Below are 45,978 nucleotides of genomic sequence, written 5' to 3'. Positions count from 1 at the left end.
AGCTGATCGCCCCGATCGCGATGGAAGACGGCCTGCGTTTCGCCATCCGCGAAGGCGGCCGCACCGTCGGCGCCGGCGTTGTGTCGAAAATAATCGAGTAAGGCGCTTACGCGATTACCAAAAGAAAGGGCGTCCGAAGGGACGCCCTTTTTTTGTTTGGATGTATCAGTTCCTAGGCGCGCAAAAATGTGCAGCTTGTGTAAGAGAATTCCACAAGCAATATTTGAACCTATATGGAAAACTATCTTTTTCTATCTTTCATTCTTCTCGGGACGGGCATTGCTATTGTTCCGGTCGCCGTATGGCTTGGCCTTGGGTCGGTTCTGGGTTTCCTGATTGCCGGAATGCTGCTTGGCCCTGTCTTGTCGGCGCTGAGTGTTGATGTCGGCAGCCTTGAGCGGTTTGCCGAATTTGGCGTTGTCATGATGCTGTTTCTGATTGGTCTGGAACTGGCGCCAAAGAAACTTTGGGATTTGCGTAAAAGGCTTTTGGGGTTGGGCGGTTTGCAACTGGTTTGTACCTCTCTTGCCGTAATGGGGTTGGCGATGGCGCTTGGGCAGCCGTGGCAGTCGGCCTTGACCATCGGGTTGATATTTTCACTGTCGTCCACGGCTATCGTGTTGCAAACACTGCATGAAAAAGGGCTGCTGATGGGAACCGGAGGGCAATCCAGCTTTTCGGTTCTGTTGATGCAGGACATTGTGGTGATTCCAATTCTGGCGCTTCTGCCGCTACTGGCCCTGCCGGAGCTTGCCGCGATGGGGGGCGGGGCCGTCAGTCACGGGCCCACGACAAGCACCGGGCTTTCACTGAATCTTGTGCAAGGCATGCCGGGATGGCTGAGGGCGCTTGTCACACTTGGTTCGATCATTCTGGTGATTGTTGGCGGTGCTTATCTGACCGGGCCAGTGTTCCGATATGTCGAATCCGCTAAATTGCCTGAGCTGTTCACAGCCATGGCCCTGACCCTTGTGGTCGGTGTGGCCGTGTTGATGATGGCCGTTGGTCTGACACCGGCTCTGGGGGCGTTCATCGCTGGGGTGGTGTTGGCCAATAGCGAATATCGCAATGCGCTTGAAAAAGAGATCACTCCGTTCAAGGGGCTGTTTCTTGGGTTGTTTTTTGTTAGCGTAGGAGCCTCGGTGAACTTCAGGTTGATGGTCGATAATGTAGGCCTGGTTGTCTCGCTGACCTTTGGAGTGATGGCTATAAAGGCGGTGATCCTCTTTGCTCTGGGCCGATTGTTCGGCGTGTCCGGTGCAAATAATTGGCTGTTTGCGCTGGGGATGGCGCAGGCCGGAGAGTTCGGGTTTGTGTTGCTGTCCTTCTCGGTCGCCACGCATGTGTTGAGCGCCGATCTGGCGAATACGTTGATCATTGTCGTTGCCTTGTCGATGGTGCTGACGCCGCTGTTTTTTCTTTTCTACGACAAGGTCGTTGCGCCGCGATATTTGCCTAAAGAACCGGCTGAGAGTTAAAGGCTACTTGGCCGGATCGAAGGCACCGAGTTGGTTATGCCTGACGACAACGTCGGCTTCACGTCGAGCTGATCGCGCCTATCGCGATGGGAAATAGTCTACGTTTCGCCATCCGCGAAGGCAAATACCCGCGAGCAACGAGCTACTTGAGGTTGTCGAAGATCGCGGCTGAATGTAGGTTATCCAACAGTGAAAAATCGTTGGAAAACAAAGTAATGAGCAACACTGATTTTAAGGATTGGAAGCCGACCACTTTAAACATGTCGTTTAACTCTCCATGGTCAATTTTGAGGCCGACCGTATTCAGGTTCATGGAAAAAAAATATGTCGATAGTTTCTTTGAGGATGGTTCGTTACGTCTTTCATCATTCGCGAAGTTTTCTCAACACTATGACGAAGAGCGAAAAGATGATGCTGAAGGAAAAGCCATTTCAACGCTAGTGGACGGTGAAAAGACTGTGATGTTCGCCAGCCAAGTTGGTGCCAGTAGCTATGTTCTTTGCGGATCAATAAGTTCAGCCGACTCTATCTCAAAAGCATTTGGCACTTCTGCCATAGTAATAGAAGACACTTTGAATTTTGCGGGCGCAGTGGCCCGCGCGTTGCCCGGCTATAGACAAGGGATTGAAGGTCTTTGCAAATATCAGGACGGAAGACTGATACACCAAAAGCTTGTTGAAGGGGAAATAAGCAAACAGCTAGAGAAACATCGACTTCCTGATGGAGGCATCAATATGGACATGATTAGAGAGGTGCAAACCCACACGGCAATTGAGCAGGTGTTTCTAAAGGACGCGAAATATGCTCACCAGCTAGAATACCGGTTGCTTTGGGAATGCTCGACAATAGACGACCACATTGACGTGAAAATCCCGGAAGCCCGGGAGTTCTGTAAGCGTTTGGGCCCGTAATCTGTTGGTGACTGGAGGTAAAGTACGATCAAATTGTACTTACACTTTGGGCATAGATAGAAACAGTTCTCTATACTACTAACCTACCGATGTTTGCTCTTTTCGGAATCACGGCTCCGCAAATCTTCGACTTCGATGATTTTCTTTCTCGATGACTGTATCGGCCAATTCCAACTTGCCCCTTGCCAAACCCCCCACACACCTGTATTTCGCGCGAGTTCTCAACAAGAACATCGAGGCGGGGTGATTCCCGCCTTTTGGGTTCGATGAGGGTTGGCGATGCGCGTCTGTCCTCCTCTCAACCTCAACGCCTGATAAAAGGCTGTTATTATGCAAAGCCAAAATATCCGTATTCGGCTGAAGGCATTTGACTATCGCGTTCTGGATGCCAGCACGCAAGAGATCGTCAACACTGCCAAGCGGACCGGCGCGAACGTGCGTGGCCCGATCCCGCTGCCGAACAAGATTGAGAAGTTCACGGTTCTCCGTGGCCCTCACGTCGACAAGAAATCCCGCGACCAGTTCGAGATCCGTACGCACAAGCGTCTGCTCGACATCGTTGATCCGACCCCCCAGACCGTTGACGCGCTGATGAAGCTCGACCTCGCTGCTGGTGTGGACGTCGAGATCAAGCTGCAGTCGTAAGATCGGAGGGTATAGATTATGCGCTCTGGTATTATCGCAAAAAAAGTTGGCATGACCCGCCTGTTCATGGAAGACGGCAAGCAGATCCCTGTGACCGTTCTTCACCTGGACAACCTGCAGGTCGTTGCACAGCGTACGGCTGACAAAGATGGCTACACCGCCGTTCAGCTGGGCGCCGGTGCTGCCAAAGCAAAACGCACCTCGAAAGCCATGCGCGGCCACTACGCCGCTGCCAAGGTCGAGCCCAAGCGTAAGCTGGCCGAGTTCCGCGTCTCCGAAGATGGCCTGATCGATGTAGGTGCCGAGATTTCGGCAGAACACTTCCTGGAAGGTCAGAAGGTTGACGTTTCGGGTACCTCGATCGGTAAAGGCTTTGCCGGTGCGATGAAGCGCCACAACTTCGGTGGTCTGCGCGCCTCGCACGGTGTTTCGATCAGCCACCGTTCGCACGGTTCGACCGGTCAGTGTCAGGACCCGGGCAAGGTGTTCAAAGGCAAGAAGATGGCCGGTCACATGGGTGCTGCCCGTGTTACCACCCAGAACCTGGAAGTCGTCAAAACCGACGCCGACCGTGGTCTGGTCTTCATCAAAGGCGCCGTTCCCGGACCGAAATCGGGCTGGGTCACCGTCAAGGACGCCGTCAAGAAGAAAGCACCGGAAGGCCTGCCTTTCCCGGCTGCTGTGAAATCGGCTGCAACCGAAGCACCTGCGGAAGAAGCACCCGCGGAAGGTGGTGAAGCATGAAACTTGATGTAATCAATCTGGACGGCGGCAAAGCCGGCAACATCGAGCTGGATGCAGACCTGTTCGGCCTGGAGCCGCGCGCGGACATCCTGCACCGTGTGGTCCGTTGGCAGCGCAACAACGCGCAGGCCGGCACCCACAAGGTGAAGACCCGCTCGGAAACCAGCTACTCGACCAAGAAGATCTATCGCCAGAAGGGCACCGGTGGCGCTCGTCACGGTGACCGCAACGCGCCGATCTTCCGCAAGGGTGGTATCTACAAAGGCCCGACCCCTCGTTCGCACGGCCACGACCTGCCGAAGAAGTTCCGCAAGCTTGGCCTGCGCCACGCTCTGTCGGCCAAAGCCAAGGCAGGTGAACTGGTTGTGATCGAGAACGCCGAAGCCGAAGGCAAGACCGCCGCTCTGGCCAAACAGGTTGCAAACCTGGGCTGGAAACGCGCTCTGGTCATCGACGGCGCGACCGTGAACGAAGGTTTCCTGAAGGCGTCGCGCAACATCGAAGGTCTGGATATCCTGCCGTCGATGGGTGCAAACGTTTATGACATCCTCAAGCGTGACACCCTGGTGCTCACCAAAGCGGCTGTCGAAGCACTGGAGGCTCGTCTGAAATGAGCGCGAAGGCAGAACACTACGACGTGATCCGCAAGCCGATCATCACCGAAAAGTCGACCATGGCGTCCGAGAACGGCGCGATTGTCTTTGAAGTGGCGATCGACAGCAACAAACCGCAGATCAAAGAAGCGGTTGAATCGCTGTTTGGTGTCAAGGTGAAGGCGGTGAACACCACCATCACCAAAGGCAAGGTCAAGCGGTTCCGTGGCCAGTTGGGCAAGCGGAAAGACGTGAAAAAAGCATATGTAACCCTGGAAGAGGGTAACACCATCGACGTGTCGACCGGTCTCTGATCCGGTTACACCAAGCGGTGAGAACATGATCAGGCTTCGCCCCCGAATGGTGGGCGGAGCCTTTTTACGTTTGGGTCAGGAAGCTGCCATGTCCAAGGCAGGAACGGGTGTCTGACGGCAAGCCGTTAGCGTTTTGTTACCGGCGTTCTTTCGCCGCTAACCCGTGACAGGGGAGCGGACTGCGTTATCTTCAGTAGCAAACGGGGCAAAAGGTTGAAGATCATTCTGTTGATTGGGCGGTGACTATGGGGTGGTACGCCCAAGCGGGGTGGTACGCCCAAGCGTTTTGACTGATGCGCCGAATGCTTCGGAAATTATAGGTACGGTCAAATGAACAAACGTGGAGCAAACAAATCAATCTCTGTGAATTCGGACCGTTTTGCGCGCAAGCAGGGGTTCGTTACCCAGCGCTTACTGCGGCTTTTTGCGGGGTCAGTGGACCCTGCCGGTGACGCGGTTTCAGGCTCCCAAACTGAAGCCAAACGCAATCAGGTACTGGTGCAGATGCGGGCTTTCAGCGCCGAGCCATACTTTCAGATCGCTGATGAAAATCTTGGGCTTTTGTCCGTATTCGATGATCTGAAATATGACAGGGCGGATGTCGACATGGTTTCTCCGGCGATGCGGAGACATGTTTTCGGCAAGCTTGGGCCGCTGGGGTTTTGTCAGATCTCGGGCACGGTACTAGAACATCCGCAGGCTGATATGCGCGTGTACATCCCCAAGTTCCACGCCCTTGGGGCGTCGCCCTTCGATATCATCCGCTATACCGACAAACGGCCGCAGGATTTTTGCCTGCTAACGCCGACCCAGGTGGCCTGTCAGTTTATCGACCATTACGAGTTGGATGACGCAGTGCAGAGGGTCGAAGCGCTGATTGTGAAGCATCCGATCAACCTGCTCAAGCTGGCGGATTATCTTGAGGGGAAACCCAGGCACCGCGCTTTTCGCGAGGTGTTGGGCCATATCAAACTAAAGCAGCGCATTGCGGTTGAATCTGAACCACTGTGTCGCAGGCGGTCATTGGGGTGATCGTCGATCTGGGTCTTTGATGTTTCGTTCAATCCGCCTGACGTCCTGCGGACGCAAGGAACGCCTGCCAACCCTCGGCACCGCCAAGTGCGCGCATCTTTTCATGCAGCAGCGGTCCGTAGATTTTCCACATACGTTTACGCAGCTCTTTGCCCTTGTCTGTAATCTGCAGCATTTTACCGCGCCTGTCTCCGGCATAAGATACGAATTCGATTAGCCCCTCAGAAACCATCCGTCTGCTGAGATGAGACAGGTTCGACTGCTCAAAAATGGTGTCTTGAGCAAGTTCAAAAGGGCGCAGCCTTCCTCCGTGCCGCTCAAGCGACCATAGCAAGTCATACCATTTCAGAGGCGGCAGGCCCGCATCTTTCAAGGCTGCACTGATTTCTGACTGGATAAGCCGGGTTGTCCGGTTCATGGCCACCCAGATGTCTGTTTCCAATGGGGTTGGCAGATCTTTCTTCACAACTTTGTGTTTGCTCCAAATCTTATTGCTGTTGGCTGCAAATTCAACTAGATGAAAATTCATCTAAAAACCAGCCCCATTGCAGATGAAAGGAACATCACGATGACTTTCAAATCTATGATCGCAGCCGTTGCAGTAGCTGTCGCCGTCACCCCGGCCTTTGCGCAGACTTACAAAACCGACCAGGGGCATACAGAGGTGCGCTTTGGCTGGAGCCATGCAGGCGTGTCCAACCAGCATGCCGAGTTCACCAAGGCCGAAGGCGTGCTGGACCTGAACGCGGATGATGTCGAGGCATCGACCCTGAACGTGACAATTGACACAAACAGCCTGTCGTCGGGATTTGGCCCGCTGGACGACCACCTGAAGTCGGCGGATTTCTTTGAGGTCGAAACCTACCCCGAGATCACCTTTGTCAGCACCGGGATCGCGCGGACCGGAGACACCACGGCAGATGTGACCGGTGACCTGACCATCCACGGCGTGACCAAACCCGTGACCTTGAAGGCGACTCTGACCCATCAGGGCGAGCACCCGCTGGGCAGCGCCATCGAATATTACGCGGGCGATTGGGTGGCCTTCACGGCAGAGGGCGAGATTGACCACATGGAGTTCGGTGTGGGGCCCTTCTCGACCGGGCCGATCAGCATCATAATTGCAACCGAGATGAAGGCGGACGGCTAATATTACGGTCGACCGAGTCGTCGGGCTGGCGTCAAGAAACACATATGTAGGTGGAACGGATGACGCCATTGACGATTTCACTTGCCTAAGTCTGACCCGACATCGGACAATCGAACAAGGCCCCCGTGACTTCGGAGGCCTTTTTTGAGCGGCAGCACCATAAATTGAACGCCAAACATCGCGATTGGTCCAGAATCAGGTTGCTATGTCGGTGTGGTCATCTATCCGGTGTGCTGAAAGAAAATGATTTGGCAGGCACATGACGGAAACCAATCTATCGACCTCGGCAAAGCCGGATGTGACCGCCGCGCGTGACTGGGTGACGACGCTTGCCAAATATCGCGAACCGAACCAGTTGCGCAGTTGGTTCGAGCTTGGCGTCAGCATCATCCCATTCATCGCATTGTGGGCAGTGTCGTGGATGTTCCTGTCCGTCAGCTATTGGCTTGCTTTTGCAGTCTCAGTCCTCAACGCGGCATTCCTGTTGCGCCTGTTTGCCATTCAGCACGATTGCGGGCACGGGGCTTTCTTCACGAACCGAACGGTCAGTGACTGGGTCGGGCGGGTGATCGGAGTGCTGACCCTGACGCCCTATGATGTCTGGCGCCGTACGCATTCCACGCACCACAATTCTTCGGGCAATCTGGACAAGCGGGGGATGGGTGACATCCACACGCTGACGGTGGCCGAATACCGTGCGATGACGTCGATGAACCGTTTTTGGTATCGGGTGTATCGGCACCCGATTACCCTGTTTGGCTTTGGTCCCGGGTATCTGTTCCTGTTTCAGAACCGGCTGCCGCTTGGCCTGACGGGTATTCCGAAATTCTGGGTCAGCGCGATGGTCACAAATCTGGCCATTCTGATCGTGTTAGGGGCCATCTACTATTTTGGCGGCATGATGCCGATGTTGCTGATTTTCCTGCCCTCGACCCTGATTGCCGCGGCGGCCGGCGTCTGGCTGTTCTACGTCCAGCACCAATTCGAAGAGACGCAATGGGATCCCGATAAGGATTGGCAGCTGCACGAGGCTGCCCTGCACGGAAGCTCTCATTACATCCTGCCATCCGTATTGCAGTGGTTCAGCGCCAATATCGGCATCCACCACGTGCACCACCTCTACAGCCGCATTCCGTTCTATCGCCTGACCGAAGTGCTGCGCGATCATGATGAGCTGGCCAACAGCAACCAGATGACCATCCGAGAGAGCCTCGCCAACGCGCGCCTGCACCTGTGGGATGAGAAAAGCCGCCGTCTGCTGTCCTTCGCCGAGGCCCGCGCGCTGTATGGGTGAGCGGTAAGTTCCACGGCCAGCTGGGCTGTCGGAAAGACGTCAAAAAGCAAATGTGACCCTGGAAGAGGGTAACACCATCGACGTGTCCACCGGTCTCTGATCGGACCCGTCTTTGGAGAGAGATAAATGTCCCCGCTAAAGTTGGGGGTTTTATTTTTGGGATAACGTGCATTTTCGTTTTTTTCGAGTGCAGTGGCCCTTCGATCAAAGCTCAAAGCTGCTTAAATTCTTTAGCTGTGCGTTCATAAATGACTTGATAGAGATTGAGCAGGATGAGCCTCTTCAGAATTTTGTTTTTGCCGGTGAGTTTCATTGCGCTCTTTCATGTTTCTCCGATTTTCGCTGAGGAGAGCTATTTTATCTCCAAAAGCCAAGTGGTTTCAGATCTTGATACGTTTCAGGAATGCGAAGCATGTCCATCAATGGTTGTTTTGCCTAAGGGGTATTTTTCGTTCGGATCAACTGAAAAAGAGGCGAGGGAAGCGCATCGTCGTTTCAAGATTGGTCTAAACATTGATCCCGATGAAGTCCCAGACCCCTATGACACATTCGTCAGCGAGACCCCAAAACACGACGTTACAATTGATGTTCCTATCGCAATGGGTCTTACCGAAGTTACTCGAGAGGAGTGGGCCGCCTGCGTCGCTGAGAGAAGGTGCGCAGATGAGGCCGACGCACGTATACGCTTTCGACTTAGAAACGGCCCCTACCAAGACCATCCCCGCAGCCCGATCACTGCTGTCACCTACACCGAAATGCAAGACTACTTAGCATGGCTAAATGACAAGGTGGGTGCCAAGGTCTATCGCCTCCCTACTGAAGTAGAATGGGAATACGCTGCCCGGGCAGGAGCAAAAACGATCTTTGCACAAGGTGATTCACTGACACGGGAACAAGCCAACTTTTCTATCTATTGGCGAGAAATCGAAGGTGGCAGGAGCGTGTGGAAAAGAGACCCCGGGAATGAAAAACGGCCTGTTACAGTGGATGAGTTGGATGCTGCAAATTCTTGGGGGTTGCGTCATATGTCTGGAAACGTATCTGAAACGACAAGATCGTGTTGGAGCGAAGGGCATCTCGGCTTTGCCTCTTCGGCTCGCTACCTCGCTGCCTCGTATCGTCCGCTTGGGTGTAGGCGCGTTGGAAAGGGGGGCTCGTACGGAGCATCAGTAGAATTGGCTCGCCCAGCTCGGCGTGTAGGCCATCCCGAAGACTATTGGGGGCCATGGGTCGGTTTCCGCATTGTGCGAGAATTGAAAGCGGAGGACAATCAGGAGGGCTGAGTTGGTGTTGGGTAACCAGTTGTCTCGGCATTTTCTGAAACTAAGTCATCCAAAACTTATAGTGGAGTAATTCGACGCTTCGTTCACCCGCGCAATCGGATTTTGCTGGGGCGCAAAAATCCAGCGCCCGCTATAGACACCCACCCCCAACACTGCTAAATGCACCCAATCTTGCGGCCTCGGATTCGTTCCGGGGCCTCTGATATTTGTAACCGGGGACCTTCGGGGCCCTATACCCTTGGCACCTACGGGGGCCTATCACATAGCGGGGGAATTCCCTGCACTTGCTAAACGGAAGACAGAAAGCATGGCACTTAAGTCGTACAAGCCGACGACGCCGGGCCAGCGCGGGCTGGTGCTGATCGACCGTTCGGAGCTTTGGAAAGGACGTCCGGTCAAGTCTCTCACAGAGGGTTTGACCAAATCGGGCGGCCGGAACAACACCGGACGGATCACTTCACGCCGCCGCGGCGGTGGCGCAAAGCGTCTCTACCGGATCGTTGACTTCAAACGGAATAAATTTGATGTCGCGGCAACCGTCGAACGGATCGAATATGACCCGAACCGGACCGCATTCATCGCACTGGTAAAATACGAAGACGGCGAGCAGGCATATATCCTGGCTCCGCAGCGTCTGGCTGTTGGTGACAAAGTCGTGGCATCCGCCAAGGCCGACATCAAGCCGGGCAACGCAATGCCGTTCTCGGGCATGCCCATCGGTACCATCGTCCACAACATCGAGATGAAGCCTGGCAAAGGCGGTCAGATCGCACGTGCGGCCGGTACTTACGCTCAGTTCGTTGGCCGCGATGGCGGCTACGCTCAGATTCGTCTGAGCTCGGGCGAGCTGCGCATGGTCCGTCAGGAATGCATGGCCACCGTCGGTGCCGTGTCCAACCCCGACAACAGCAACCAGAACCTCGGTAAAGCCGGTCGTATGCGCCACAAGGGCGTTCGTCCGTCGGTTCGTGGTGTTGCAATGAACCCGATCGATCACCCGCACGGTGGTGGTGAAGGTCGTACCTCGGGTGGCCGTACGCCGGTTACTCCGTGGGGTAAGGACACCAAGGGTAAGCGTACCCGCAACAAGAACAAAGCGTCCCAGAAGCTGATCATCCGCTCGCGGCACGCCAAGAAGAAGGGACGTTAATCTATGTCTCGCTCTGTTTGGAAGGGTCCTTTCGTCGATGCTTACGTGCTGAAAAAAGCCGAAGCAGCGCGCGAGTCGGGCCGCAACGAAGTCATCAAAATCTGGTCGCGTCGTTCCACCATTCTGCCCCAGTTCGTGGGTCTGACCTTTGGTGTGTACAACGGCCAGAAGCATATCCCGGTAAACGTCTCGGAAGACATGATCGGTCAGAAGTTCGGTGAATACTCGCCGACTCGCACCTATTACGGTCACGCCGCAGACAAAAAAGCGAAGCGGAAGTAAGTCATGGGCAAGGAAAAGAACCCCCGCCGCGTGGCTGAAAACGAAGCAATGGCGAAAACGCGCATGCTTCGCACCAGCCCGCAGAAACTGAACCTGGTTGCGCAAATGATCCGCGGCAAGAAAGTTGAGAAGGCTCTGACCGACCTGACTTTCTCGAACAAGCGTGTCGCGCAGGACGTCAAGAAGTGCCTGCAGTCCGCAATCGCGAATGCCGAAAACAACCACAACCTGGACGTTGACGAGCTGATCGTCGCCGAAGCATGGGTTGGCAAAAACCTGGTCATGAAGCGTGGTCGTCCGCGTGCCCGTGGCCGTTTCGGCAAGATCATGAAGCCGTTCTCGGAGATCACCATCAAGGTGCGTCAAGTTGAGGAGCAAGCCTAATGGGTCATAAAGTAAATCCGATCGGCATGCGCCTGCAGGTCAACCGCACCTGGGACAGCCGCTGGTACGCCGACACCAAGGACTACGGTGATCTTCTGCTGGAAGACCTCAAGATCCGTGAGTTCATCAACAAAGAGTGCAAGCAGGCCGGTGTTGCCCGTGTGATCATCGAACGTCCGCACAAGAAGTGCCGCGTTACGATCCACACTGCACGTCCCGGTGTCATCATCGGCAAGAAAGGTGCAGACATCGAAGTTCTGCGCAAAAAGCTTGCTCGTATGACCGACAGCGAACTGCACCTGAACATCGTCGAAGTGCGCAAGCCCGAGCTTGACGCGCAGCTGGTTGCCGAGTCCATCGCTCAGCAGCTGGAGCGCCGCGTCTCGTTCCGCCGCGCGATGAAGCGTTCGGTTCAGAACGCCATGCGCATGGGCGCCCTGGGTATCCGGGTGAACGTCGCTGGCCGTCTGGGCGGCGCCGAAATCGCACGGACCGAGTGGTACCGCGAAGGCCGCGTGCCTCTGCACACCCTGCGTGCCGACATCGATTACGCACATGCCGAAGCGATGACTCCTTACGGGATCATCGGGATCAAGGTCTGGATCTTCAAAGGTGAGATCATGGAGCACGATCCGCAGGCACGTGACCGTAAAGCACAGGAACTCCAGGACGGCCCTGCACCTCGTGGTGCTGGTGGCGGTCGTCGCTAAGGAGGGAAAGATATGCTTCAACCAAAGCGTACTAAATTCCGCAAGATGCACAAAGGCCGGATCAAGGGTCTCGCCAAGGGCGGCTCTGATCTGAACTTTGGCACCTACGGCCTGAAAGCTCTTGAGCCTGAGCGTGTAACTGCACGCCAGATCGAAGCTGCACGTCGTGCCATGACGCGTCACATGAAGCGTCAGGGTCGTGTCTGGATCCGCATCTTCCCCGACACTCCGGTCACTGCAAAGCCGATCGAAGTTCGTATGGGTAAAGGTAAAGGTTCGGTCGACCGCTGGGCATGCAAAGTCAAGCCTGGCCGCGTGATGTTCGAGATCGACGGCGTCAATGACGACATCGCCCGCGAGGCCCTGCGCCTGGCCGCGATGAAGCTGCCGATCAAGACTCGCGTCGTGGTTCGCGAAGACTGGTAAGCGATTGGGGGGCTACCCCGTTCGCTAAAAGATTGACCCCCGTCGGGATACCGGCGGGGGTTTTGCGTTCTCGATGTCAGACGCAGGTTTTGGGACTTAAACTTTCAATGGCCACGTGCCGGTTTACCGACTCGTGACTGGCAATCGGCAGACAGGCGTGGCTAAATTCGGACGAACCCTCTCTGCCATCGAGTAGGATACTGATGCCAAGTTTTATCCTCCGCCATTTCGTTCTGTTGTTTCTGATGGCCGTTGGTACCGTGGTCGCCCCCGCAAAAACTTGGGCCGCGTCGCCCGAGGTGAATCTAGGGTATTTCAACAAGCTTGCGATGAACGGATATGACGTCATGACTTATTGGCAAGGCGGTGATCCGCAAAAGGGCGATCCTGAGATCATGGCTCAGCACAATGGCGCCACCTGGGTGTTTCTGAATGATGAAAACCGCCAGGCTTTTCTGTCTGACCCGGCGAAGTATGCTCCTCAATATGGCGGATATTGCGCCTATGCGGCCAGCCAGAATGCGGTGGCCGATGTCGACCCGTTCGCATGGCGCATCTGGGACGAAAAACTGTATCTGAATTACAGCCCGCAGGTGCGGCGCATCTGGGCCAGCGATATTGATGCCAATATTGAAAAAGCAAACGAGTTCTGGCCCGATTTGCTGAAGAAATAGGGCGTGTCTGGATCCGCATCTTCCAAGATACTCCGGTCACTGCAAAGCCGGTCAAAGTACGTCTGGGTAGAGTTTCAGTCGATCGCTGGGCATGCAAGCTCAAGTCGGATCACTATAAAGCTGCCGATCAAGACCTGTGTTTAGGTTCCCTAAGACTGGTAAGTGACTGGGGACCACTCGTTCGTGACAAGATTGCCCCTGTCAGGACACCGGCAGGGGGTATTGTGTTAGTCTTTTGCGACCCATCCCACTGATGAGTGAAAAAAGTCGACCTTTGCCCATAGCCCCCATAATCTGCCCAGAGTGAATGGGAGGGTTGTATGTTTCAGCTACGCAAGAAGGTTTTTGTCAAAGAGGTCATAACCACCGACCAGTTTGGGCAACCATGCGCTCCAGTCTGCAGAGTTGCAGCTTTGGCTGTCATACAAAACCCGCTGGCCGGTAAATTCTCGGAAGACTTGTCCGAGCTGTTTGAAATTGGAGGAATGCTTGGGGCAGACCTAGCGGCCGAGGCTGTTTCTCAACTCGACCGTGCCCCGATTTCCTACGGTAAAGCAGCGATTGTGGGTGCGAATGGCGATCTCGAACAAGGTGGCGCATTGATCCATCCGAAACTCGGCGCTCCAATGCGCGCATCAGCAGGTGGAGGTGAAGCCGTCATCCCGTCGAATGCCAAACTTGGGGCACCGGGATGTGCGATTGATCTGCCCCTCGGACACAAGGACAATCCGTGGTCCTTTGACCATTTCGATACCATGACGCTGAGCATTCCCGACGCGCCGAAACCGGATGAGATTGTTATGTGTCTGGCCTACGCGGATGGCGGGCGTCCGATCCCGCGCTGCGGCTCGGGGCCAATCAAAAACTAAAGGTTGGCTGGGGCTGGCCTTGGATCAGAGCTTGGGCTATGCCCAGCTTATGGCCCAGATTGAATCACTCTTCGTTACCCGTCTTTATCGCGCAGCTTTGTCCGAGTTTGGTCCCAAGATCGACCCAGAAGAGCTGGAAAACTCTTGCCTTGTCATTGCCGAGGATGATGAGGCCGGGCAGGAATGGTGTGAGCAGAACGGCTATCCTGGTTACACCAGCTATGCCTCGCTGACCGATCTGCCGTGGCGGTTCCCGATCTTTGCCGATTTGGTCAAGGCTCTGGACATCCACGTCGCGGCTTTTGCCAAGGATCTCGAGTTTGATCTGGGCGAAGGTGAGTTGAAGCTCGAGGATCTGTGGATCAACATCCTGCCCGAGGGCGGGATGCACTCCAGCCACCTGCACCCACACAGTGTGATTTCGGGCACCACTTATGTGGCGATGCCCGAAGGGGCCAGCGCGTTGAAGCTGGAAGACCCCCGCTCGGGCCGCATGATGGCGGCACCTACGCGTTTAAAAGATGGACGGCGGGACTTACAACCGTTCATCTATATGAAGCCGCAGGTGGGCGATGTCCTGCTGTGGGAAAGCTGGCTGCGCCACGAGGTGCCGATGAACATGGCCGAGGAAGAGCGGATTAGTGTTAGCTTTAACTACAAGTGGGAATGAGCCCCGGTTCCCCGTACGGGAATTGGAACAGCAGAGCAATTGCGCGGCGAACAGGCGGTGTTCCTGCCAATCACGTTTCACCTCGAGTTGCCGAAAAACCTTGCAATATGCTCCGCCATGACCCATGTGAGGCACGCTTACGTTTTTCTTTTTCGACCACTGTCTCCTGAATTTTGGCGTTCAGTCTCTCGATCCAGACCGACCACGCCGCGCTGTCGCAATCCCGCGGACAGCAATTTAATAGGAGAATACGGATATGGCCAATGGCACCGTAAAATGGTTCAACGCAACTAAAGGTTTTGGCTTCATCGCACCGGAGACCGGTGGCAAAGACGTGTTCGTGCACATCTCGGCTGTTGAGCGCTCGGGTCTGACTGGCCTGGCCGACGACCAGAAAGTGACATTCGACATCGAGCCCGGCCGTGACGGTCGTGAGGCAGCTGTGAACATCGCTCTGGCGTAAGCCACTCAGACTTAGACAGTTGAAGACGCGGTCTCGTGCAAACGAGGCCGCGTTTTGCGTTTCCAACCAAAATACAAATAATTCTGGATAGTTTTAAAAAACTTCTCCGGATGAATTCGTCAAACTCAATGTGAGAAAACCTGACGCCAACTCATATACAATCCTGTATGTTCCATGGATCACAGAGGTATCCAGTATGAAAGAAACTGAACGGGTGGTTCGCCAATTCCATGAAAGTTGGGGGATGCGGGATCCTGATCGCGGGGCCGAGGTGATTGCCGAAGATTGTCAGTTCGAAGATGTTGCTCGTGAGGAAAAGCAACTTGGCAAGCTGGCCTATAAAGAGGATTACGAGCGTTGGCGAAAGGCATTCCCGGATGGAGAATGCATCGTGGATAATGTGATCGTCAGCGAGTGCGGTGAATGGGCGATCGTAGAGTTCCACAATACCGGAACCCACACTGGTGTTCTGCATTCAAGCCTCGGTGATTTTGAACCAACTGGAAGGCGATACGAAGTGCGCTATTGCTCAGTAATGCGGGTAATAGGTGGCATGGTTGTTGAAGGACGAGACTATTATGACAGCGCCACTATCGTACGACATCTAGGCTTGGTGAAGTAAGCAGCGACTAGCCTGTTAATGTAGGCAGAGGATTCCTAAACTTTCCCTTGCCACCCACCCCTGAACCCCCTATAGAGCGGCATCTTGCGTTCCCCCGGCTGAGTCGGGGGATTCGTATGTCTATCATTCATCCACCAGGTCAAAGGTGACCCTGATAAGGGGCCTTCTGGTGTTTTGAGCAAAGGAAAAAGGCGATGAACGCCCAAGAACTGCGTGACAAGACCCCGGACCAGCTCCGCGAGGAACTGGCCAACCTGAAGAAAGAAAGCTTTAACTTGCGCTTTCAACAGGCAACCGGTCAGCTGGAAAACACTGCCGGCATCAAAGCGGCCCGCCGCAATGCTGCCCGCGTCAAAACCATTCTGAACGAAAAGGCCGCTGCCGCGGCATCGGAGGAGTAATCCTATGCCCAAGCGTATCCTGTCCGGCACCGTAACCAGCGACGCCAACGAACAGACCGTAACCGTTTCCGTCGAGCGCCGCTTTACGCATCCGGTTCTGAAGAAAACCATCCGTAAGTCCAAGAAATACCGGGCTCACGATGAAAAGAACGCCTTCAAGGTCGGCGACTCTGTACGCATCATCGAATGCGCGCCGAAATCGAAGACGAAACGTTGGGAAGTTCTGGAGGCGTAAGCTTCCGGGATTTTTCCATTTGTCGAAACCCTGGGGGATCTAACGAGACCAGCCCCCACAGGTCGGGAGAAACCACATGATCCAGATGCAGACCAATCTGGATGTCGCTGACAACTCCGGCGCTCGCCGAGTTCAGTGCATCAAGGTCCTGGGTGGTTCCAAGCGTAAATACGCCTCCGTCGGCGACATCATTGTCGTCTCGGTGAAGGAAGCCATCCCACGCGGCCGCGTAAAGAAAGGTGACGTCCGCAAGGCCGTCGTCGTGCGCACCGCCAAAGAAGTCCGTCGCGAAGACGGCACCGCGATCCGTTTCGATCGCAACGCCGCCGTCATCCTGAACAACAACAACGAGCCCGTAGGTACCCGTATCTTTGGCCCCGTTGTTCGCGAACTGCGTGGCAAGAACTTCATGAAAATCATCTCGCTGGCTCCGGAGGTGCTGTAATCATGGCTGCTAAACTCCGCAAAGGCGACAAGGTCGTCGTGCTGGCCGGCAAGGACAAGGGCAAAGAGGGAACGATTACCTCGGTTGACCCGAAAGCCGGTAAAGCTGTTGTCGACGGCATCAACATCGCCATCCGCCACACCCGCCAGACCCAGAACAGCCAAGGCGGCCGTTTGCCCCAGGCAAACCCGATCGAGCTGTCGAACCTGGCACTGCTGGACGCAAACGGCAAAGCCACCCGCGTTGGCTTCCGCATGGAAGGTGACAAGAAGGTTCGCTTCGCCAAGACCACAGGGGACGTGATCGATGCTTGATAACGCAACCTATACTCCGCGTCTGAAGGCTCAGTACGCTGAAACCATCCGCCCCGCTCTGAAAGAAGAGTTCGGTTACAAGAACGACATGCAGCTGCCCAAGCTGGAAAAAATCGTTCTGAACATCGGCTGTGGTGCAGAAGCTGTCAAAGATTCCAAGAAAGCCAAAGCGGCTGTCGAGGATCTGACTGCGATTGCCGGTCAGCAGGCCGTTGCAACCAAGGCGAAAAAGTCGATCGCGGGTTTCCGCGTCCGTGAAGACATGCCGCTGGGTGCGAAAGTGACCCTGCGCGGTGACCGGATGTACGAATTCCTGGATCGTCTGATCACCATCGCGATGCCGCGCGTTCGTGACTTCCGCGGTGTTAAGCCGTCTTTCGATGGTCAGGGCAACTTTGCCATGGGCATGAAAGAGCACATCGTGTTCCCCGAAATCGACTTCGACAAAGTCGACGAAGTCTGGGGCATGGACATCGTAATTGCCACCACAGCGAAAACCGACGCTGAAGCAAAGGCACTGTTGAAAGCATTCAACATGCCCTTCAACGCATAAGCGCCGGGAGGATTAAGACATGGCTAAAAAAGCAATGATCGAACGCGAAAAGAAGCGCGAACGCCTGGTGGCCAAATATGCCGCAAAGCGTGCCGAGCTGAAAGAAATCGCGAATGACGAGAGCAAGCCGATGGAAGAGCGTTTCAAAGCGCGTCTGAAACTGGCGAAACTGCCGCGCAACAGCTCGGCTACTCGTTTGCACAACCGCTGTCAGCTGACCGGTCGTCCTCATGCTTACTACCGTAAGCTGAAGGTCAGCCGTATTGCGCTGCGCGAGCTGGGTTCTGCTGGTCAGATCCCCGGCATGGTGAAATCGAGCTGGTAAGGGAGACATAGATATGAATGATCCTATCGGCGATATGCTCACCCGTATCCGCAACGCGCAAATGCGCGGCAAGTCCACCGTTTCCACCCCGGCTTCCAAGCTGCGCGGTTGGGTTCTGGACGTGCTGGCGGACGAAGGTTATATCCGTGGCTACGAAGCGACGACCGGTGAAAACGGTCATCCGGCCATCGAAATCAGCCTGAAATACTACGAAGGCACCCCTGTTATTCGCGAGCTGAAGCGGGTCTCGAAGCCCGGTCGCCGCGTATACATGGGCGTCAATGACATCCCACAGGTCCGTCAGGGTCTGGGCGTGTCGATTGTCAGCACTCCGAAAGGTGTGATGTCGGACGCAAACGCTCGCTCCAACAATGTTGGCGGCGAAGTGCTCTGCACCGTCTTCTAAGGAGGTCTGTCAATGTCTCGTATTGGTAAAAAACCGGTCGAGCTGCCCAGCGGCGTTACCGCCACTGTGTCCGGCCAGACCATCGAAGTGAAAGGTCCGAAAGGCACCCGCAGCTTCACCGCAACCGATGACGTAACGCTGTCGGTCGAAGACAATGTTGTGCAAATCAACCCCCGTGGCATGTCCAAGCGTGCCCGCCAGCAGTGGGGCATGAGCCGCACCATGGTTGCCAACCTGGTAACCGGTGTGACCCAGGGCTTCAAAAAAGAGCTGGAGATCCAGGGTGTTGGTTACCGGGCGCAGATGCAGGGCAACACCCTGAAGCTGAACCTGGGCTACAGCCACGACGTTGATTTCACCGCTCCGGAAGGTGTCACCATCACCGCACCGAAGCAGACCGAGATCGTTGTGGAAGGTATCGACCAGCAGCAGGTGGGCGAAGTCGCGGCCAAAATCCGCGAATGGCGCCGTCCCGAGCCGTACAAAGGCAAGGGCATCCGCTATAAGGGCGAGTTCATCTTCCGCAAAGAAGGCAAGAAGAAGTAAGGACGCAAACTATGGCAAACAGCAAAAGAACCCTGTTTCTGAAGCGCCGCCTGCGCGTTCGGAACAAACTTCGCAAGGTCAACGCGGGTCGTCCGCGTCTGTCCGTACACCGTTCGAACAAGAACATCTCTGTTCAGCTGATCGACGACGTGCGCGGCGTGACCCTGGCGTCGGCCTCGACCCTGGAAAAAGATCTGGGTGTCGTTGGCAAGAACAACGTCGAAGCGGCCACCAAAGTGGGCGCGGCCATCGCCGAGCGTGCCAAGAAGGCAGGCGTCGAAGAGGCCTATTTCGATCGTGGCGGCTTCCTGTTCCACGGCAAAGTGAAGGCTCTGGCCGACGCTGCGCGTGAAGGCGGCCTGAAGATCTAAGACTTGCGGGCAGCTTTGCGGCTGCCCCGATGATCCGGGGGCCTCGGCAACAGTCGGGGCTCACTTGGATTGAACAAACGGCGCCGATTGCGCCATGTGAGAGAAGGGATGCCAAAATGGCAGAACGTGAAAACCGCCGGGGCCGTGGTCGTGACCGCGACGAAGCACCGGAATTCGCCGATCGTCTTGTTGCGATCAACCGTGTGTCGAAAACCGTAAAAGGTGGTAAGCGCTTTGGCTTCGCCGCTCTGGTGGTTGTCGGCGATCAGAAAGGCCGCGTCGGCTTTGGCAAAGGTAAAGCGAAAGAAGTACCTGAAGCCATCCGTAAGGCGACCGAGCAAGCCAAGCGTCAGATGATCCGCGTGCAACTGCGCGAAGGTCGGACCCTGCACCACGACATCGAAGGCCGTCACGGCGCCGGTAAAGTGGTAATGCGTACCGCACCTGAAGGTACTGGTATCATCGCCGGTGGTCCGATGCGTGCCGTGTTCGAAATGCTGGGCGTCAAGGACGTTGTGTCCAAGTCGCTGGGCTCGCAGAACCCGTACAACATGATCCGCGCCACCATCAACGGCCTGCAGAAAGAGCAGAGCCCGCGTTCGGTTGCACAGCGTCGTGGCAAAAAGGTTGCTGACATCCTGCCCAAGCGGGACGAAGCACCGGCTGCTGCTGAAGCAGAAGCATAAGGAGAGCGACCCATGGCAAAAACCATCGTCGTCAAGCAGATCGGTTCCCCGATCCGCCGCCCCGCTGAACAGCGCGCGACCCTGATCGGTCTGGGCCTGAACAAGATGCACAAGACCCGTGAGCTGGAGGATACTCCTTCGGTCCGCGGCATGGTCAACAAGATCCCGCATCTGGTTGAGATCATCGAAGAACGCGGCTAAGCGCGACATCTTCGAAAAGTTAGAAACGCCTCCGATATTTCGGGGGCGTTTTATCATTTAAGGGTTATGACGGTCTCTTAGTTTAATCGATATGGTGTCAGTTCAATCTGAACGCATTTTTTCTATTACACGGCGCATATAGTTCATGAAACGTGCCTGTTCAGTTTCACTTAACACCTGTAGGGCTTCGGCATTTACGCTTTGAGCAGACTCATAGGCGCTGTTTCGAATTGCTGTGGCCTTCTCAGTTAACCAAATCATTTGGGCTCTGGCGTCAGCGGGGTTCTTTGTTCTTTTGATCAAGCCGTCGCGTTCCATTCGGTTGAGCGTGTTCGCCAGGGTCGCTTGTTCGACATCAATTTTGCCCAGCAATTCTTTTTGCGTCACGCCGTCTTTGAGCCAAAGCTGCAGTAAAATCGGAAATTGCCCAACAACGATGCCCAAGGGCGCAATGCGCTGCTGCAATTCCTTCGCAAACAACCGCGCCATGTGATTGACCAGGTATCCGGCCGAGTTTTCTTTTTCAAAGTTCATGTTCAAGATTTACACTTGCATAGCAAGCTATGCAATAATATATAGCTTGCTATGGAGAAGAATTGAGAGGAATCGAAATGGCTCGTATTGAAGAGTTGGACAAAATCGTCACGCTGGCAGATCAGATGCAGACCGAAGAAGGTCCGGTAGTGCTGATCAACCTGTTCACAGTGGACGCCAAAGACAAAGAGGCGCTGCTGAAGGCCTGGGCGCATGATGCAGATTTCATGAAATCTCAGCCAGGATATATTTCTACACAACTCCATCAGGGCATCGCTGGCAGTTCGACCTTTGTGAACTACGCGATCTGGCAGGACGTCCAAAGTTTCCGCGACGCATTTACCAATCCCGAATTTCAGCGACGGATCGCGGACTATCCAGATAGTGCTGTGGCGCGGCCACATCTTGTTCGAAAGCTCGCAGTTGAAAACCACTGCGTCGCCTGATGCGATAACCGGAGTAGCAACATGTTAAGAACCATCCACCCCATCGCCGGAGTATTAGGTTTTCTTACAATCCTCGTTTTCTGGACATCCACCTTGTACAGCGAGTTATTTGCAACCCATGCGACCGTCGCCGCGGTAAAATCCATGATCGTCAGCGGACTGTTTATTCTGGTGCCAGCAATGGTGATTGTCGGTGCATCCGGCATGTCTCTTGGGCGTCGCCGCAAAGATGTCCAGGCGCTCGCCAAGAAGAAACGGATGCCGATCATAGCGATGAACGGACTTCTCATCCTTGTTCCCGCCGCCATCTACCTTAGCGCAAAAGCAAACGCAGGATCATTCGACACCAGCTTTTATATTGTGCAAGTCGTTGAACTGATCGCTGGCGCCACCAATCTGACGTTGATGGGGCTTAGTATTCGGGATGGCCGGGCGATGACCGCCCGCAGAAGAAGTGCGCGAAAGCAGAGAAGCCAGTAAAGGTCCCAATTAAGCACAGCGCCCCGCATAGCTATTCAATGCACGCATAGCGGCTAGACCGAAATCTTCGTTGTTAGCGATACCGAACACTCCTATCTGAACCCTGTCCAAACAAGGAACACACAAGAAAACATCGGGGAATACGCCCCGATCAGGAAAGGAATTCAGATATGGCTTATACAGCAACAACCACTCACGGCATCACCGTTTTTGCTCGCATCGCTGACTTTGCAGCAAAGGTAAAAGAGGCTTACGCCCTGCGCGCAGAATTCAATCGCACCTATTCGGAACTACAAAGCCTGACCGACCGCGAACTGAACGATATCGGTGTGCGCCGCTGCGATATCAAAGACATCGCGCATGATCACGTTTACTGCTCGTAACACAGCAAGCTGATCCACGAATTCAGGGGCGCCGTTTGGCGCCGCTTTTTTGTTTGAGAGTCTATCGCGTCACAGCGCTGAAGTTTTTTGACCGGGCGCATTGCGAGGACGCCGCATATAAGGCACACGCCAGAAAAGCGACTTTTATGCTCGGTTCAATTTGGCGGAAAGACTTAGTATGGCGCGTGAATATCAGATTGGAATGCTGTGGGTCGAAGGCCCCCTGAGTTTCCTGGAACAGCTCTGCATCAAGTCTTACCTGGACGCAGGACAAAGTGTGCGCCTCTATACTTATGACAACGTCACAAACATCCCCGATGGGGTCGAGCACCGCGATGCGCGTGAGGTACTGCCCGATTCCGAGTTTGTGACTCATGGCCGAACCGGAAGCCCGGCACCTCATTCGGACAAGTTCCGGTATCGACTGCTGGCGCAAGAAGCGGATTTGATCTGGGCAGATACCGATGCTTACTGTCTGAAGCCTTTCTCGACACCCAACGGCCATTACTATGGGCGGCTCGAAGGTGAGGTGGCCACAGGCGTGCTCGCTCTACCTCAGGATAGTGATACACTGGGCAAATTGATTGAGCTAACCAATGATCCTTATTTCATTCCGCCGTGGTTGCCTCCGAGGCACCGAAAGCCGCTGGAAGAATCGCTGCAGAACGGAGCGCCGGTAAACGTCCCTGAGGTGTTCTGGGGGGTGTGGGGGCCACGGGCGTTTACCTGGGCACTGAAGCAGACGGGTGAGATCAAATATGCGCTGCCCGAGCACGTTTTCTATCCGCTGAACTTCACGCGCCGCCGTGCCCTGGCCCGGCCGAATGCTAGAATCGACCACTACATGAAAGAGGATACGGTTTCGATCCATCTATACGGTCGACGGATGCGAGCGATCATGCGGACCAAATATGGCGGCAGACCCGATCCGAACAGTCTGGTGGGCAAACTGGTCGAGAAGCACGGTATCGACCCACTTGCAGCCCCCATCCGGCCGCATAAAGGGTCCGCTGAAAAGGCGGGTGGAGCCGAGGACTAGCGCGGTACGCTTCCGCGGGCTTGCCAAGAGAGGTCAACGGGCCTATACGCCTGCGGTGGCCTTGCGCCATACGAATCAAAACCAAGAAATGCCGTGGTTGGCCCATCACGCTTCGGGGGTCACATCCGGCTAAGGAGAAGCGATATGAAACTGCACGAATTGCGCGACAATCCTGGCGCCACACCGAAACGCACCCGCGTTGGCCGTGGTCCCGGTTCCGGCAAAGGTAAAATGGGTGGCCGTGGTATCAAAGGCCAGAAATCCCGTTCGGGTGTGGCCATCAATGGCTATGAAGGCGGCCAGATGCCGTTGTACCAGCGCCTGCCCAAGCGTGGCTTCAACAAGCCGAACCGCAAGGAATTCGCCGTTGTCAACCTGGGTTTGATCCAGAAATTCGTCGACGCCGGCAAGCTGGACGCCAAAGCTGCGATCACCGAGGACGCGCTGGTTGCGTCCGGTCTGGTTCGTCGCAAGCTGGACGGCATCCGCGTTCTGGCCAAGGGCGAAATCAGCGCCAAGCTGAACCTGGAAGTCACCGGTGCTTCGAAAGCTGCCGTTGAGGCAGTCGAAAAAGCGGGCGGTTCACTGACGGTCACAAAAGCTGCTGCGGCAGAGTAAGCGCTTGTGAGCGGGCAAAGACCCGCTTACATAGTCCTCAGAGTTTTCCCAGACGCCGCCCGAGCCGGAAAACGGTTCCGGGCGGTGTTTTCATAAGAGAGACCGATTTATGGTATCAGCAGCAGAACAAATGGCAGCCAACACAAGCTGGTCTGCCCTTGGCAAAGCCACCGATCTGCGCAACCGCATCCTGTTTACGCTGGGTTTGTTGATCGTTTATCGCCTGGGCACCTTTATTCCGGTGCCGGGGATCGACGGGCAGGCCCTGCGCGAATTCATGGAGCAGGCGGGGCAGGGCATCGGCGGCATGGTTTCGATGTTTACTGGCGGGGCGCTGGGACGGATGGGTATCTTTGCCCTCGGCATCATGCCCTACATTTCAGCCTCGATCATTGTGCAGCTGCTGACATCTATGGTTCCCGCGCTCGAACAGCTCAAGAAAGAGGGCGAGCAGGGACGCAAGAAAATCAACCAGTATACCCGTTTCGGCACCGTGGCTCTGGCCACCGTTCAGGCCTATGGTCTGGCCGTGTCGCTGGAATCGGGTGATCTGGCGACCGATCCGGGCATGTTCTTCCGTATGTCGACCATGATTACGCTGGTTGGCGGCACCATGTTCCTGATGTGGCTGGGTGAGCAGATTACCGCACGTGGCATCGGTAACGGTATCTCTCTGATCATCTTCGTCGGCATCATTGCCGAGGTTCCGGCCGCATTGGCGCAGTTCTTTGCCAGCGGACGCAGCGGTGCGATCAGCCCTGCAGTGATCGTCGGTGTGATCGTGATGGTTATCGCCGTGATCACCTTTGTGGTGTTCATGGAGCGGGCCTTGCGCAAGATCCACATCCAATATCCGCGCCGTCAGGCCGGTATGAAGATCTATGAAGGTGGTTCCAGCCACCTGCCGGTCAAAGTGAACCCGGCGGGCGTTATCCCGGCGATCTTTGCGAGCTCGCTGCTTCTGTTGCCGGTGACGATCTCGACCTTCTCGTCGGGTGCGACCAACGGGCCGGTGATGTCGTGGCTGCTGGCCAACTTTGGCCCCGGACAGCCGTTGTACCTGCTGTTTTTCGCCTCGATGATCGTGTTCTTTGCCTATTTCTATACGTTCAACGTGTCGTTCAAACCGGACGATGTGGCGGACAACCTGAAAAAGCAGAACGGTTTTGTGCCGGGTATCCGTCCGGGCAAGAAAACCGCCGAGTATCTGGAATACGTGGTCAACCGCGTGCTGGTTTTGGGTTCGGCCTATCTGGCGGCGGTCTGTCTGCTACCTGAAATCCTTCGGGGCCAGTTTGCCATCCCGTTCTATTTCGGAGGCACCTCGGTTCTGATTATCGTCTCTGTGACCATGGACACGATCCAACAGGTTCAGAGCCACCTGCTTGCGCACCAATACGAAGGGCTGATTGAAAAGTCCCAATTGCGCGGCAAAGGTAAGAAACGCGGCAGGAAGGGACCCTCTCGTCGATGAACATCATTCTTCTTGGGCCCCCGGGGGCCGGTAAAGGGACGCAGGCGCGCCACCTGGTCGAAACACGCGGCATGGTTCAGTTAAGCACTGGCGACATGCTGCGCGAGGCCAAGACCTCGGGCACCGAGATGGGGCAGAAGGTTGCGGCGATCATGGATGCGGGCAAGCTGGTCACTGATGAGATCGTGATCGGCCTGATCGAAGAGAAGCTGACCACCGAAACAGGCGCCGGTTTCATTTTTGACGGCTTCCCCCGTACGCTGGCGCAGGCCGATGCGCTGGCGGCGTTGCTGACCAAGCTGGGTCAGTCGTTGCACACAGTGATCGAGATGCGCGTCGATGATGATGCGCTGGTGGGTCGTATCACGGCGCGTTCGACCTGTGGCGGGTGTGGTGAGGTTTATAACGACATCACCAAACCGATTCCGGCAGACGGCAAGTGCACCAATTGCGGTAAGGAAAATGACTTCCAGCGTCGTGCAGATGACAACGAAGACAGCCTGCGTACGCGCCTGATGGAATATTACAAGAAGACCTCGCCGCTGATCGGCTATTACTACGCCAAGGGCGATCTGCGCCCCGTGAACGGACTGGCGGATATCAAAGAAGTCACCGCGTCGATTGAGGCGATCCTTGGCTGATATCAATATGGGCTTGACGGCGTTGCCAAAAGCCCATATCGACCCCCATCCCTAAAGGGAATCAAGACCGCATGCGGGATTCGTCCCAATTGCCCCGACCACCTCGAATAATGCTGAACCCTCTGGCCTCACTGCCACGGTAAAGCGTTGTGAAAAAAGGTTCTGGAGTTACGGAACCGCAACGAAAAGGAAAGTGACACGTGGCACGTATTGCCGGCGTAAACATCCCGACTGCAAAGCGGGTACCTATCGCCCTCACATATATCACCGGTATCGGAAACACCTCGGCCAAAGCGATCTGCGAAGCCGTAGGTATCGACGCGACCCGTCGCGTTAACGAACTGTCCGACGCCGAAGTTCTGGCCATCCGCGAGCACATCGACGCCAACTTCACCGTCGAAGGTGACCTGCGCCGTGAAGTTCAGATGAACGTCAAACGCTTGATGGACCTGGGCTGCTATCGCGGTCTGCGTCACCGCCGCAACCTGCCGGTTCGCGGTCAGCGTACCCACACCAATGCTCGTACCCGCAAAGGCCCCGCAAAGGCCATCGCTGGTAAGAAGAAATAAGGGAGGGTCTGACTGATGGCACGTGATAAGACTCGCGTTAAGCGCAAAGAGCGTAAGAACATCGCATCGGGCGTCGCCCATGTGAATTCGACCTTCAACAACACCAAGATCCTGATCTCGGACGTACAGGGCAACGCCATCTCGTGGTCGTCTGCCGGTACTATGGGCTTTAAGGGATCGCGGAAATCGACACCCTACGCCGCTCAGATGGCTGCAGAAGACGCAGGCAAGAAGGCGCAGGAACATGGCGTCAAGACGCTGGAAGTCGAAGTTCAGGGCCCCGGTTCGGGTCGTGAATCGGCTCTGCGCGCGCTGGCTGCTGTGGGCTTCAACATCACGTCGATCCGTGACGTGACTCCGATCGCTCACAACGGCTGCCGTCCGCCGAAGCGTCGTCGCGTCTAAGCGATTTTGAATTGAGCTGGGGCTGTGTTTTTTGCACGGCCCCAGCACGTCATTTTGAACCTCGGGCGTCTGCACCTTGTTGGTCATGGGGCGCGGACAGGAATGGAGGGATTACATGATCCATAAGAATTGGGCTGAATTGATCAAGCCGACCCAGCTGGAAGGCAAGCCGGGCAACGATCCTGCACGTCAGGCGACTCTGGTTGCCGAGCCTCTGGAGCGTGGCTTTGGTCTGACTTTGGGCAACGCGCTGCGCCGCGTTCTGATGAGCTCGCTGCAAGGCGCGGCCATCACCAGCGTCCAGATTGACAACGTCCTGCACGAGTTCTCCTCGGTTGCGGGCGTGCGTGAAGACGTCACCGACATCATCCTGAACCTCAAGCAGGTTGCCCTGCGCATGGAAGTCGAAGGCCCCAAGCGTCTGTCGATCAATGCCAAAGGCCCCGCCGTTGTCACCGCTGGCGACATCAGCGAAAGCGCCGGCATCGAGGTTCTGAACCGCGATCACGTCATCTGCCACCTGGACGATGGCGCCGACCTGTTCATGGAACTGACCGTCAACACCGGTAAAGGCTATGTCTCGGCTGAGAAGAACAAGCCGGAAGACGCACCCATCGGCCTGATCCCGATCGACGCGATCTATTCCCCGGTCAAAAAGGTTGCCTATGACGTTCAACCGACCCGCGAAGGTCAGGTTCTGGACTATGACAAGCTGACCCTGAAGATCGAAACCGATGGTTCGATCACGCCGGAAGACGCGCTGGCCTTTGCCGCTCGTATCCTGCAGGATCAGCTGTCGATCTTCGTCAACTTCGACGAGCCGGAATCGGCTGGCCGCCAGGACGAAGACGATGGTCTGGAGTTCAACCCGCTGCTGCTGAAGAAAGTGGACGAGCTGGAACTGTCTGTCCGTTCGGCAAACTGCCTGAAGAACGACAACATCGTTTACATCGGCGACCTGATCCAGAAGACCGAAGCCGAGATGCTGCGCACCCCGAACTTCGGCCGCAAGTCGCTGAACGAGATCAAAGAAGTGCTGTCCGGCATGGGTCTGCACCTCGGCATGGATGTCGAGGACTGGCCGCCCGACAACATCGAAGATCTGGCGAAGAAATTCGAAGACGCGTTCTAAACGCGTCTTCTCCAATGCCCGGCCCGAAAATGGGTTGCCGGGGACAACAAGGGCACTTCCGCCCCAAGGAGAGCCGGTGACACGCATCGCCGGCCAGACAAAGCAAAACGCGAAAGAAGGAACTAGAAAATGCGTCACGCACGTGGTTACCGCCGCCTGAACCGTACACATGAGCACCGTAAGGCGCTGTTTGCGAACATGGCTGGCTCGCTCATCGAGCATGAGCAGATCAAAACGACTCTGCCGAAGGCAAAAGAACTGCGCCCGATCGTTGAAAAACTGATCACCCTGGGCAAGCGCGGAGACCTGCACGCCCGCCGCCAGGCCGCATCGCAGCTGAAAGAAGACCAATACGTCGCAAAGCTGTTCGAAGTTCTGGGCCCCCGCTATGCCGAGCGTCAGGGCGGTTATGTCCGCATTCTGAAAGCTGGCTTCCGCTATGGCGATATGGCCCCGATGGCGATCATCGAATTCGTGGATCGCGACGTCGACGCCAAAGGCGCGGCCGACAAGGCCCGCGTTGCCGCCGAAGAGGCTGCAGACGAAGAATAAGAAAGCCCGGCTTTCTGAATTCTGACCCCCGTGTCTCCGGACGCGGGGGTTTTTGATTCCGCGGACCAAGCGGCCAACTGGTCCTCCTGTTGCCAGAATCGCAATCTTGGGTGATCCTTTAAGAAATTAAAGGATCGCAATATGTTTAGGTATCTGATTTTTATGCTCGGTATTGGCGCATCAACCGCGCTTTATGCTCAGGAAACATCCAATGATCCCGCGGCCGAAGAAACGTCAACTGATCAATCTGATCTGTTGACAGATGCCGAGCTGCAAACATTGGTTGCACCGGTCGCTCTTTATCCAGACACGTTGCTTATCCAGATATTTGTCGCCGCTACCCAGCCGTTGGAAATTGTAAAGGCCGAGCGTTTCTTGCTGGACAACGCCGACCGTGACCCCGCTGAGTTGGAGCCGGAAATCGATGCCATGGGCTGGGATCCTTCGGTCAGTGTTCTTGCAACGGCGTTTCCCGAAGTTGTCGGGCAGATGGCCACTCATATTGACTGGACCGAAACCATGGGTACCGCGATGCTGGCCCAGTCCGACGATGTGATGGACGCTGTTCAGGTGATGCGGGACCAGGCGATCGACAGTGGCGCATTAGTTTCAGGCCCTGAACAAACAGTTGAAGTGGCCGAAGACGAAACGGTAGTCATCACGCCCACAAACACCGAGACGGTATATGTGCCGCAATACAACCCCGAAACAGTTTATACCGGTCCATCGACAGGGGATGTGGTTGGTGCGGCGTTACTGACCTTTGGAACGGTCGCACTAATTGACGAAATTTTTGACGACGATGATGATTGGTACGACTATTGGGGCTGTCGGAATTGTGGCGGATGGAATGGTCAACCCATCATCAGGAACCCCGATATCGACATTGATGTCGACCGCAACGTCAATATCGACAGGGACATTGATCTTGGGGACCGGACGGACATCGGATGGCAACCCGATCCTGACCGCAAAAAACAGGCACAGGATAAAATCTCGAACCACAAAAGGCCCGAAAGTGGCCGTGGCGATCTGCCAGTGAACCGTCCCGAAGGACGCACAGATGAGTTGCGCGCGAAACTGAGCCGCGAATCTGGTGCTGCCGATATTAGTCGGGATGGCGCTTCGCGTGAGCGGGCAGCAGCGGTTGCCGCCGGAGCGGGCGCAGGAGCCGTCGCTGGCGGTGCGCTTGCCAACCGGGACAGTGGAAAGAAAGACCTGCCACAGGTGAACCGGGGCAATGTCGACCGGGATAAGGCCGCAGCCAAGCAGCAAGCCGTCGAGCGTACCAAGCAAAGACCGGAGACTGCGAAAAAGCCTGTCCAACAAAGACCCCAAGCTGCCAAGAAGCCTCAGGCCAAGAAAGCGGCTCAGCGCAAGCCACAGGCCTCCAAGGGGCAGGCGATGAAGAAAAAGGCGTCAGGGAAAAGAACCCACAGCGCGTCCAATCGCGGCCATGCCGCCAAAGGCAAGCGGAGACGGTAAGATGCGTAATTCGGTGTTTTCCATTATTTTTCTTACCGCAACTGCGGGTGCGGCAGTTTCAGATGGGGTTCGGTTCGACACGCCGCAAACTGCCCTTGATGCCTTTGTTGATGCCCTGAGGGCGGATGACCAAGGCAAGTTGCTGGAGATTTTTGGGCCCGAGGCGGAAGACCTGATCGGGACAGGTGATCCTGTCGAGGATCAGGAAAGGCGGCAGGAAGTACTTGCCATGTACGCCGAGGGTTACCGATTTCAGCCCGACGAGGACGGCGTCGTTCTTTTGTTGGGCGAAGACAGCTGGCCATTCCCGATCCCCATTTCACGAGGCGAAGACGGCTGGCAATTCGATCTCGAAGCCGGCATCGAGGAACTTTCGGCGCGCGAGATTGGCTTGAACGAACTGGACGTGATCGAACTGCTTGAGGCTTACGTCGATCTTCAGGCTGCGTTCAGGCTGGTCGATCACAATGGTGATGGCGTTATGGAATTTGCTCAGACGATTATTGCGGATCCAGGCGTCAGAAACGGGTTGTTCTGGCCCGAAGAAGACAGCTTTGTCGGTGCAGCACTGGCCCGCGCTGCCGCTTCGGGTTGGAGTGATGGCGAGGTTGATTACGAGGCCGAGCCCTTCCTAGGGTATTACTATACTATCCTACAAGAGCAGGGTCCAAATGCACCGGGTGGCGCTTATTCCTATTTTGTCGGTGATAGGTTTGTCGCCGGGCACGCCCTGTTGGCAGTTCCAGCCGAATATGGTGAAACCGGTATCCATTCATTCCTTGTGGGCGAAAACGGAATTGTTTTCGAGGCGGATTTTGGCCCCGAAACACTGGAAATAACTGCGGATTTTACGTCCTACGATCCCGGTCAGGATTGGTCGCCGATTGAATGATGCGTGCGCCACCTGTTTGCAGGCGGACAGTACAGGTCTATCGTCTAACTAACGTCATTTCCGGCGATTTACGGCAATGAAAAACCATCTTTCCCGCGTTATCCTGAAAAATATGTGTGGAGTACAGATGATGACGGAAATATCCGAGATCCCCAGTGAATTCACAGGACCTTCCGCTTGGACCGGACAACAGATGAGCGCTCGCGAGCATGAATGGATTGTCGACCTTTCGCCCGAGGACATCGCCGATCTTGAACAAGCTGCCCGTCACTATCTGAGCTTGGGGCGCGACATCGGGGAAATTTCAAAAGCGGATTTTCCGTTACAACGGTTTGACGGCCATCTGCAACATCTGCGCGACAAATTGATCAATGGGATCGGATTTGAGGTAGTCCGGGGCCTTCCGGTGCAATCGTACACGCAAGAGATGGCAGCGGCTATTTTCTGCGGGGCGGGGGCACATCTGGGGTCTGCCCGCTCACAGAACGCTCAGGGCCACATTCTAGGGCATGTCCGTGACATTGGCGCGGATGCCAATGACCCGAACACGCGGATTTACCAGACCCACGAGCGGCAGACCTTTCACACGGACAGCGCCGATATCGTCGGGCTGCTATGTTTGCGTGACGCCAAAGAGGGCGGGGATTCACTGTTGGTCAGTGCCGAAACCATCTATAATCGAATGCGTGCCGAGTGCCCCGACCTGCTGCAGCGTTTGTTCGACCCCATCGCGACCGATCGCCGGGGCGAAGTGCCGGAAGGCATGCAACCATTCATGACGATCCCTCCATTTTGCTGGCACGACGGCAAGCTCACCGTGTTCTACCAGCGCCAGTATATCGATAGCGCGCAAAGGTTTCCTGATGCCATGCGCCTGACACCCGACCATGTCGCGGCTTTGGACAGGTTTGATGCGTTAGCAAATGATCCAGAAATGTACCTGACCATGCGGCTGCAACCCGGAGACATGCAGTTCGTTTATAATCATTCTCAGCTGCATGACCGGACAGGGTTCACCGACTGGCCGAACCCGGACGAGCGGCGTCATCTGTTCCGACTTTGGTTATCCCCCGAGGGAGACCGCGAATTGCCTGAGGTGTTCAAGCAGCGCTACGGAACCATTGATGTTGGCAATCGCGGCGGGATCATTACCAAGGGTACGCGGTTGAACGCTCCTCTTAACTGACTGTCACCGGAAGCTTGCATTACGTTTCGCGCGGGCGCATATCCAACGCAACTCTGCAAGTTGAGGTCTATATGTTCCGCGCGACACTTATCGCTCTTTCCTTCGCATGCGCCTCGGTAGCCACTGCGGACACCCGCGTGCCGCAATCACAAGCCGAGATATCGTTGGGTTTCGCCCCGGTGGTCAAAGAGGCCTCACCGGCGGTCGTCAACATCTATGCTAAGATCGTGCGGCAGGGGCGGGCCAACCCGTTTTTCTCGGACCCGTTCTTTCGGGATTTCTTTGGCGGCGGCACGGCCGAGCCGCGCCCGCGAGTGCAGAACTCGCTGGGGTCCGGCGTAATCCTTTCGCAGGATGGTTACGTCGTTTCGAACTACCATGTGGTTGGTACTGCCACGGAAATTCGCGTGGTGACGACGGATCGGCGGGAGTATTCGGCCCAGGTGGTACTGGGTGACAAGGAAAGCGATATCGCCATTTTGCGCCTGCAAGAGGCTGACGATCTGCCGTTCCTGGAACTGCGCGACTCCGATCAAGTCGCGGTGGGGGAACTGGCGCTGGCCATCGGCAACCCGTTCGGGGTGGGACAGACCGTGTCGTCGGGCATCATCTCAGGGCTGGCCCGGACCGGGGCTGCGACCGGCAACGCGCGCGGTTATTTCATCCAGACGGATGCGGCGATCAATCCGGGAAACTCGGGTGGGGCGCTGATTGACGTGAACGGGGATCTGATCGGGATAAATACGGCCATTCTGACCCGCTCGGGCGGATCAAACGGCATTGGATTTGCGATCCCGGCCAATTTAGTGGCCGAGTTCCTGCGGCAAGCGCAGGAGGGTAATGACCATTTCGTCAGCCCTTGGGCGGGAATGGCAGGTCAGCATATGAGCGCTGATATCGCCGAGTCGCTGGGTCTGGTGATCCCGTTGGGCGTGGTAATCTCAGACCTGCACCCCCTTAGCCCGCTTGCCGATGCAGGGCTGCGCGTCGGTGACGTGGTGACCCACGTAGACGGGGATGAAGTGAACTCTCCGGCCGAGATGAAGTTCCGCATGTCGGTGGCGGGTGTCGGCGGCACATCGGTTTTGACCCGGTTGCGCGGCGAGGAAAGCTCGGATCTGGAAGTAGCCCTTGTCCGGGCACCTGAGACCCCGTCAGCCGACGAGACCACGCTGGATGACCAGACAGTCATGCCTGGGTTGACGGTCTCACGCGTTAATCCGGCGGTCATCACGCGGCTGGGGCTGGTGCTGTCGCAAACCGGCGTTGTTGTGGTGGACGCAGACCGATACGGAGGGCGGTCTGGGCTGCGTGTGGGTGATGTGGTTAATAGCATCAACGGCGCGCAGATCGACCACCCGCAAGACATAGTCGATGCGCTGACCGATCCGGGGCGCAGGTTGAATTTTGACATCCTGCGCGGTGGCCGTTCGGTTTCCCTGCGGTTCCGGTTGTAACGCGTGAGCGATCTGTTCGACACCGGGGCCGCCGCGCCCGCACCGCCTGCGCATCGGCCGCTGGCGGATCGGTTGCGGCCGCAAGCGCTGGCTGAGGTAATCGGGCAGGCTCAGGTCTTGGGTCCGGAGGCACCGCTGGGGGTCATGCTGGCTTCGGGCAGCTTGTCCAGTCTGGTGTTCTGGGGGCCGCCGGGGGTGGGAAAAACAACCATCGCGCGGCTGCTGGCGCAGGAAACCGATCTGCATTTCGTTCAGATCAGCGCAATTTTCACTGGCGTGCCGGACCTCAAAAAAGTGTTCGAAGCCGCCAAGATCCGCCGCCAGAACGGGCAGGGCACGCTGCTGTTCGTGGATGAGATCCACCGTTTCAACAAAGCCCAGCAGGACGGGTTCCTGCCCCATATGGAGGATGGGACGATCCTGCTGGTTGGGGCCACGACCGAAAACCCGTCCTTTGAGCTGAACGCGGCTGTGCTCAGCCGGGCGCAAGTGCTGGTGCTGGAACGGCTCAGCCTGACCGATCTGGAACGGTTGACCCAAAGGGCCGAGAAAGAGCTGGACCGCGCATTGCCGCTGACCGGGCCTGCCCGTGAGGCGTTGCAGGAAATGGCCGATGGTGACGGGCGTGCGCTGTTGAACCTGATCGAGCAGATCGCGGCGTGGAAGGTCGATGCGCCGCTGGACCCGGATGCGCTGTCGACCCGGTTGATGCGGCGTGCAGCAAAATACGACAAATCGGGGGATGAGCATTACAACCTGATCTCAGCCTTGCACAAATCGGTCCGCGGGTCAGATCCGGACGCTGCCCTTTATTGGTTCGCGCGGATGCTGACGGGGGGCGAAGACCCGCGATATTTGGCGCGGCGGATCACCCGGATGGCGGTTGAGGATATCGGTCTGGCCGACCCGCAGGCACAGGCGATCTGCGTGCAGTCATGGCAGACCTATGAACGGCTGGGCAGTCCCGAGGGGGAACTGGCCTTGGCACAGGCGCTGGTCTACCTGGCCCTGGCCCCCAAATCGAACGGCGCTTACGTCGGTTACAAGGCGGCGATGCGGCTGGCCAAGCAATCGGGCAGCGAACCACCTCCCAAGCATATCCTGAATGCGCCGACCTCGTTGATGAAGGATCAGGGCTATGGCGCGGGCTATGCCTATGACCACGATGCCGAAGATGGCTTTTCGGGTCAGAACTATTTCCCTGACGGTATGGACCGGCCTGAACTGTATCAGCCGGTCGAACGTGGGTTCGAACGCGAGTTGAAAAAGCGGCTGGATTATTTTGCCAAGCTGCGGGCCCAGCGCAACGGGTAAGGTCGGCTTGACTCTTGCGGTGCAGCAGGCCACAGACGCGCATGTTTTCTAGGACACGAACAGACAGGCTTAGCGCGCGGACACGTCGCGCGACGCAGGGGATATCGGCATGAGCGGCGTACAGATGATCACCGTGGCAGAAGGTGACGGCGACCAGCGGTTGGACCGGTGGCTGCGCCGCCTGTTTCCCCATGTCAGCCAGGGGCGCATCGAAAAGATGTGCCGCAAGGGCGAGCTGCGGGTTGAAGGCGGGCGGGTGAAAGGCTCGACCCGGCTTGAGGCTGGTCAGGTCGTTCGTGTACCGCCTTTGCCCGATGCCGATCACAAACCTGCCGAGGTCAAACATCGTATTTCGGACGCCGACGCCAAGATGATCCAGTCCTGCGTCATCTATCGCGATGATGACGTTCTGGCGCTGAACAAACCCCAAGGCCTGCCGGTGCAGGGCGGCAGTGGCCAGACGCGCCACGTTGACAGCCTGTCCGAGGCGCTGCGGTTTGGATATGACGAGAGCCCCCGCCTTGTGCATCGGCTGGACAAAGACACCTCGGGCGTATTGCTGATGGCGCGCACGCGCGAGGCGGCCAAAGGGCTGACTACCGCCTTCCGTCACCGCGATACGCGCAAGATTTATTGGGCGCTGGTCGCCGGGGTGCCGACGCCCTATCTGGGTGAGATCAAGACCGGGCTGGTCAAAGCCGCAGGCCACGGCAAGCACGGTGAGGGTGAAAAGATGATCCCCGTGCATCTGAACGAAATCAATGACACGCCGGGCGCGAAAAGGGCGCACACGCTCTATGCCACGCTTTACCGGGTGGCTGGGCGCGCTGCATGGGTGGCGATGGAGCCGATCACGGGCCGCACGCATCAGCTGCGCGCGCATATGGCCGCAATTGGGCATCCCATCATCGGCGATGGCAAATACGGCGGCTCAGGTCAGGAAAACCTTGGTGACGGGTGGGGCGCGCAACTGGGCGGTATCATCAGCAAGAAATTGCATCTGCACGCACGGCAGGCTTCGTTCCAGCATCCCACCACGCGCAAGACCATCACCATTACTGCGCCATTGCCGGATCACATGAAACACAGCTGGGACACCTTTGGTTGGACCGAGGATCTGGCCGCCGATGATCCCTTCGAGGAACTGCAATGAGCGCACCGCTGCGTTTGGTGCTGTTCGATGTGGATGGCACCCTTGTCGATAGCCAGGGCAGCATCGTCGCGGCGATGACCGCCAGTTTTCGGGCGCTGTCCCTACCGGTGCCTGACCGCAACGCAATTCTGTCCATTGTTGGTTTGTCCCTGCCCAACGCGATGGCACAACTGGCGCCAGAACATTCGGACAGTGATCAGCAGTGCCTGGTCGAGGGGTATAAACAAGCCTATCACGCGCACCGTCTTGAAAATGGCGCTGCAAGCTCTCCTCTCTATCCTGGCGCGCGGGATGCCATTGAGGCGCTGCACGCAGTGCCTGAAGTATTGTTGGGCGTGGCCACCGGTAAGTCCCAGCGCGGGCTGGACGCACTGATCGAGGCGCATGGGCTGGAGCGGTATTTCGTGACCCGGCAGGTTGCGGATCACCACCCGTCGAAACCGCACCCTTCGATGATCGACACCGCGCGCAGTGAAACCGGGGTGGACGCGGCCAACACGGTCATGATTGGCGACACAAGATTCGACATGGACATGGCCCGCGCCGCCGGGGTGACGGGCATCGGTGTCAGTTGGGGCTATCACGACCGGTCCGCTTTGGACGGTGCGACCTGTGTAATTGAAACCTTTGACCAGCTGCCGCAAGCGCTGGACGATATCTGGACCTGACAACATGAGCGATTGGAAACCCAAGCGATTTTGGACCGAAAGTGCCGTGGTCGATGCCGAAGGGGGATTCACTGTCGAATTGGACGGACGCCGGGTGAAAACTCCGGCTAAGGCAGCCTTGATCCTGCCCACACATGCTATGGCCGAACAAGTTGCCGCTGAATGGGACGCGCAGGAAAAAGAGATCGACCCGCGAGTCATGCCATTCACACGGTCGGCCAACGCTGCCATCGACAAGGTCCACCATCAACACGCCGAGGTTGCGGACATGTTGGCCGATTATGGGGATTCGGATTTGCTGTGCTACCGCGCGGCGCACCCGCAAGAGTTGCAAAAACGTCAGGCCGAGCAATGGGACCCGGCCCTGGACTGGGCGGCCGAGGTGCTATCTGCGCGGCTGTTGCCCGTGGCTGGTGTGTTGCATCAGCCGCAATCGGAAACAGCTTTGAACACCCTAAAGCTGCGTGTTCATCAGCTTAACGATTTTCAACTGGCCGCATTCCATGATCTTGTCAGCTTGTCAGGCTCGCTTGTCCTTGGTTTTGCGACTGCTCTGAACTGGCGCAATGTTGAAGAAATCTGGCAAATGTCCAGGCTGGATGAAATTTGGCAGATTGAGCAATGGGGCCACGACGATGAGGCATTTGACGTAGCGGAAACCAAAAAGGCGGCCTTTTTGCACGCAAAAAGATTTTTTGACCTCTCGATTTGATCCCTTACAGCCTGATTTTCCAACGTGGAACGAGTCATCTTTGAATTGACTCATCGTTTTCCCTGATCCGGGCCTTGACGTTTGTTTATGAATACGCCCAAACTCGTGCCCACTAAAGGGGAGACACCTTTGGGGAAACCTTTCTGGTGCCAAAGGTGCCGGACAGAGCCGTCTCTGGATAGGGACGGGAAATCAGGAAGAGGTAAAAATGAAAAAATCCGTAATCTTGGGCGTGGCAACCATCGCCGGCCTGGCTGCTGGTGCGGCTGCGGCGGGGACTGCTGATGATGTCAAGGCGCGCGGCAAACTGAACTGTGGCGTGGCGACCGGTGTTCCCGGCTTTGCCAGCCCGGACGCCAATGGCGAATGGCAGGGCTTTGACGTGGCCGTGTGCCGCGCCGTTGCAGCCGCCGTTCTGGACGATCCGACCGCTGTAGAATTCATTCCGACCACCGGTAAGACACGCTTTACCGCGCTGGCTTCGGGCGAGATCGACATGCTGGCCCGCAACACCACTTGGACCTTCAGCCGCGACGTCGACCTGAAGTTCGAATTCGTCGGCATCAACTATTATGATGGTCAGGGTTTCATGGTTCCCAAGGCTCTGGGCGTCAGCTCGGCCAAGGAACTGGACGGCGCGACGGTCTGCATCCAGACCGGCACTACGACCGAGCTCAACCTGGCGGATTTCTTCCGCATAAACAACATGAGCTATGAGCCGGTTCCGATCGAAACCAACGCCGAAGCGCAGCAGCAGTATCTGGCTGGTGCCTGTGACGTCTATACCACCGACGCATCTGGCCTGGCGGCAACTCGTGCCACCTTTGAAAACGCTGGTGATCACGTGATCCTGCCCGAAATCATCTCGAAAGAGCCGCTGGGCCCGCTGGTCCGTCATGGCGATCACGAATGGGGCGATGTGGTCCGCTGGACCCTCAACGCACTGATCGCGGCGGAAGAGCTGGGTGTAACCTCGGCGAACATCGACGAGATGTCCAGCGGTGCCACCGACAACCCAGAGGTAAACCGCCTGTTGGGTACCGAAGGTACGCTGGGTGAGATGCTGGGTCTGGACGCGAACTGGGCACAGCGCGCGATCAAAGTCGGCGGCAACTATGGCGAAGTGTTTGCCAAGAACATCGGTGAAGAAACTCCGATCGGTCTGGCACGCGGCCTGAACGCTCAGTGGACTGATGGCGGTCTGCTTTACGCACCGCCCTTCCGCTAAAAACCACGGAAAAGGGCGCGGGGCAACCTGCGCCCTTTTTCCTTCCATAAGAAACACGCCCGGAACGATCTGAGCAGAAGCAAACTCTGCCATAAACCGGGATGCACGGGGAAAAACATAGGTCATGACGACACTCACTGACCCGCCGAAGGAGCACTTCCGGCTGTCCATGCTCCTTTACGATACGCGGTACCGATCTGCGACCATTCAGGTCATAGCGATGATCGGTTTCATGCTTCTGGCAGCCTGGATTATCAACAACACCATTCAGAACCTCGAAACACTGGGCAGAACAGTCGGGTTCGATTTTTTTGCCGAACCGGCCAGCTATGACATCAACCAGCGTCTGCTGGAATACGACTCGCGCGATACCCATCTGCGTGCGGCGTTCATAGGCCTGCTAAACACGCTGGTTGTCGCAGTTCTGGGCTGTATCACGGCAACGATCATTGGCGTTATGGTCGGTGTTTTGCGCCTGTCGAATAACTGGCTGATCGCGCGGATCATGACGGTTTATGTCGAAATGTTCCGCAACGTGCCAGTGCTGCTTTGGATCGTGTTCGCCATGGCCATTCTGATCGAAAGCCTGCCGGCACCGCGCGCCTTCCGGGGTGAAAACCCAGAAGCCACTATGGATCTGTTCGGCACAGTCGCTGTGACCAATCGCGGGGTCTATATCCCCGAATTCCTGTTTTCGCGCGGGTTGGGAGATATTCACTTGTTCGGCACGTCGAGCCTGCGGTTCGATGTTTCGCTGGACCTCATCGCCTTCCTGATCGTTCTTGGCGGCAGCATCTTCGCAATGCGCAAAGTGTCGGCCTGGGCCAATGCGACGCAGGAAAAGACGGGTGACCGTCCGACCATCTGGCACATCCAGCTGGGCTTGCTGTTCGTTCCGTCGATTATTCTGCTGACGGTGCTGGGCTTTCATTTAGGCTACCCTGAGTTGAAAGGCTTTAACTTCACCGGTGGCACCCATATGCGGAACTCGTTGATCGCGTTGTGGCTGGCCCTGTCGCTGTACACTGCGGCTTTCATCGCCGAGATCGTTCGCGCCGGTATTCTGGCAATTTCGAAGGGTCAGACCGAGGCCGCATCCGCACTGGGTCTGCGCCCTGGCCGGACCATGCGTCTGGTGATCCTGCCGCAGGCGTTGCGGGTGATTATCCCGCCGATGATCTCGAACTATCTGAACCTGACCAAGAACTCGTCGCTGGCGATCGCGGTCGGATATATGGACATCACGGGTACTTTGGGTGGCATCACCATGAACCAGACCGGCCGCGAGCTGGAATGCGTTCTGCTGCTGATGCTGGTCTATCTGTCCATCTCGCTGAGCATTTCGGCGGTGATGAACTGGTACAACAACCGTGTCAAACTGGTGGAGCGGTAATATGAGTGATGTTTCATTTGTCCGCACGGAAATGTTGCCGGAGCAGGCACCACCCGCATCCGAGGTCGGTGTGCTGGGATGGATCAGGCATAACCTGTTCTCAAGCTGGCTCAACGCCATCCTGACCATCATCTCACTGTTCTTCATCTACTATGTGCTGTCCAACATCCTGTCATGGACGTTCGAATCCGTATGGAATGCCAATTCTCTGTCGGAATGTCGCGAGATCATGATGGCGACATGGGGTGATACTCATGGCCATGCCTGCTGGGGTGTTATCAAGGACCGGTGGCTGCAATTGCTGTACGGGTTCTATCCGCCTTATCCGGCGCATCCGGACGCGACGTGGTCTAACCCACCTGAATCGGGCGGCTGGCCGGCCTATTTCCGGCCGAACCTGACCTTCATCCTGTTGCTGGTTGCTATTGCGCCGGTGTTGTTCACCAAAGTGCCGCGTAAGCTGTTGTTCGTAACGGCGGCCTATCCGTTTCTGCTGCCTTGGCTGATGTGGGGTGGAAGCATTTGGGGGCCGCTGATGGTCGCTGCTGGGTTCGCCATTGGGTACTTTGTATACAAGCTGGCGCTACCCGCCGCAGGTTCCTTGATGGCGCTGATTCTGGCGATTGGATTGCCGATACTCTGGTGGTTGTTTGCCTCTGGACCGGTTGCTGTTGCGATCGATTCAGTGATTCCCGTTGGTATCGCGCCGGTCGAAAGCCGCGACTTTGGTGGCTTTATGCTGGCAATCTTGTTGGGTGTTGTGGCCATTGGTGTCTCGCTGCCAATTGGCATCGTTCTGGCGCTGGGTCGGCAGTCCGATCTGATGATCGTCAAATACCTGTGCGTGGGCTTTATCGAGTTCATTCGCGGCGTGCCGCTGATCACCTTGCTGTTCGTGGCCTCGCTGCTGTTGAACCTGTTCCTGCCGCCGGGAACCAATTTTGACATCATCCTGCGAGTGATGATCATGATGACCCTATTCTCGGCCGCCTATATGGCCGAGGTGATCCGGGGTGGTCTGGCAGCCTTGCCGCGCGGTCAGTACGAAGGGGCCGACAGTCTGGGCCTTAACTACTGGCAGGCCCAACGGCTGATCATCATGCCGCAAGCGCTGAAAATCTCGATCCCGGGCATCGTGAGCACCTTTATCGGCATTTTCAAGGATACCACGCTGGTCTCGATCATCGGTCTTTTCGACGTGATTGGCCTGACCAACGGCATCCGCGCCGATACCGCCTGGAACGGCGTCTACTGGGAGCTGTTCGCCTTTATCGGCGTGCTGTTCTTCGTCGTCTGCTTCTCCATGTCCCGTTATTCCATGTATCTGGAGCGCAAGCTTCAGACTGGCCACCGCTAAGGAGTTCAACACATGTCTGAACTTGCAATTGAACGCGAAATCGACCGCTCGAAGATGCAGGTGAGCGACGAGGTCGCCATCGAAATCACCAACATGAACAAGTGGTACGGGGCCTTCCACGTGCTGCGCGACATCAATCTGACCGTCAACCAGGGCGAGCGGATCGTGATCGCGGGGCCATCGGGGTCGGGCAAGTCCACTCTGATCCGCTGCCTGAACGCGCTGGAGGAACACCAGCAGGGCAGGATCGTTGTGGACGGGACCGAGCTGTCGAATGACCTCAAGAACATCGACAAGATCCGGTCCGAGGTTGGCATGGTGTTTCAGCACTTCAACCTGTTCCCGCACCTGACTATCCTGGAAAACTGCACGCTGGCTCCGATCTGGGTGCGCAAGACGCCCAAGAAAGAGGCCGAAGAGCGTGCGATGCATTTCCTGGAAAAGGTGAAAATCCCTGAACAGGCCGACAAATACCCCGGTCAGCTTTCGGGCGGTCAGCAGCAGCGTGTGGCGATTGCCCGCTCGCTCTGCATGATGCCGCGGATCATGTTGTTCGATGAACCGACATCGGCGCTGGACCCTGAGATGATCAAAGAGGTGCTCGACACCATGATCGAGCTGGCCGAGGAAGGCATGACCATGCTGTGCGTGACGCACGAGATGGGCTTTGCCCGTCAGGTCGCCAACCGTGTGATCTTTATGGATGCCGGTCAGATTGTGGAACAGAACGAACCGGAAGAGTTCTTCAACAACCCACAAAGCGAACGGACCAAGCTGTTCCTCAGCCAGATTCTGGGCCACTGATCCCAGAGAACCGGACGAAAAGGCGGGGTTTTGCCCCGCCTTTTTTCATTCCAGCAGCTCCCGTGGAATGACAAACCCCTGCACGGTGCCGCTGTGCCATCGGACATGCGCCCAGTCGTCGATATCAAACCGGATCACGGTGGTGGCGCAGGTCGGGTAGTCGTGGAACCGGGCGTGGTCTGGTGCCTCCCGGACAATGCGGCTGGCAAAGACGCCGATCCCGGGGTTGTGGCCCAGCATCAGCACTGTGGGTTCTGTCGCCCCTGACAATTCGGTCAGAATGTCTTCGGACTCCGCGTGATAAAGCGCACGGTGAAACGTGATCTTGTCCGCCTGCAGCCCCATACGGTCCCAGGTTTCACGGGTGCGGGTCGATGTTGAACTTAGCACCTCATCTGGCAGCCAGCCGTTTGCGCGCAGCCAACCGGCTATCGCCGGGGCGGATTTGCGTCCGCGTTTGTTCAAAGGGCGATCATGATCCGAAAGATACAAGTCATTCCAACTGGATTTCGCGTGGCGAGTCAGGATCAGGGTGCGGCTCATGACGGGTGAAAGGCCTTCATGTGATGGGCGGATTGCTCAGCATCGCGCCCTGCACCCTCGCTAAGGGGGCAGGACAGCCGCGCCAGACACCCACCTGTCATGCAGGTCTGCCCTGCCGCGGTGGACAGATGAGCGTGACAGGCCCCGACATCATAGAAATTCTGACTGTTCAGGGCGCCGACGGGGCAGGTTTGGGTACAGGGGGCCGGGCAGTTGATGCAAGGAGAGGAGCCGGGAACCTCGGGGATAATGAACTCTTCGGTAAAATGCAGCGCCCCACGGTATGAGATCATCATGCCGACGGTATCATGCACCAGCGCGCCCACCGGGCTGCTGAAGGTACGCCCGGATTTCAGGGCCCAGTCGATGAAGGGTGCGTAGGGCGGGCCGCCGAAGGGAAAATGTGCCTCGGCCCCCATATCGTGGGCCAACTGCCCAACCACGCGCGTTGACCACCGATCAACCGGGTGGTCGCCTGGCCATTCGGGTGCGGATTTCAGCGTGGGCCAGAATGATTTTCCCGCGCCCAACAGGATCAGCGTGCCGCCATCCAATTGTTTGGCGTCGACCCGGTGTGGGTGCAGGGCGCCCATCACGATCAGACCCGCTTGCAGCACCGCATGTTCCACGCGGTCATAGAAGGTTGATGAGGAGGTCGGGGGACGTCCGGTCATGTCTCCTCCGTTGGGTAATTAGTCGGGCCGGATAAGCGAGCCTGCGCCGTGTTCGGTGAACAGCTCCAACAGCACCGCATTGGGCGCACGCCCATCCAGAATGACCACGGCCCGTACGCCGCTGTGCAAGGCATCCAGAGCCGTTTCGGTCTTGGGGATCATCCCACCCGCAATGGTGCCGTCCATGGTCATTTCGCGGATCTGACCGGCTTTCAGCTCGGTCACAACCTCGCCGCCCGCGTTCTTAACGCCCGAAACATCCGTCAGCAGCAGCAGCCGGTCCGCCTTGAGCGCCGAAGCAATAGCCCCGGCAGCAGTGTCGCCATTGATGTTGAAGGTCTCGCCGTTCTTACCTGCGCCCAGAGGCGCGATCACGGGGATCACGTCATGCGCGAACAGGTTATGCAAAATCGCCGGATCCATCTGCGACGGAGAGCCGACAAACCCAAGTGACGGATCGGCCTGATCGCAGATCATCAGGTTGGCATCCTTGCCCGACAGGCCCACCGCCTTGCCGCCCTGACCATTGATTGCCTGCACGATGCGTTTGTTTACCAGGCCGGACAGCACCATCTCGACCACTTCGACGGTGGCTTTGTCGGTCACACGTTTGCCGTTCACGAACTCCGACTGGATGTTCAGCTGATCCAGCATCGCGTTGATCATCGGCCCGCCGCCATGCACGACCACCGGGTTGACCCCGACCTGACGCATCAGAACGACGTCGCGGGCAAAGCTTTCCATCGCTTCGTCGCTGCCCATGGCGTGGCCGCCCAGTTTGATGACGACGATTGCACCGTCATAGCGTTGCAGATACGGCAATGCGCTGTTCAAAGTGGCAGCGGTGGCGATCCAGTCCCGGTTCATGTCTCGTGTCTTCATATCTTGGTCCTCTTCCTCACGTGTTAGGCGTTTTGGCGGCATAAGCCAAGATCGCTGTTGTGAGTGCAGTCGCCACTGTTAGTGTGCCTGCATGCCCTGAAACAGGAGACACATCCAATGGAGCAAAAAACTCTTATTCTGACGGGTGCTAGCCGGGGCATTGGGTTCGCAACGGTTCGTCGGTTCCATGCCGAAGGTTGGCGGGTTATCACGTGCTCGCGCTCTCCTGTGCCGGATGATTGTCCGTGGGAAGGAAAAGAAAATCATTTGCAGCTGGATCTGAGCGATCCTGCCGAAACGATCAATTCAGTTGGTGTCCTGCAAGAAATGGTCGGAGGCAAGCTACACGCCCTCGTCAACAACGCGGGGGTGTCGCCGAAGGGCCCAGAAGGAGAGCGATTGAATACGCTGGACACCGACCTCATGACTTGGGGGCAGGTGTTCCACGTCAATTTCTTTGCTTCCGTTGTTCTGGCGCGCGGCTTGAAAGAGGAATTGGCCGCAGCCCGTGGATCAGTCGTTAACGTGACATCCATTGCAGGCGCGCGCGTACATCCGTTTGCAGGCGCGGCCTACGCTACATCCAAGGCGGCGCTGGCAGCGCTGACGCGGGAAATGGCACATGACTTCGGCCCAATGGGCGTGCGGGTGAACGCAATCGCACCTGGTGAGGTTGAAACCGGAATCCTCAGCCCCGGTACCAATAAAATAGTGGAAAATCTGCCACTTGGACGGTTAGGGCAGCCTGAAGAAGTCGCAGCGGCGATCTATTTCCTGTGTTCTCAGGAAAGCTCATACATCTCGGGGGCGGAAATCGAGGTGAATGGGGCACAGCACGTATAGGACATTGGCGGACGCTGCCAAACCCAGACAGCGGAAACATCGGGATAGATCGGGCCGCACCGATGCGATGCGGCCCGGATTTGTCAGCTCAGGACTTTTTTCATCACCGGGATATTGCTGACCAGCAGAAGGTCAAAGACCAGCACCGCCAGCAATGTCAGACCCACCAGCGGGAAGGCCATCGCGGTGAACAGACCGATCACAACAGCCCCTTTCCACAGCGGCATTTCCGCAGGCATTGGCGGCGCGGCCAGTCGCCCCGCACTCTGTGGCCGCCGTTTCAGCCACATCACCACGCCCGAGACGCAAGCAAAGATGACCGACAGGCAGAACACGACGTTCAGGATAAAGTTCCACGTCCCCATCAGCCCCATGTGAAACGGAATGCCAACAGCCATGGACTTCCCCATCAGCGAATAATCCTGATACCGCACATCGGCCAAGATCTTGCCGGTATACTGATCCACATGAACGGTGCGGTCGTTTGCCGGATCGGTCGAGTCGCTGCTCATGCTGTCGCGGTTCAGGGTCCAGACGCCCTCCTCGCCGTTGGGATACGCGACGCGGAAGCGTCCTGACATGTCCAGCGCCACTCCCAACGCCACCAAGGCATCGATATCCACCGGCGTGCCTTGCGGTACGCCATCAATCCCGGCCTCAGAACCCGAGGCGGGCATCGGCGTTTGCTCTAGCGCCCAGGGAACGTCGTTTTGGTGCCCGTGGTTCATGCTGGCGTGGATATCGTCCGAGAGGGGCACGTTGTCCCATTTCTCGGCGGGGAAGCTGCTCCAGGGTTGTACGATCATTCCACCCCAGACACCGGCCCAGGAGAGGCCCGAGATCAGAAAGACAACCAGCAGCCCGGACATCCAGAACCCGATCACGGCATGTAGAGATTTCCACAAAGCACGGCCTCGCGTGCGCAGGTTGGGGACAA

The 45,978-nt window shown here is 56.8% G+C and carries 62 protein-coding genes and 2 pseudogenes (1 of these 64 running past the window's edge); 58 read left to right on the top strand and 6 right to left on the bottom strand.

What is annotated here, in order from left to right:
* The 8 genes from ACR0B0_RS17620 to ACR0B0_RS17585 all read left to right on the top strand — a co-directional run.
* Nucleotides 1-101, top strand: a 101-nt coding sequence (locus tag ACR0B0_RS17620; protein WP_017929992.1) for an EF-Tu C-terminal domain-related protein, incomplete at its 5' end; no start/stop codon positions are given.
* Between the two features lie 132 nt (nucleotides 102-233).
* A complete protein-coding gene (locus tag ACR0B0_RS17615) occupies nucleotides 234-1,478 on the top strand; it encodes a cation:proton antiporter domain-containing protein (protein ID WP_480648901.1) in 1,245 nt (414 codons plus the stop codon).
* A gap of 215 nt (nucleotides 1,479-1,693) precedes the next feature.
* Nucleotides 1,694-2,389 (top strand): hypothetical protein, encoded by a 696-nt coding sequence (locus tag ACR0B0_RS17610; protein WP_480648900.1) that lies wholly within the window; start codon nucleotides 1,694-1,696, stop codon nucleotides 2,387-2,389.
* Nucleotides 2,390-2,719: 330 nt separating this feature from the next.
* Nucleotides 2,720-3,034, top strand: a complete 315-nt coding sequence (rpsJ, locus tag ACR0B0_RS17605; protein ID WP_008756422.1) for a 30S ribosomal protein S10 — start codon at nucleotides 2,720-2,722, stop codon at nucleotides 3,032-3,034.
* An 18-nt stretch (nucleotides 3,035-3,052) separates the two neighbouring features.
* A complete protein-coding gene (rplC, locus tag ACR0B0_RS17600) occupies nucleotides 3,053-3,778 on the top strand; it encodes a 50S ribosomal protein L3 (protein ID WP_170334115.1) in 726 nt (241 codons plus the stop codon).
* Nucleotides 3,775-4,392, top strand: a complete 618-nt coding sequence (gene rplD / locus ACR0B0_RS17595) for a 50S ribosomal protein L4 (protein WP_170362268.1) — start codon at nucleotides 3,775-3,777, stop codon at nucleotides 4,390-4,392. The genes rplC and rplD overlap by 4 nt, the downstream gene beginning before the upstream one ends.
* Complete coding sequence (locus ACR0B0_RS17590; protein ID WP_058272362.1) at nucleotides 4,389-4,685, top strand: 50S ribosomal protein L23; 297 nt, start codon at nucleotides 4,389-4,391, stop codon at nucleotides 4,683-4,685. Before rplD ends, ACR0B0_RS17590 begins: the two co-directional genes overlap by 4 nt.
* 330 nt (nucleotides 4,686-5,015) lie before the next feature.
* The gene (locus ACR0B0_RS17585) at nucleotides 5,016-5,717 is read left to right on the top strand and encodes a hypothetical protein (protein ID WP_217360552.1); all 702 of its coding nucleotides are present in this window, start codon (nucleotides 5,016-5,018) and stop codon (nucleotides 5,715-5,717) included.
* Nucleotides 5,718-5,745: 28 nt separating this feature from the next.
* Here the strand turns inward: ACR0B0_RS17585 and ACR0B0_RS17580 are convergent, their stop codons facing one another.
* Complete coding sequence (locus ACR0B0_RS17580; RefSeq protein WP_368040155.1) at nucleotides 5,746-6,183, bottom strand: MarR family winged helix-turn-helix transcriptional regulator; 438 nt, start codon at nucleotides 6,181-6,183, stop codon at nucleotides 5,746-5,748.
* Nucleotides 6,184-6,285: 102 nt separating this feature from the next.
* On the opposite strand from ACR0B0_RS17580, the gene ACR0B0_RS17575 reads away from it, so the two are divergent.
* From ACR0B0_RS17575 to rpmD, 26 genes and pseudogenes are all read left to right on the top strand, one after another.
* Entirely contained in the window at nucleotides 6,286-6,867 is a 582-nt protein-coding gene (locus tag ACR0B0_RS17575) for a YceI family protein (RefSeq protein ID WP_170351684.1), read from the top strand.
* A gap of 259 nt (nucleotides 6,868-7,126) precedes the next feature.
* Nucleotides 7,127-8,161: a fatty acid desaturase gene (locus tag ACR0B0_RS17570; RefSeq protein WP_170351683.1), complete on the top strand. Its 1,035-nt coding sequence runs from the start codon at nucleotides 7,127-7,129 to the stop codon at nucleotides 8,159-8,161.
* Nucleotides 8,162-8,166: 5 nt separating this feature from the next.
* Nucleotides 8,167-8,261, top strand: a pseudogene (locus tag ACR0B0_RS17565) (50S ribosomal protein L23); the annotation flags it as partial.
* Between the two features lie 172 nt (nucleotides 8,262-8,433).
* A complete protein-coding gene (locus tag ACR0B0_RS17560; protein WP_170351682.1) occupies nucleotides 8,434-9,444 on the top strand; it encodes a formylglycine-generating enzyme family protein in 1,011 nt (336 codons plus the stop codon).
* Nucleotides 9,445-9,751: 307 nt separating this feature from the next.
* Nucleotides 9,752-10,594, top strand: a complete 843-nt coding sequence (rplB, locus tag ACR0B0_RS17555) for a 50S ribosomal protein L2 (protein WP_008757664.1) — start codon at nucleotides 9,752-9,754, stop codon at nucleotides 10,592-10,594.
* Between the two features lie 3 nt (nucleotides 10,595-10,597).
* Complete coding sequence (gene rpsS / locus ACR0B0_RS17550) at nucleotides 10,598-10,876, top strand: 30S ribosomal protein S19 (protein WP_005980699.1); 279 nt, start codon at nucleotides 10,598-10,600, stop codon at nucleotides 10,874-10,876.
* Between the two features lie 3 nt (nucleotides 10,877-10,879).
* Nucleotides 10,880-11,260 (top strand): 50S ribosomal protein L22, encoded by a 381-nt coding sequence (rplV, locus tag ACR0B0_RS17545; protein WP_039538267.1) that lies wholly within the window; start codon nucleotides 10,880-10,882, stop codon nucleotides 11,258-11,260.
* Nucleotides 11,260-11,970: a 30S ribosomal protein S3 gene (gene rpsC / locus ACR0B0_RS17540; protein ID WP_008758042.1), complete on the top strand. Its 711-nt coding sequence runs from the start codon at nucleotides 11,260-11,262 to the stop codon at nucleotides 11,968-11,970. Before rplV ends, rpsC begins: the two co-directional genes overlap by 1 nt.
* 12 nt (nucleotides 11,971-11,982) lie before the next feature.
* A complete protein-coding gene (gene rplP, locus ACR0B0_RS17535; protein WP_058283513.1) occupies nucleotides 11,983-12,396 on the top strand; it encodes a 50S ribosomal protein L16 in 414 nt (137 codons plus the stop codon).
* A gap of 203 nt (nucleotides 12,397-12,599) precedes the next feature.
* Nucleotides 12,600-13,070, top strand: a complete 471-nt coding sequence (locus ACR0B0_RS17530) for a YHS domain-containing (seleno)protein (RefSeq protein ID WP_170351681.1) — start codon at nucleotides 12,600-12,602, stop codon at nucleotides 13,068-13,070.
* Nucleotides 13,067-13,174, top strand: a pseudogene (gene rplP, locus ACR0B0_RS17525) (50S ribosomal protein L16); the annotation flags it as partial. The gene ACR0B0_RS17530 and the pseudogene rplP (ACR0B0_RS17525), both read left to right, overlap by 4 nt.
* Before the next feature lie 216 nt (nucleotides 13,175-13,390).
* On the top strand, nucleotides 13,391-13,939 hold the full coding sequence (locus ACR0B0_RS17520; protein WP_170351680.1) for an amino acid synthesis family protein: 549 nt from the start codon (nucleotides 13,391-13,393) through the stop codon (nucleotides 13,937-13,939).
* Between the two features lie 49 nt (nucleotides 13,940-13,988).
* On the top strand, nucleotides 13,989-14,609 hold the full coding sequence (locus ACR0B0_RS17515; protein ID WP_480648907.1) for a 2OG-Fe(II) oxygenase family protein: 621 nt from the start codon (nucleotides 13,989-13,991) through the stop codon (nucleotides 14,607-14,609).
* 256 nt (nucleotides 14,610-14,865) lie between these two features.
* Nucleotides 14,866-15,072 (top strand): cold-shock protein, encoded by a 207-nt coding sequence (locus tag ACR0B0_RS17510; protein ID WP_170351679.1) that lies wholly within the window; start codon nucleotides 14,866-14,868, stop codon nucleotides 15,070-15,072.
* 196 nt (nucleotides 15,073-15,268) lie between these two features.
* On the top strand, nucleotides 15,269-15,694 hold the full coding sequence (locus tag ACR0B0_RS17505; protein WP_170362261.1) for an ester cyclase: 426 nt from the start codon (nucleotides 15,269-15,271) through the stop codon (nucleotides 15,692-15,694).
* Nucleotides 15,695-15,888: 194 nt separating this feature from the next.
* A complete protein-coding gene (gene rpmC / locus ACR0B0_RS17500; protein WP_010437082.1) occupies nucleotides 15,889-16,095 on the top strand; it encodes a 50S ribosomal protein L29 in 207 nt (68 codons plus the stop codon).
* Nucleotides 16,096-16,099: 4 nt separating this feature from the next.
* On the top strand, nucleotides 16,100-16,330 hold the full coding sequence (rpsQ, locus tag ACR0B0_RS17495; protein WP_170351678.1) for a 30S ribosomal protein S17: 231 nt from the start codon (nucleotides 16,100-16,102) through the stop codon (nucleotides 16,328-16,330).
* A 76-nt stretch (nucleotides 16,331-16,406) separates the two neighbouring features.
* Nucleotides 16,407-16,775 (top strand): 50S ribosomal protein L14, encoded by a 369-nt coding sequence (gene rplN, locus ACR0B0_RS17490; protein WP_008757934.1) that lies wholly within the window; start codon nucleotides 16,407-16,409, stop codon nucleotides 16,773-16,775.
* 2 nt (nucleotides 16,776-16,777) lie between these two features.
* Nucleotides 16,778-17,089, top strand: a complete 312-nt coding sequence (gene rplX, locus ACR0B0_RS17485) for a 50S ribosomal protein L24 (RefSeq protein WP_008755589.1) — start codon at nucleotides 16,778-16,780, stop codon at nucleotides 17,087-17,089.
* On the top strand, nucleotides 17,082-17,642 hold the full coding sequence (gene rplE / locus ACR0B0_RS17480) for a 50S ribosomal protein L5 (protein WP_170351677.1): 561 nt from the start codon (nucleotides 17,082-17,084) through the stop codon (nucleotides 17,640-17,642). Before rplX ends, rplE begins: the two co-directional genes overlap by 8 nt.
* Before the next feature lie 19 nt (nucleotides 17,643-17,661).
* The gene (rpsN, locus tag ACR0B0_RS17475; RefSeq protein WP_010437098.1) at nucleotides 17,662-17,967 is read left to right on the top strand and encodes a 30S ribosomal protein S14; all 306 of its coding nucleotides are present in this window, start codon (nucleotides 17,662-17,664) and stop codon (nucleotides 17,965-17,967) included.
* Between the two features lie 13 nt (nucleotides 17,968-17,980).
* Nucleotides 17,981-18,373 carry a 30S ribosomal protein S8 gene (gene rpsH / locus ACR0B0_RS17470; protein ID WP_010437099.1) on the top strand — a complete coding sequence of 131 codons (393 nt, stop codon included), beginning with the start codon at nucleotides 17,981-17,983 and terminating at the stop codon, nucleotides 18,371-18,373.
* 12 nt (nucleotides 18,374-18,385) lie between these two features.
* The gene (gene rplF, locus ACR0B0_RS17465) at nucleotides 18,386-18,919 is read left to right on the top strand and encodes a 50S ribosomal protein L6 (RefSeq protein WP_170351676.1); all 534 of its coding nucleotides are present in this window, start codon (nucleotides 18,386-18,388) and stop codon (nucleotides 18,917-18,919) included.
* Nucleotides 18,920-18,930: 11 nt separating this feature from the next.
* A complete protein-coding gene (gene rplR, locus ACR0B0_RS17460; protein ID WP_058283506.1) occupies nucleotides 18,931-19,290 on the top strand; it encodes a 50S ribosomal protein L18 in 360 nt (119 codons plus the stop codon).
* 116 nt (nucleotides 19,291-19,406) lie between these two features.
* On the top strand, nucleotides 19,407-19,976 hold the full coding sequence (gene rpsE / locus ACR0B0_RS17455; protein ID WP_058283505.1) for a 30S ribosomal protein S5: 570 nt from the start codon (nucleotides 19,407-19,409) through the stop codon (nucleotides 19,974-19,976).
* Nucleotides 19,977-19,988: 12 nt separating this feature from the next.
* Complete coding sequence (gene rpmD, locus ACR0B0_RS17450; protein ID WP_008757946.1) at nucleotides 19,989-20,177, top strand: 50S ribosomal protein L30; 189 nt, start codon at nucleotides 19,989-19,991, stop codon at nucleotides 20,175-20,177.
* 102 nt (nucleotides 20,178-20,279) lie between these two features.
* Here rpmD and ACR0B0_RS17445 read toward each other — a convergent pair whose 3' ends face one another.
* The gene (locus ACR0B0_RS17445) at nucleotides 20,280-20,711 is read right to left on the bottom strand and encodes a MarR family winged helix-turn-helix transcriptional regulator (RefSeq protein WP_170351675.1); all 432 of its coding nucleotides are present in this window, start codon (nucleotides 20,709-20,711) and stop codon (nucleotides 20,280-20,282) included.
* Between the two features lie 77 nt (nucleotides 20,712-20,788).
* On the opposite strand from ACR0B0_RS17445, the gene ACR0B0_RS17440 reads away from it, so the two are divergent.
* The 23 genes from ACR0B0_RS17440 (at nucleotide 20,789) to ACR0B0_RS17330 (ending at nucleotide 42,099) form a co-directional block, all read left to right on the top strand.
* Nucleotides 20,789-21,157 (top strand): antibiotic biosynthesis monooxygenase family protein, encoded by a 369-nt coding sequence (locus tag ACR0B0_RS17440; protein ID WP_480648897.1) that lies wholly within the window; start codon nucleotides 20,789-20,791, stop codon nucleotides 21,155-21,157.
* Nucleotides 21,158-21,178: 21 nt separating this feature from the next.
* Nucleotides 21,179-21,637: a hypothetical protein gene (locus ACR0B0_RS17435; protein ID WP_170351673.1), complete on the top strand. Its 459-nt coding sequence runs from the start codon at nucleotides 21,179-21,181 to the stop codon at nucleotides 21,635-21,637.
* 170 nt (nucleotides 21,638-21,807) lie between these two features.
* Nucleotides 21,808-22,020: a DUF1127 domain-containing protein gene (locus ACR0B0_RS17430; protein ID WP_170351672.1), complete on the top strand. Its 213-nt coding sequence runs from the start codon at nucleotides 21,808-21,810 to the stop codon at nucleotides 22,018-22,020.
* A 178-nt stretch (nucleotides 22,021-22,198) separates the two neighbouring features.
* Nucleotides 22,199-23,059 (top strand): hypothetical protein, encoded by an 861-nt coding sequence (locus tag ACR0B0_RS17425; protein WP_254437437.1) that lies wholly within the window; start codon nucleotides 22,199-22,201, stop codon nucleotides 23,057-23,059.
* Nucleotides 23,060-23,203: 144 nt separating this feature from the next.
* Nucleotides 23,204-23,677, top strand: a complete 474-nt coding sequence (rplO, locus tag ACR0B0_RS17420) for a 50S ribosomal protein L15 (RefSeq protein WP_480648895.1) — start codon at nucleotides 23,204-23,206, stop codon at nucleotides 23,675-23,677.
* A gap of 109 nt (nucleotides 23,678-23,786) precedes the next feature.
* The gene (gene secY, locus ACR0B0_RS17415) at nucleotides 23,787-25,151 is read left to right on the top strand and encodes a preprotein translocase subunit SecY (protein WP_058283501.1); all 1,365 of its coding nucleotides are present in this window, start codon (nucleotides 23,787-23,789) and stop codon (nucleotides 25,149-25,151) included.
* The gene (locus ACR0B0_RS17410) at nucleotides 25,148-25,792 is read left to right on the top strand and encodes an adenylate kinase (RefSeq protein WP_170351670.1); all 645 of its coding nucleotides are present in this window, start codon (nucleotides 25,148-25,150) and stop codon (nucleotides 25,790-25,792) included. The genes secY and ACR0B0_RS17410 overlap by 4 nt, the downstream gene beginning before the upstream one ends.
* Nucleotides 25,793-25,992: 200 nt before the next feature.
* A complete protein-coding gene (gene rpsM, locus ACR0B0_RS17405; RefSeq protein WP_058272383.1) occupies nucleotides 25,993-26,361 on the top strand; it encodes a 30S ribosomal protein S13 in 369 nt (122 codons plus the stop codon).
* A 15-nt stretch (nucleotides 26,362-26,376) separates the two neighbouring features.
* On the top strand, nucleotides 26,377-26,766 hold the full coding sequence (gene rpsK, locus ACR0B0_RS17400; RefSeq protein WP_008757289.1) for a 30S ribosomal protein S11: 390 nt from the start codon (nucleotides 26,377-26,379) through the stop codon (nucleotides 26,764-26,766).
* Nucleotides 26,767-26,881: 115 nt separating this feature from the next.
* Nucleotides 26,882-27,898: a DNA-directed RNA polymerase subunit alpha gene (locus ACR0B0_RS17395; protein ID WP_058276312.1), complete on the top strand. Its 1,017-nt coding sequence runs from the start codon at nucleotides 26,882-26,884 to the stop codon at nucleotides 27,896-27,898.
* A 129-nt stretch (nucleotides 27,899-28,027) separates the two neighbouring features.
* Nucleotides 28,028-28,450 carry a 50S ribosomal protein L17 gene (rplQ, locus tag ACR0B0_RS17390; RefSeq protein WP_170351669.1) on the top strand — a complete coding sequence of 141 codons (423 nt, stop codon included), beginning with the start codon at nucleotides 28,028-28,030 and terminating at the stop codon, nucleotides 28,448-28,450.
* Between the two features lie 141 nt (nucleotides 28,451-28,591).
* Complete coding sequence (locus tag ACR0B0_RS17385; protein ID WP_170351668.1) at nucleotides 28,592-29,935, top strand: DUF3300 domain-containing protein; 1,344 nt, start codon at nucleotides 28,592-28,594, stop codon at nucleotides 29,933-29,935.
* 1 nt (nucleotide 29,936) lies between these two features.
* Nucleotides 29,937-30,827, top strand: coding sequence for a DUF2950 family protein (locus tag ACR0B0_RS17380; protein ID WP_170351667.1), 891 nt, complete (start codon nucleotides 29,937-29,939; stop codon nucleotides 30,825-30,827).
* 193 nt (nucleotides 30,828-31,020) lie between these two features.
* Nucleotides 31,021-32,013 (top strand): TauD/TfdA family dioxygenase, encoded by a 993-nt coding sequence (locus ACR0B0_RS17375; protein WP_254429609.1) that lies wholly within the window; start codon nucleotides 31,021-31,023, stop codon nucleotides 32,011-32,013.
* 71 nt (nucleotides 32,014-32,084) lie between these two features.
* Nucleotides 32,085-33,470, top strand: coding sequence for a trypsin-like peptidase domain-containing protein (locus ACR0B0_RS17370; protein ID WP_480648893.1), 1,386 nt, complete (start codon nucleotides 32,085-32,087; stop codon nucleotides 33,468-33,470).
* 3 nt (nucleotides 33,471-33,473) lie between these two features.
* Complete coding sequence (locus ACR0B0_RS17365) at nucleotides 33,474-34,784, top strand: replication-associated recombination protein A (protein WP_170553330.1); 1,311 nt, start codon at nucleotides 33,474-33,476, stop codon at nucleotides 34,782-34,784.
* A 109-nt stretch (nucleotides 34,785-34,893) separates the two neighbouring features.
* Nucleotides 34,894-35,937, top strand: coding sequence for an RluA family pseudouridine synthase (locus tag ACR0B0_RS17360; protein ID WP_480648891.1), 1,044 nt, complete (start codon nucleotides 34,894-34,896; stop codon nucleotides 35,935-35,937).
* Nucleotides 35,934-36,605 (top strand): HAD-IA family hydrolase, encoded by a 672-nt coding sequence (locus ACR0B0_RS17355; RefSeq protein WP_480648889.1) that lies wholly within the window; start codon nucleotides 35,934-35,936, stop codon nucleotides 36,603-36,605. Before ACR0B0_RS17360 ends, ACR0B0_RS17355 begins: the two co-directional genes overlap by 4 nt.
* A 4-nt stretch (nucleotides 36,606-36,609) precedes the next feature.
* Nucleotides 36,610-37,317, top strand: a complete 708-nt coding sequence (locus tag ACR0B0_RS17350; protein ID WP_170362249.1) for an ATP12 family chaperone protein — start codon at nucleotides 36,610-36,612, stop codon at nucleotides 37,315-37,317.
* A gap of 208 nt (nucleotides 37,318-37,525) precedes the next feature.
* Nucleotides 37,526-38,545, top strand: a complete 1,020-nt coding sequence (locus ACR0B0_RS17345; protein ID WP_170351661.1) for an amino acid ABC transporter substrate-binding protein — start codon at nucleotides 37,526-37,528, stop codon at nucleotides 38,543-38,545.
* 124 nt (nucleotides 38,546-38,669) lie between these two features.
* Complete coding sequence (locus ACR0B0_RS17340) at nucleotides 38,670-39,938, top strand: amino acid ABC transporter permease (protein WP_170351660.1); 1,269 nt, start codon at nucleotides 38,670-38,672, stop codon at nucleotides 39,936-39,938.
* 1 nt (nucleotide 39,939) lies between these two features.
* The gene (locus ACR0B0_RS17335) at nucleotides 39,940-41,295 is read left to right on the top strand and encodes an amino acid ABC transporter permease (RefSeq protein WP_480637976.1); all 1,356 of its coding nucleotides are present in this window, start codon (nucleotides 39,940-39,942) and stop codon (nucleotides 41,293-41,295) included.
* A 12-nt stretch (nucleotides 41,296-41,307) separates the two neighbouring features.
* Complete coding sequence (locus tag ACR0B0_RS17330) at nucleotides 41,308-42,099, top strand: amino acid ABC transporter ATP-binding protein (RefSeq protein WP_058283489.1); 792 nt, start codon at nucleotides 41,308-41,310, stop codon at nucleotides 42,097-42,099.
* 45 nt (nucleotides 42,100-42,144) lie between these two features.
* Here ACR0B0_RS17330 and ACR0B0_RS17325 read toward each other — a convergent pair whose 3' ends face one another.
* From ACR0B0_RS17325 to argB, 3 genes are read right to left on the bottom strand one after another with little or no spacing between them, the layout of a single operon-like run.
* Entirely contained in the window at nucleotides 42,145-42,642 is a 498-nt protein-coding gene (locus tag ACR0B0_RS17325) for a SixA phosphatase family protein (RefSeq protein WP_480648887.1), read from the bottom strand.
* A complete protein-coding gene (locus ACR0B0_RS17320) occupies nucleotides 42,639-43,316 on the bottom strand; it encodes a ferredoxin (RefSeq protein ID WP_480648885.1) in 678 nt (225 codons plus the stop codon). Before ACR0B0_RS17320 ends, ACR0B0_RS17325 begins: the two co-directional genes overlap by 4 nt.
* An 18-nt stretch (nucleotides 43,317-43,334) precedes the next feature.
* On the bottom strand, nucleotides 43,335-44,198 hold the full coding sequence (argB, locus tag ACR0B0_RS17315) for an acetylglutamate kinase (RefSeq protein WP_170362244.1): 864 nt from the start codon (nucleotides 44,196-44,198) through the stop codon (nucleotides 43,335-43,337).
* Nucleotides 44,199-44,315: 117 nt separating this feature from the next.
* Between argB and ACR0B0_RS17310 the strand changes: the two genes are divergently transcribed.
* Nucleotides 44,316-45,041 carry an SDR family NAD(P)-dependent oxidoreductase gene (locus ACR0B0_RS17310; protein WP_480648883.1) on the top strand — a complete coding sequence of 242 codons (726 nt, stop codon included), beginning with the start codon at nucleotides 44,316-44,318 and terminating at the stop codon, nucleotides 45,039-45,041.
* A gap of 83 nt (nucleotides 45,042-45,124) precedes the next feature.
* Here the strand turns inward: ACR0B0_RS17310 and ACR0B0_RS17305 are convergent, their stop codons facing one another.
* Nucleotides 45,125-45,978: the 3' portion of a PepSY-associated TM helix domain-containing protein gene (locus ACR0B0_RS17305; RefSeq protein WP_480648881.1), read on the bottom strand. The gene runs 550 nt beyond the window's last position; only the last 854 of its 1,404 coding nucleotides appear in the window; its start codon lies beyond the right edge, outside the window — the gene reads right to left on this strand; its stop codon occupies nucleotides 45,125-45,127.

It is taken from the genome of Ruegeria sp. BA12, from assembly GCF_056539625.1.
This window is presented reverse-complemented; position numbering and strand designations above follow the sequence as displayed.

What these genes read in the sequence shown, in the direction of transcription:
- ACR0B0_RS17615 (WP_480648901.1), top strand. Translation starts at nt 234, where the DNA reads ATGGAAAACTATCTTTTTCTATCTTTCATTCTTCTCGGGACGGGCATT.
- ACR0B0_RS17610 (WP_480648900.1), top strand. Translation starts at nt 1,694, where the DNA reads ATGAGCAACACTGATTTTAAGGATTGGAAGCCGACCACTTTAAACATG.
- rpsJ (WP_008756422.1), top strand. Translation starts at nt 2,720, where the DNA reads ATGCAAAGCCAAAATATCCGTATTCGGCTGAAGGCATTTGACTATCGC.
- rplC (WP_170334115.1), top strand. Translation starts at nt 3,053, where the DNA reads ATGCGCTCTGGTATTATCGCAAAAAAAGTTGGCATGACCCGCCTGTTC.
- rplD (WP_170362268.1), top strand. Translation starts at nt 3,775, where the DNA reads ATGAAACTTGATGTAATCAATCTGGACGGCGGCAAAGCCGGCAACATC.
- ACR0B0_RS17590 (WP_058272362.1), top strand. Translation starts at nt 4,389, where the DNA reads ATGAGCGCGAAGGCAGAACACTACGACGTGATCCGCAAGCCGATCATC.
- ACR0B0_RS17585 (WP_217360552.1), top strand. Translation starts at nt 5,016, where the DNA reads ATGAACAAACGTGGAGCAAACAAATCAATCTCTGTGAATTCGGACCGT.
- ACR0B0_RS17575 (WP_170351684.1), top strand. Translation starts at nt 6,286, where the DNA reads ATGACTTTCAAATCTATGATCGCAGCCGTTGCAGTAGCTGTCGCCGTC.
- ACR0B0_RS17570 (WP_170351683.1), top strand. Translation starts at nt 7,127, where the DNA reads ATGACGGAAACCAATCTATCGACCTCGGCAAAGCCGGATGTGACCGCC.
- ACR0B0_RS17560 (WP_170351682.1), top strand. Translation starts at nt 8,434, where the DNA reads ATGAGCCTCTTCAGAATTTTGTTTTTGCCGGTGAGTTTCATTGCGCTC.
- rplB (WP_008757664.1), top strand. Translation starts at nt 9,752, where the DNA reads ATGGCACTTAAGTCGTACAAGCCGACGACGCCGGGCCAGCGCGGGCTG.
- rpsS (WP_005980699.1), top strand. Translation starts at nt 10,598, where the DNA reads ATGTCTCGCTCTGTTTGGAAGGGTCCTTTCGTCGATGCTTACGTGCTG.
- rplV (WP_039538267.1), top strand. Translation starts at nt 10,880, where the DNA reads ATGGGCAAGGAAAAGAACCCCCGCCGCGTGGCTGAAAACGAAGCAATG.
- rpsC (WP_008758042.1), top strand. Translation starts at nt 11,260, where the DNA reads ATGGGTCATAAAGTAAATCCGATCGGCATGCGCCTGCAGGTCAACCGC.
- rplP (WP_058283513.1), top strand. Translation starts at nt 11,983, where the DNA reads ATGCTTCAACCAAAGCGTACTAAATTCCGCAAGATGCACAAAGGCCGG.
- ACR0B0_RS17530 (WP_170351681.1), top strand. Translation starts at nt 12,600, where the DNA reads ATGCCAAGTTTTATCCTCCGCCATTTCGTTCTGTTGTTTCTGATGGCC.
- ACR0B0_RS17520 (WP_170351680.1), top strand. Translation starts at nt 13,391, where the DNA reads ATGTTTCAGCTACGCAAGAAGGTTTTTGTCAAAGAGGTCATAACCACC.
- ACR0B0_RS17515 (WP_480648907.1), top strand. Translation starts at nt 13,989, where the DNA reads ATGGCCCAGATTGAATCACTCTTCGTTACCCGTCTTTATCGCGCAGCT.
- ACR0B0_RS17510 (WP_170351679.1), top strand. Translation starts at nt 14,866, where the DNA reads ATGGCCAATGGCACCGTAAAATGGTTCAACGCAACTAAAGGTTTTGGC.
- ACR0B0_RS17505 (WP_170362261.1), top strand. Translation starts at nt 15,269, where the DNA reads ATGAAAGAAACTGAACGGGTGGTTCGCCAATTCCATGAAAGTTGGGGG.
- rpmC (WP_010437082.1), top strand. Translation starts at nt 15,889, where the DNA reads ATGAACGCCCAAGAACTGCGTGACAAGACCCCGGACCAGCTCCGCGAG.
- rpsQ (WP_170351678.1), top strand. Translation starts at nt 16,100, where the DNA reads ATGCCCAAGCGTATCCTGTCCGGCACCGTAACCAGCGACGCCAACGAA.
- rplN (WP_008757934.1), top strand. Translation starts at nt 16,407, where the DNA reads ATGATCCAGATGCAGACCAATCTGGATGTCGCTGACAACTCCGGCGCT.
- rplX (WP_008755589.1), top strand. Translation starts at nt 16,778, where the DNA reads ATGGCTGCTAAACTCCGCAAAGGCGACAAGGTCGTCGTGCTGGCCGGC.
- rplE (WP_170351677.1), top strand. Translation starts at nt 17,082, where the DNA reads ATGCTTGATAACGCAACCTATACTCCGCGTCTGAAGGCTCAGTACGCT.
- rpsN (WP_010437098.1), top strand. Translation starts at nt 17,662, where the DNA reads ATGGCTAAAAAAGCAATGATCGAACGCGAAAAGAAGCGCGAACGCCTG.
- rpsH (WP_010437099.1), top strand. Translation starts at nt 17,981, where the DNA reads ATGAATGATCCTATCGGCGATATGCTCACCCGTATCCGCAACGCGCAA.
- rplF (WP_170351676.1), top strand. Translation starts at nt 18,386, where the DNA reads ATGTCTCGTATTGGTAAAAAACCGGTCGAGCTGCCCAGCGGCGTTACC.
- rplR (WP_058283506.1), top strand. Translation starts at nt 18,931, where the DNA reads ATGGCAAACAGCAAAAGAACCCTGTTTCTGAAGCGCCGCCTGCGCGTT.
- rpsE (WP_058283505.1), top strand. Translation starts at nt 19,407, where the DNA reads ATGGCAGAACGTGAAAACCGCCGGGGCCGTGGTCGTGACCGCGACGAA.
- rpmD (WP_008757946.1), top strand. Translation starts at nt 19,989, where the DNA reads ATGGCAAAAACCATCGTCGTCAAGCAGATCGGTTCCCCGATCCGCCGC.
- ACR0B0_RS17445 (WP_170351675.1), bottom strand. Translation starts at nt 20,711, where the DNA reads ATGAACTTTGAAAAAGAAAACTCGGCCGGATACCTGGTCAATCACATG.
- ACR0B0_RS17440 (WP_480648897.1), top strand. Translation starts at nt 20,789, where the DNA reads ATGGCTCGTATTGAAGAGTTGGACAAAATCGTCACGCTGGCAGATCAG.
- ACR0B0_RS17435 (WP_170351673.1), top strand. Translation starts at nt 21,179, where the DNA reads ATGTTAAGAACCATCCACCCCATCGCCGGAGTATTAGGTTTTCTTACA.
- ACR0B0_RS17430 (WP_170351672.1), top strand. Translation starts at nt 21,808, where the DNA reads ATGGCTTATACAGCAACAACCACTCACGGCATCACCGTTTTTGCTCGC.
- ACR0B0_RS17425 (WP_254437437.1), top strand. Translation starts at nt 22,199, where the DNA reads ATGGCGCGTGAATATCAGATTGGAATGCTGTGGGTCGAAGGCCCCCTG.
- rplO (WP_480648895.1), top strand. Translation starts at nt 23,204, where the DNA reads ATGAAACTGCACGAATTGCGCGACAATCCTGGCGCCACACCGAAACGC.
- secY (WP_058283501.1), top strand. Translation starts at nt 23,787, where the DNA reads ATGGTATCAGCAGCAGAACAAATGGCAGCCAACACAAGCTGGTCTGCC.
- ACR0B0_RS17410 (WP_170351670.1), top strand. Translation starts at nt 25,148, where the DNA reads ATGAACATCATTCTTCTTGGGCCCCCGGGGGCCGGTAAAGGGACGCAG.
- rpsK (WP_008757289.1), top strand. Translation starts at nt 26,377, where the DNA reads ATGGCACGTGATAAGACTCGCGTTAAGCGCAAAGAGCGTAAGAACATC.
- ACR0B0_RS17395 (WP_058276312.1), top strand. Translation starts at nt 26,882, where the DNA reads ATGATCCATAAGAATTGGGCTGAATTGATCAAGCCGACCCAGCTGGAA.
- rplQ (WP_170351669.1), top strand. Translation starts at nt 28,028, where the DNA reads ATGCGTCACGCACGTGGTTACCGCCGCCTGAACCGTACACATGAGCAC.
- ACR0B0_RS17385 (WP_170351668.1), top strand. Translation starts at nt 28,592, where the DNA reads ATGTTTAGGTATCTGATTTTTATGCTCGGTATTGGCGCATCAACCGCG.
- ACR0B0_RS17380 (WP_170351667.1), top strand. Translation starts at nt 29,937, where the DNA reads ATGCGTAATTCGGTGTTTTCCATTATTTTTCTTACCGCAACTGCGGGT.
- ACR0B0_RS17375 (WP_254429609.1), top strand. Translation starts at nt 31,021, where the DNA reads ATGAGCGCTCGCGAGCATGAATGGATTGTCGACCTTTCGCCCGAGGAC.
- ACR0B0_RS17370 (WP_480648893.1), top strand. Translation starts at nt 32,085, where the DNA reads ATGTTCCGCGCGACACTTATCGCTCTTTCCTTCGCATGCGCCTCGGTA.
- ACR0B0_RS17360 (WP_480648891.1), top strand. Translation starts at nt 34,894, where the DNA reads ATGAGCGGCGTACAGATGATCACCGTGGCAGAAGGTGACGGCGACCAG.
- ACR0B0_RS17355 (WP_480648889.1), top strand. Translation starts at nt 35,934, where the DNA reads ATGAGCGCACCGCTGCGTTTGGTGCTGTTCGATGTGGATGGCACCCTT.
- ACR0B0_RS17350 (WP_170362249.1), top strand. Translation starts at nt 36,610, where the DNA reads ATGAGCGATTGGAAACCCAAGCGATTTTGGACCGAAAGTGCCGTGGTC.
- ACR0B0_RS17345 (WP_170351661.1), top strand. Translation starts at nt 37,526, where the DNA reads ATGAAAAAATCCGTAATCTTGGGCGTGGCAACCATCGCCGGCCTGGCT.
- ACR0B0_RS17340 (WP_170351660.1), top strand. Translation starts at nt 38,670, where the DNA reads ATGACGACACTCACTGACCCGCCGAAGGAGCACTTCCGGCTGTCCATG.
- ACR0B0_RS17335 (WP_480637976.1), top strand. Translation starts at nt 39,940, where the DNA reads ATGAGTGATGTTTCATTTGTCCGCACGGAAATGTTGCCGGAGCAGGCA.
- ACR0B0_RS17330 (WP_058283489.1), top strand. Translation starts at nt 41,308, where the DNA reads ATGTCTGAACTTGCAATTGAACGCGAAATCGACCGCTCGAAGATGCAG.
- ACR0B0_RS17325 (WP_480648887.1), bottom strand. Translation starts at nt 42,642, where the DNA reads ATGAGCCGCACCCTGATCCTGACTCGCCACGCGAAATCCAGTTGGAAT.
- ACR0B0_RS17320 (WP_480648885.1), bottom strand. Translation starts at nt 43,316, where the DNA reads ATGACCGGACGTCCCCCGACCTCCTCATCAACCTTCTATGACCGCGTG.
- argB (WP_170362244.1), bottom strand. Translation starts at nt 44,198, where the DNA reads ATGAAGACACGAGACATGAACCGGGACTGGATCGCCACCGCTGCCACT.
- ACR0B0_RS17310 (WP_480648883.1), top strand. Translation starts at nt 44,316, where the DNA reads ATGGAGCAAAAAACTCTTATTCTGACGGGTGCTAGCCGGGGCATTGGG.